This is a genomic window from Micromonospora sp. NPDC005172 (assembly GCF_040608555.1).
Lineage (GTDB): Bacteria > Actinomycetota > Actinomycetes > Mycobacteriales > Micromonosporaceae > Micromonospora.
Genome location: NZ_JBEXIL010000035.1, coordinates 1 through 56258, shown reverse-complemented (window position 1 = coordinate 56258; position 56258 = coordinate 1). Strand labels below are relative to the sequence as shown.

At 72.6% G+C, this 56258-nt stretch carries 54 protein-coding genes and 3 pseudogenes (1 of these 57 running past the window's edge); 24 read left to right on the top strand and 33 right to left on the bottom strand.

From position 1 onward, the window contains the following. On the bottom strand, nucleotides 1-94 hold the 5' portion of the coding sequence (locus ABZV06_RS22640) for a glycosyltransferase family 2 protein (RefSeq protein ID WP_355245341.1). 581 nt of this gene lie to the left of the window's left edge; 94 of the gene's 675 nt are visible here — the first part of the coding sequence; it begins with the start codon at nucleotides 92-94; its stop codon lies beyond the left edge, outside the window. Between the two features lie 145 nt (nucleotides 95-239). Between ABZV06_RS22640 and ABZV06_RS22635 the strand changes: the two genes are divergently transcribed. After that, entirely contained in the window at nucleotides 240-1628 is a 1389-nt protein-coding gene (locus ABZV06_RS22635) for a hypothetical protein (RefSeq protein WP_355623914.1), read from the top strand. 398 nt (nucleotides 1629-2026) lie between these two features. On the opposite strand, the gene ABZV06_RS22630 is transcribed toward ABZV06_RS22635, so the two are convergent. After that, nucleotides 2027-3091, bottom strand: coding sequence for an NAD-dependent epimerase/dehydratase family protein (locus ABZV06_RS22630; RefSeq protein ID WP_355623912.1), 1065 nt, complete (start codon nucleotides 3089-3091; stop codon nucleotides 2027-2029). Nucleotides 3092-3268: 177 nt separating this feature from the next. On the opposite strand from ABZV06_RS22630, the gene ABZV06_RS22625 reads away from it, so the two are divergent. Both ABZV06_RS22625 and ABZV06_RS22620 read left to right on the top strand, forming a co-directional pair. Continuing rightward, nucleotides 3269-4636 (top strand): molybdopterin-dependent oxidoreductase, encoded by a 1368-nt coding sequence (locus ABZV06_RS22625; RefSeq protein WP_355623909.1) that lies wholly within the window; start codon nucleotides 3269-3271, stop codon nucleotides 4634-4636. Then, nucleotides 4629-5132, top strand: a complete 504-nt coding sequence (locus ABZV06_RS22620; protein WP_355623906.1) for a hypothetical protein — start codon at nucleotides 4629-4631, stop codon at nucleotides 5130-5132. Before ABZV06_RS22625 ends, ABZV06_RS22620 begins: the two co-directional genes overlap by 8 nt. On the opposite strand, the gene ABZV06_RS22615 is transcribed toward ABZV06_RS22620, so the two are convergent. The 7 genes from ABZV06_RS22615 to ABZV06_RS22585 all read right to left on the bottom strand — a co-directional run bounded on the left by ABZV06_RS22615 (nucleotide 5099) and on the right by ABZV06_RS22585 (nucleotide 10847). Next, complete coding sequence (locus ABZV06_RS22615; RefSeq protein ID WP_355245326.1) at nucleotides 5099-5806, bottom strand: dihydrofolate reductase family protein; 708 nt, start codon at nucleotides 5804-5806, stop codon at nucleotides 5099-5101. The genes ABZV06_RS22620 and ABZV06_RS22615 overlap by 34 nt on opposite strands. Further along, nucleotides 5803-6486, bottom strand: coding sequence for a GTP cyclohydrolase II (gene ribA, locus ABZV06_RS22610; protein ID WP_355245323.1), 684 nt, complete (start codon nucleotides 6484-6486; stop codon nucleotides 5803-5805). The genes ABZV06_RS22615 and ribA overlap by 4 nt, the downstream gene beginning before the upstream one ends. Nucleotides 6487-6559: 73 nt before the next feature. Then, nucleotides 6560-7483 (bottom strand): lysylphosphatidylglycerol synthase transmembrane domain-containing protein, encoded by a 924-nt coding sequence (locus ABZV06_RS22605; protein ID WP_355623944.1) that lies wholly within the window; start codon nucleotides 7481-7483, stop codon nucleotides 6560-6562. Between the two features lie 64 nt (nucleotides 7484-7547). Next, on the bottom strand, nucleotides 7548-8372 hold the full coding sequence (locus ABZV06_RS22600; RefSeq protein ID WP_355623903.1) for a class I SAM-dependent methyltransferase: 825 nt from the start codon (nucleotides 8370-8372) through the stop codon (nucleotides 7548-7550). Further along, on the bottom strand, nucleotides 8369-9421 hold the full coding sequence (locus ABZV06_RS22595) for a glycosyltransferase family 4 protein (protein WP_355623941.1): 1053 nt from the start codon (nucleotides 9419-9421) through the stop codon (nucleotides 8369-8371). Before ABZV06_RS22595 ends, ABZV06_RS22600 begins: the two co-directional genes overlap by 4 nt. 41 nt (nucleotides 9422-9462) lie before the next feature. Continuing rightward, complete coding sequence (locus ABZV06_RS22590; protein WP_355623900.1) at nucleotides 9463-9861, bottom strand: 6-carboxytetrahydropterin synthase; 399 nt, start codon at nucleotides 9859-9861, stop codon at nucleotides 9463-9465. A 2-nt stretch (nucleotides 9862-9863) separates the two neighbouring features. Next, the gene (locus ABZV06_RS22585; RefSeq protein WP_355245314.1) at nucleotides 9864-10847 is read right to left on the bottom strand and encodes a dehydrogenase; all 984 of its coding nucleotides are present in this window, start codon (nucleotides 10845-10847) and stop codon (nucleotides 9864-9866) included. 93 nt (nucleotides 10848-10940) lie between these two features. Between ABZV06_RS22585 and ABZV06_RS22580 the strand changes: the two are divergent. From ABZV06_RS22580 to ABZV06_RS22565, 4 genes and pseudogenes are all read left to right on the top strand, one after another. After that, nucleotides 10941-11630, top strand: a pseudogene (locus ABZV06_RS22580) (CDP-alcohol phosphatidyltransferase family protein); the annotation flags it as partial. Between the two features lie 254 nt (nucleotides 11631-11884). Then, nucleotides 11885-13486: pseudogene (locus ABZV06_RS22575) on the top strand (sulfatase-like hydrolase/transferase); the annotation flags it as partial. A gap of 84 nt (nucleotides 13487-13570) precedes the next feature. Beyond that, a pseudogene (locus ABZV06_RS22570) lies at nucleotides 13571-14683 on the top strand (choice-of-anchor A family protein); the annotation flags it as partial. Nucleotides 14684-16861: 2178 nt separating this feature from the next. After that, nucleotides 16862-18412, top strand: a complete 1551-nt coding sequence (locus ABZV06_RS22565; RefSeq protein ID WP_355623938.1) for a hypothetical protein — start codon at nucleotides 16862-16864, stop codon at nucleotides 18410-18412. A 143-nt stretch (nucleotides 18413-18555) separates the two neighbouring features. On the opposite strand, the gene ABZV06_RS22560 is transcribed toward ABZV06_RS22565, so the two are convergent. Next, nucleotides 18556-19152: an XRE family transcriptional regulator gene (locus ABZV06_RS22560; protein ID WP_355623897.1), complete on the bottom strand. Its 597-nt coding sequence runs from the start codon at nucleotides 19150-19152 to the stop codon at nucleotides 18556-18558. A gap of 38 nt (nucleotides 19153-19190) precedes the next feature. Here ABZV06_RS22560 and ABZV06_RS22555 point away from each other — a divergent pair, with 38 nt between their 5' ends. The 4 genes from ABZV06_RS22555 (at nucleotide 19191) to ABZV06_RS22540 (ending at nucleotide 25168) form a co-directional block, all read left to right on the top strand. Beyond that, nucleotides 19191-20789 carry a bifunctional NAD(P)/FAD-dependent oxidoreductase/class I SAM-dependent methyltransferase gene (locus tag ABZV06_RS22555; protein WP_355623894.1) on the top strand — a complete coding sequence of 533 codons (1599 nt, stop codon included), beginning with the start codon at nucleotides 19191-19193 and terminating at the stop codon, nucleotides 20787-20789. A gap of 202 nt (nucleotides 20790-20991) precedes the next feature. Beyond that, entirely contained in the window at nucleotides 20992-22689 is a 1698-nt protein-coding gene (locus tag ABZV06_RS22550) for a hypothetical protein (RefSeq protein ID WP_355623891.1), read from the top strand. Nucleotides 22690-22819: 130 nt separating this feature from the next. Then, nucleotides 22820-23584: a methyltransferase domain-containing protein gene (locus ABZV06_RS22545; protein WP_355623888.1), complete on the top strand. Its 765-nt coding sequence runs from the start codon at nucleotides 22820-22822 to the stop codon at nucleotides 23582-23584. Nucleotides 23585-23773: 189 nt separating this feature from the next. Next, on the top strand, nucleotides 23774-25168 hold the full coding sequence (locus tag ABZV06_RS22540) for an FAD-dependent oxidoreductase (RefSeq protein ID WP_355623885.1): 1395 nt from the start codon (nucleotides 23774-23776) through the stop codon (nucleotides 25166-25168). Between the two features lie 20 nt (nucleotides 25169-25188). Here the strand turns inward: ABZV06_RS22540 and ABZV06_RS22535 are convergent, their stop codons facing one another. The 3 genes from ABZV06_RS22535 to ABZV06_RS22525 form a co-directional block, all read right to left on the bottom strand. Next, nucleotides 25189-25956, bottom strand: coding sequence for a nucleotidyltransferase domain-containing protein (locus ABZV06_RS22535; protein ID WP_355623882.1), 768 nt, complete (start codon nucleotides 25954-25956; stop codon nucleotides 25189-25191). Nucleotides 25957-26248: 292 nt separating this feature from the next. Then, entirely contained in the window at nucleotides 26249-27604 is a 1356-nt protein-coding gene (locus ABZV06_RS22530; RefSeq protein ID WP_355623879.1) for a hypothetical protein, read from the bottom strand. A 5-nt stretch (nucleotides 27605-27609) separates the two neighbouring features. After that, nucleotides 27610-28089 (bottom strand): hypothetical protein, encoded by a 480-nt coding sequence (locus ABZV06_RS22525; RefSeq protein ID WP_355245290.1) that lies wholly within the window; start codon nucleotides 28087-28089, stop codon nucleotides 27610-27612. 101 nt (nucleotides 28090-28190) lie between these two features. Between ABZV06_RS22525 and ABZV06_RS22520 the strand changes: the two genes are divergently transcribed. Together ABZV06_RS22520 and ABZV06_RS22515 are read left to right on the top strand one after the other, a co-directional pair. Beyond that, nucleotides 28191-29027, top strand: a complete 837-nt coding sequence (locus ABZV06_RS22520) for a copper resistance protein CopC (protein ID WP_355623876.1) — start codon at nucleotides 28191-28193, stop codon at nucleotides 29025-29027. A gap of 252 nt (nucleotides 29028-29279) precedes the next feature. Next, the gene (locus tag ABZV06_RS22515; protein ID WP_355623873.1) at nucleotides 29280-31685 is read left to right on the top strand and encodes a ricin-type beta-trefoil lectin domain protein; all 2406 of its coding nucleotides are present in this window, start codon (nucleotides 29280-29282) and stop codon (nucleotides 31683-31685) included. 75 nt (nucleotides 31686-31760) lie between these two features. On the opposite strand, the gene ABZV06_RS22510 is transcribed toward ABZV06_RS22515, so the two are convergent. Next, nucleotides 31761-32732, bottom strand: coding sequence for a hypothetical protein (locus tag ABZV06_RS22510; RefSeq protein ID WP_355623870.1), 972 nt, complete (start codon nucleotides 32730-32732; stop codon nucleotides 31761-31763). A gap of 153 nt (nucleotides 32733-32885) precedes the next feature. Then, a complete protein-coding gene (locus tag ABZV06_RS22505; RefSeq protein ID WP_355623867.1) occupies nucleotides 32886-33272 on the bottom strand; it encodes a DUF2267 domain-containing protein in 387 nt (128 codons plus the stop codon). Nucleotides 33273-33452: 180 nt separating this feature from the next. Here ABZV06_RS22505 and ABZV06_RS22500 point away from each other — a divergent pair, with 180 nt between their 5' ends. The 4 genes from ABZV06_RS22500 to ABZV06_RS22485 all read left to right on the top strand — a co-directional run bounded on the left by ABZV06_RS22500 (nucleotide 33453) and on the right by ABZV06_RS22485 (nucleotide 34963). After that, nucleotides 33453-33785 (top strand): nuclear transport factor 2 family protein, encoded by a 333-nt coding sequence (locus ABZV06_RS22500; protein WP_355245275.1) that lies wholly within the window; start codon nucleotides 33453-33455, stop codon nucleotides 33783-33785. Nucleotides 33786-33818: 33 nt separating this feature from the next. Continuing rightward, nucleotides 33819-34076, top strand: coding sequence for a hypothetical protein (locus ABZV06_RS22495; RefSeq protein WP_355623864.1), 258 nt, complete (start codon nucleotides 33819-33821; stop codon nucleotides 34074-34076). Between the two features lie 129 nt (nucleotides 34077-34205). Then, nucleotides 34206-34538, top strand: a complete 333-nt coding sequence (locus ABZV06_RS22490; RefSeq protein WP_355623861.1) for an STAS domain-containing protein — start codon at nucleotides 34206-34208, stop codon at nucleotides 34536-34538. Continuing rightward, on the top strand, nucleotides 34538-34963 hold the full coding sequence (locus ABZV06_RS22485) for an ATP-binding protein (RefSeq protein WP_355623859.1): 426 nt from the start codon (nucleotides 34538-34540) through the stop codon (nucleotides 34961-34963). Before ABZV06_RS22490 ends, ABZV06_RS22485 begins: the two co-directional genes overlap by 1 nt. A 38-nt stretch (nucleotides 34964-35001) precedes the next feature. Here the strand turns inward: ABZV06_RS22485 and ABZV06_RS22480 are convergent, their stop codons facing one another. Beyond that, entirely contained in the window at nucleotides 35002-35748 is a 747-nt protein-coding gene (locus ABZV06_RS22480; protein WP_355623856.1) for an alpha/beta hydrolase, read from the bottom strand. Nucleotides 35749-35929: 181 nt separating this feature from the next. On the opposite strand from ABZV06_RS22480, the gene ABZV06_RS22475 reads away from it, so the two are divergent. Further along, the gene (locus ABZV06_RS22475) at nucleotides 35930-36307 is read left to right on the top strand and encodes a nuclear transport factor 2 family protein (RefSeq protein WP_355245263.1); all 378 of its coding nucleotides are present in this window, start codon (nucleotides 35930-35932) and stop codon (nucleotides 36305-36307) included. 7 nt (nucleotides 36308-36314) lie between these two features. On the opposite strand, the gene ABZV06_RS22470 is transcribed toward ABZV06_RS22475, so the two are convergent. The 3 genes from ABZV06_RS22470 to ABZV06_RS22460 all read right to left on the bottom strand — a co-directional run bounded on the left by ABZV06_RS22470 (nucleotide 36315) and on the right by ABZV06_RS22460 (nucleotide 40107). Further along, a complete protein-coding gene (locus ABZV06_RS22470) occupies nucleotides 36315-36785 on the bottom strand; it encodes a molybdenum cofactor biosysynthesis protein (protein WP_355623853.1) in 471 nt (156 codons plus the stop codon). Between the two features lie 216 nt (nucleotides 36786-37001). After that, on the bottom strand, nucleotides 37002-39122 hold the full coding sequence (locus ABZV06_RS22465) for a PQQ-dependent sugar dehydrogenase (protein WP_355245257.1): 2121 nt from the start codon (nucleotides 39120-39122) through the stop codon (nucleotides 37002-37004). Between the two features lie 37 nt (nucleotides 39123-39159). Next, nucleotides 39160-40107: a LamG-like jellyroll fold domain-containing protein gene (locus tag ABZV06_RS22460; RefSeq protein ID WP_355623850.1), complete on the bottom strand. Its 948-nt coding sequence runs from the start codon at nucleotides 40105-40107 to the stop codon at nucleotides 39160-39162. Between the two features lie 130 nt (nucleotides 40108-40237). On the opposite strand from ABZV06_RS22460, the gene ABZV06_RS22455 reads away from it, so the two are divergent. After that, a complete protein-coding gene (locus tag ABZV06_RS22455) occupies nucleotides 40238-41272 on the top strand; it encodes a LacI family DNA-binding transcriptional regulator (protein ID WP_355245251.1) in 1035 nt (344 codons plus the stop codon). Between the two features lie 17 nt (nucleotides 41273-41289). Here the strand turns inward: ABZV06_RS22455 and urtE are convergent, their stop codons facing one another. The 6 genes from urtE to ABZV06_RS22425 form a co-directional block, all read right to left on the bottom strand. Beyond that, entirely contained in the window at nucleotides 41290-41982 is a 693-nt protein-coding gene (gene urtE, locus ABZV06_RS22450) for an urea ABC transporter ATP-binding subunit UrtE (RefSeq protein ID WP_355245248.1), read from the bottom strand. Continuing rightward, a complete protein-coding gene (gene urtD / locus ABZV06_RS22445; protein ID WP_355623847.1) occupies nucleotides 41982-42815 on the bottom strand; it encodes an urea ABC transporter ATP-binding protein UrtD in 834 nt (277 codons plus the stop codon). The genes urtE and urtD overlap by 1 nt, the downstream gene beginning before the upstream one ends. Continuing rightward, nucleotides 42812-43999: an urea ABC transporter permease subunit UrtC gene (urtC, locus tag ABZV06_RS22440; RefSeq protein WP_355623844.1), complete on the bottom strand. Its 1188-nt coding sequence runs from the start codon at nucleotides 43997-43999 to the stop codon at nucleotides 42812-42814. The genes urtD and urtC overlap by 4 nt, the downstream gene beginning before the upstream one ends. Beyond that, nucleotides 43996-44883, bottom strand: a complete 888-nt coding sequence (urtB, locus tag ABZV06_RS22435; RefSeq protein WP_355623841.1) for an urea ABC transporter permease subunit UrtB — start codon at nucleotides 44881-44883, stop codon at nucleotides 43996-43998. Before urtB ends, urtC begins: the two co-directional genes overlap by 4 nt. Before the next feature lie 75 nt (nucleotides 44884-44958). After that, nucleotides 44959-46203 carry an urea ABC transporter substrate-binding protein gene (gene urtA / locus ABZV06_RS22430; protein ID WP_355245238.1) on the bottom strand — a complete coding sequence of 415 codons (1245 nt, stop codon included), beginning with the start codon at nucleotides 46201-46203 and terminating at the stop codon, nucleotides 44959-44961. A 405-nt stretch (nucleotides 46204-46608) separates the two neighbouring features. Continuing rightward, nucleotides 46609-47691, bottom strand: a complete 1083-nt coding sequence (locus ABZV06_RS22425; protein WP_355245235.1) for a substrate-binding domain-containing protein — start codon at nucleotides 47689-47691, stop codon at nucleotides 46609-46611. A 96-nt stretch (nucleotides 47692-47787) separates the two neighbouring features. Here ABZV06_RS22425 and ABZV06_RS22420 point away from each other — a divergent pair, with 96 nt between their 5' ends. Then, nucleotides 47788-48252 (top strand): MarR family transcriptional regulator, encoded by a 465-nt coding sequence (locus ABZV06_RS22420; protein ID WP_355623838.1) that lies wholly within the window; start codon nucleotides 47788-47790, stop codon nucleotides 48250-48252. 6 nt (nucleotides 48253-48258) lie between these two features. Here ABZV06_RS22420 and ABZV06_RS22415 read toward each other — a convergent pair whose 3' ends face one another. The 8 genes from ABZV06_RS22415 to ABZV06_RS22380 form a co-directional block, all read right to left on the bottom strand. Then, nucleotides 48259-48633: a cupin domain-containing protein gene (locus tag ABZV06_RS22415; RefSeq protein ID WP_355245230.1), complete on the bottom strand. Its 375-nt coding sequence runs from the start codon at nucleotides 48631-48633 to the stop codon at nucleotides 48259-48261. A 106-nt stretch (nucleotides 48634-48739) separates the two neighbouring features. Then, nucleotides 48740-49486 (bottom strand): urease accessory protein UreD, encoded by a 747-nt coding sequence (locus ABZV06_RS22410; protein WP_355623835.1) that lies wholly within the window; start codon nucleotides 49484-49486, stop codon nucleotides 48740-48742. Next, entirely contained in the window at nucleotides 49486-50250 is a 765-nt protein-coding gene (ureG, locus tag ABZV06_RS22405) for an urease accessory protein UreG (RefSeq protein ID WP_355623832.1), read from the bottom strand. Before ureG ends, ABZV06_RS22410 begins: the two co-directional genes overlap by 1 nt. Then, on the bottom strand, nucleotides 50240-51037 hold the full coding sequence (locus ABZV06_RS22400) for an urease accessory UreF family protein (RefSeq protein ID WP_355623829.1): 798 nt from the start codon (nucleotides 51035-51037) through the stop codon (nucleotides 50240-50242). The genes ureG and ABZV06_RS22400 overlap by 11 nt, the downstream gene beginning before the upstream one ends. Continuing rightward, nucleotides 51037-52740, bottom strand: coding sequence for an urease subunit alpha (locus ABZV06_RS22395; protein WP_355245219.1), 1704 nt, complete (start codon nucleotides 52738-52740; stop codon nucleotides 51037-51039). The genes ABZV06_RS22400 and ABZV06_RS22395 overlap by 1 nt, the downstream gene beginning before the upstream one ends. Then, nucleotides 52737-53090, bottom strand: a complete 354-nt coding sequence (locus ABZV06_RS22390; protein WP_355245216.1) for an urease subunit beta — start codon at nucleotides 53088-53090, stop codon at nucleotides 52737-52739. The genes ABZV06_RS22395 and ABZV06_RS22390 overlap by 4 nt, the downstream gene beginning before the upstream one ends. Next, complete coding sequence (locus ABZV06_RS22385; RefSeq protein ID WP_355245213.1) at nucleotides 53087-53389, bottom strand: urease subunit gamma; 303 nt, start codon at nucleotides 53387-53389, stop codon at nucleotides 53087-53089. The genes ABZV06_RS22390 and ABZV06_RS22385 overlap by 4 nt, the downstream gene beginning before the upstream one ends. Before the next feature lie 91 nt (nucleotides 53390-53480). Next, nucleotides 53481-53618, bottom strand: a complete 138-nt coding sequence (locus tag ABZV06_RS22380; protein ID WP_355245210.1) for a hypothetical protein — start codon at nucleotides 53616-53618, stop codon at nucleotides 53481-53483. Nucleotides 53619-53800: 182 nt separating this feature from the next. On the opposite strand from ABZV06_RS22380, the gene ABZV06_RS22375 reads away from it, so the two are divergent. The 4 genes from ABZV06_RS22375 (at nucleotide 53801) to ABZV06_RS22360 (ending at nucleotide 56109) form a co-directional block, all read left to right on the top strand. Beyond that, nucleotides 53801-54610: a hypothetical protein gene (locus tag ABZV06_RS22375; RefSeq protein WP_355245207.1), complete on the top strand. Its 810-nt coding sequence runs from the start codon at nucleotides 53801-53803 to the stop codon at nucleotides 54608-54610. Between the two features lie 154 nt (nucleotides 54611-54764). Next, nucleotides 54765-54929 (top strand): hypothetical protein, encoded by a 165-nt coding sequence (locus tag ABZV06_RS22370; RefSeq protein ID WP_355245204.1) that lies wholly within the window; start codon nucleotides 54765-54767, stop codon nucleotides 54927-54929. Nucleotides 54930-55118: 189 nt separating this feature from the next. Continuing rightward, on the top strand, nucleotides 55119-55835 hold the full coding sequence (locus ABZV06_RS22365; RefSeq protein ID WP_355245201.1) for a hypothetical protein: 717 nt from the start codon (nucleotides 55119-55121) through the stop codon (nucleotides 55833-55835). A 142-nt stretch (nucleotides 55836-55977) separates the two neighbouring features. Beyond that, nucleotides 55978-56109, top strand: coding sequence for a hypothetical protein (locus ABZV06_RS22360; protein ID WP_355245198.1), 132 nt, complete (start codon nucleotides 55978-55980; stop codon nucleotides 56107-56109). The last annotated feature ends 149 nt before the right edge of the window (nucleotides 56110-56258 follow it).

Here is a 56258-nt window from a genome sequence, read left to right as displayed (position 1 = left end):
TTGCCCGGTAGCCGGGCGGCAGCGCGGTGAGCACGCCCGGCAGGGCAGCTGCCTCGTCCAGGCACGGCAGCACCACGTCGATCTCAGTCGGCATACCGCCGACGCTAGGACGGCACCCTCGCGGCGGAGGCCGAAATGTGCTTACCGAACCCTTACCACCCGGGCATTTCTTACCGTCCGGTGACAGGCCGCCGATTGGCGAGCGCGAGGACGGGCTGCCGCCGTACCGTCCGTTGGTCATGGCCTCGACCACCGCTCTCGCCGCCGCCCCCGGGCGGACCCCACCTCGCCGCCACGCCGGGGACCTCCTGGTCCTGGGCATCGAAGCGGCGCTGCTCGGCGTCGCCGTGCTGGTGGGAGCCCTGCTCAACGCGCACGACGCCGGGCTGCACGCGGATGCCGCTCCGCTGTACGCGACGTGGCGGCCACACGTCGGCTGGGGCAGCCCGGCGGCGCTGGTGGTGGCGGCCGTGGTGGTGGGGTGGGGCGCGCGGTGGGCCCGCACGGCCCGTTGGGGTGCCCTGTTGGCTGCCGCGTGGCTGGCGGCGGTGGCCTGGACGCTGTCGTTGGCACTGGTGGACGGCTGGTCGGCGGGGCTGACCCGGCGGCTCACCCCGCAGGCCGAGTATCTGCACGAGGTCCCCGGGGTGACCGACATCCCGGCGATGCTGGCCGGTTTCACCAGCCGGATCGTGGACTTCCAACCCGACTCGTGGTCCACCCACACCGCCGGTCACCCGCCGGGCGCGTTGCTCGTCTTCGTCTGGTTGGACCGCGTCGGTCTGGGCGGAGGCACGGCCGCCGCGCTGGCCTGCGTACTGCTCGGCGCCACGATCGCGGTCTCGGTGCCGGTCACCCTGCGCGCGCTCGGCGCGCCCGACGCGGCCCGCGCGGTGATCCCGTTCCTCGTGCTACCGCCCGGGGCGGTCTGGGTGGGCGCCTCGGCCGACGGCATCTTCGCCGCCGTGGTCGCGGCCGGCCTGGCACTGCTGGCCGTCCGTGGCCGCGTCGCCGCGCTGGCCGGTGGCGCGGTGCTCGGTTTCGCGCTGCACCTGTCGTACGGATTCCTCCTCGTCGGTGTGCTCGCGCTGACCGTGGTGGCGCTGCGCCGTACCCACCGTCTGAGCGCGCTGCTCGCCGCCGCCATCGGTGTCGCGGCCGTCACGGCGGTGTTCGTCGCCGCAGGTTTTTCCTGGTGGGACGGCTACCACCTCGTCGTCCAGCGGTACTACCAGGGCTGGGCCGCCGACCGCCCCTACGCCTACTGGGTGTGGGCCAACCTGGCCGCGCTGCTGCTCAGCGCCGGCCCGGTCCTGGGGCCGGCGCTGCGCCGCGCGCTGACGGCCGCGCCCGGCTGGCGGGCCGGCGGTCGGCTGGGCTTGCCTGCGGCAGCAGCGGTACGCGCAGCCGGGCCCACGATGCTGCTACCGCTGGCGGCCATGGTGGCGGTGCTCGGCGCGGACCTGTCCGGGCTGAGCAAGGCGGAGGTGGAGCGGATCTGGCTGCCGTTCGTCGTCTGGCTGCTGGTGTCCACGGCCCACCTGCCGGCGGCTTCGCGGCGCTGGTGGCTGGCCGCGCAGGCGCTCACCGCGCTGGCCGTCAACCACCTGGTCTGGACGGTCTCCTAGAACCGACGCACGGGCCCGGGGCAACGCACGGACGGCACGGGCAGCGCGAGAGCGCAGGCGCGAAGAGCGGCGGTCATGTGGGCAGGGCCAGGGCACGGCCAATGCGGACAGCCGCTGGCCCCTGCCACTCCGTTGAGCGTGATGCCTGTGAGGCATATTGATGCCTCACAGGCATCACGCTCATTGTTGGTGCCGCCTCGCTGGGCGCACCACTATCGGCGGCGGCCACGAGCCGGCGGCGGCTTACGTCGGTCCGGTATGGCTGGACACGGCACGTTCGGGGCCGGTGGCGCGCGACCGAGTGATGGCCGACGGACATCAGCAACTGGGCCGCGGCCAACAGGCAACAGGGGACGGCGGGCAACAGGCCGGGGCGGCAGGGCGCGCGGGGGCGGGTGTCAGCCTGCTACGGCGGCTGGTTCGCGTAGCGGATCGGTGGCAAAGCCGGCCACGCCTTCGGCGAAGCCGACCCGGGCGCTGTAGCCGAGCATTTCCGTGGCCCGGCGCGGGTCGGCGACCACGTGCCGTACGTCGGCCGCGCGAGCCCCGCCCACGACCTGCGGGGTCGGCCCGCCCATCGCGTCGGCCAGGGCGACCGCCAGCTCACCAACTGTGTGCGGCTCCCCCGAACAGACGTTCACCGGCATCAGGGTGGCCGGCGGCAGGCCCTTGGTGAGCGCCAGCAGGTTCGCCCGCGCCACGTCGGTGACGTGCACGAAGTCCCGCCGCTGCCGGCCGTCCTCCAACACGCGAGGGGCCACGCCGGCCGCCAGCGCCGACCGGAAGATCGACGCCACTCCGGCGTACGGGGTGTCGCGGGGCATCCGGGGGCCGTAGACGTTGTGGTACCGCAGCGCCCACACCGTCCCGCCGGTCTGCCGGGCCCAGGCGGCGGCCAGGTGTTCCTGCGCGAGCTTGCTGGCGGCGTACGTGCTGCGGGGCTCCAGCGGCGCGTCCTCGGGTACGAGCACCGGGAGAAGCCCTCGGTCGCAGTGGGGACAGGTCGGGTCGTACCGGCCGGCCTCCACATCCTCGGGCCGCCGTGGCGCGGGTCGCACCGTGGCGTGCTCGGGGCAGACGTAGCGCCCTTCGCCGTACACCACCATGGAGCTGGCCAGCACCAGACGGCCGATCCCCGCCCGGTGCAGCGCGGCCAGCAGAACCGCCGTGCCGTAGTCGTTGTGCGTGACGTAGTCGGGGGCGTCCGAGGGGTCGAGGCCGTGACCGACCATCGCCGCCTGGTGGCAGACCGCGTCCACACCTGACAGCAGCCGGTCCAGCAGGGCGCCGTCGCGGACGTCGCCGTGGACCACCTGGTGCCCGCGGGACCAGGTGGGCAGTTCCCCGCCGTGCGCCTGGGGCAGCAGCGCGTCCAGCGCCACCACCTTGTGGCCCTGCTCGACGAGCAGGTCGACGACCTGCGACCCGATGAACCCGGCCGCGCCGGTGACCAGTACGCGCATGTCGGCCACGGTAGGGCCGTCCGGATGCCCGGCGGGCCGGTTCGGCGGAGCCGTAAGGAGTTCGCAACAGCTCGGCGGGCGGCTGCGGCGCGGTAAGCGTTCGGTAATGGAGTAAACCCGGACCCGTCGTACGTCTGCCGTCTAACCTGCCGACAGTGCACGAGGAGGGAGCAGCGAGTGCCCGTAGGCAGATCCGGCCCGCGCGTCGACGGGGACCGGGCGTCGGACGTGGACGGCTATGGCGCACCGCGCCGGCTGTGGCGAGGGCTGGCCCGGCACCGCCCACCCGGTGTGGACGCGGCGGAGCGTGCCTGGCGCAGTCCGTTGCGCGGTCCCTGGCTCACCGCCGTCTACGGCTCGGCGCTGCTGGTGGCGCTACCACTGGTGATCATCACCGGGCTGCTCGACTATGCCGCCTACGGCCCCGGGTTCGACCAGGCGTTCCCACAGGGCGTGGGGTGGCTGCGGCTGCCGGTCTTCGACTGGCCGACCCGGCCGTCCTGGCTGTTCCGCCTCACGCAGGGGCTGCACGTGACGCTCGGGATCGTGCTCGTCCCGGTGGTGCTGGGCAAACTGTGGTCGGTGCTGCCGAAGCTGTTCGACTGGCCGCCGGCCCGCTCCCTGGCGCAGGTGCTGGAGAGGCTGACCCTGCTGCTGCTGGTCGGCGGGATCCTGTTCCAGATCGCCACCGGCCTGCTCAACATCCAGTACTCGTACGTGTTCGGCTTCGACTTCTACACCGCCCACTACTTCGGTGCCTGGATCTTCACGGCGGCCTTCGTGGCTCACGTGATCATCAAGTTCCCCCGGTTGGTGACCGCGCTGCGGTCCCGTCCGCTGGGCGCGGAGCTGCGCACCCCACGTGCCGCGACGCGACCCGAGCCGCCCGACCCGGACGGCCTGGTCGCCGCCGACCCCGGCCCGGCGACCGTGAGCCGGCGCGGAGCGCTGGGCCTGGTGGGCGGTGGGGCGCTGCTGTTGGCGGTTCTGACCATCGGGCAGAGCCTGGACGGCCCGCTGCGGCGCACGGCGCTGCTGCTGCCCCGGGGGCGACAGCCCGGCACCGGGCCGAACGGCTTCCCGGTCAACCGCACCGTCGCCGCCGCCGGCGTACGCCCCGAGCAGACCGACGCGAGCTGGCGGCTGACGCTGCGCGGTGGCGGCCGGAGCGTGAGCCTGGACCGGCTGGCCCTGTTGGCCCTGGCACAGCACACCGCCGCGCTGCCCATCGCCTGCGTCGAGGGCTGGTCGACCCGGCAGACCTGGACCGGCGTCCGTCTTCGGGACCTGGCCGCCCTCGCCGGGGTGCCCGACCCGGCCTCGGCACGGGTCTCGTCGCTGGAGCAGGCCGGGCTGTTCCGCACCGCTGTGCTCGCGGCCAACCAGGTGCTCGATCCGGATGCGCTGCTGGCCCTGCGGGTCAACGGCGTCGACCTCGCACCCGACCACGGCTACCCGGCCCGGATCATCGTGCCCGCCCTGCCGGGCGTGCACTGCACCAAGTGGGTCGCCGAGATCGACTTCCGGGGGCGGACCGATGGGTGAGCGGGTCAGGCCGACGCAGGGGCCAGCCGGGCGGACCGCGCGACTGCGGGCCGCCTACGGCGCCGCGCCCTGGCACCTCGTCCTGGTGACGGCGGTCATCGTCCTCGCCGGCTGGGTGGCGCTGCGGCTCGCCCAGGAGGCGACGTTCGGCCGGATGCTGCTCTGGTTCGTCGGCGCGGTCATCGCCCACGACCTGGTGCTGTTTCCGGTGTACGCGAGCGTCGACCGCGTGCTGCGCGCGGTGGTACGCGGCCGGGTCGCCCTGCTCAATCACCTGCGGGTGCCGGCGCTCGGTACGGCGCTGCTGTTCGTGGTCTACGCCCCGGGCATCCTGCGCTGGGGCGAGACGACCCACGAGGCGGCCACCGGCCAGACCCAACGGCCGTACCTGCTGCGCTGGCTGGCGCTCAGCGCGGCGCTGTTCCTGCTCAGCGCACTCGCGTACGCGCTGCGACGTCGTCGTCAGTCGTCGGGGCAGCGGTCGGAGAGCGCGTAACGCAGCAGCACCACGTCGCCGATCGGGCGGGCCTCGGCCAGTCGGGCGCGGCGGCCCGGGTGCCAGGGGAAGGTCCCCTCGCCGACGAAGCGGGGCGCCCGGCGGTCGCCGACGAAGAAGGGGGCGACGACCAGGTGCAGCTCGTCGGCGAGGCCTGCGGTGAGGAACTGGGCATGCACCGTTCCACCACCTTCGACCATCAGGCGGCGCACACCCCGCGCCGCCAGGTCGGCGAGGATCCATCCGAGGTCGACAGGCTCTCCCCCGTCGACCACGGTGGCCAGCGCGCCGACCCGTTCCCGGGTCTTGTCCAGCGCGCCGCTGGCACAGTAGACGAGCCGGGTGGAGTCGCCGGCGGTGAAGAACCGGGCGGTCGGGTCGAGGTCCCCGCGCGCGGTCAGCGTCACCTTCGTGGGCGAGGCGGGCCGGCCGCGCGCCAACCGTTCGGTCCGCCGCGACGCGGACCGCACCAGCAGGCGCGGGTCGTCGCGGCGGACGGTGGCGGCGCCGACCAGGATCGCGTCACAGTCCGCCCGGACCGCGTCGACGCGGTCGAGATCGTCGTCGTTCGACAGCAGCAGGCGCTGGTCGGAGGCGTCGTCGATGTACCCGTCGATGGAGGTGGCGCAGCTCAGCAGCACGTACGGCCGCGGCGACGCCGTTGGGCAGCTCACCGGGAGACGGGCCGGTCGGGGGTACGCTCCGCCTGCGCCTCCGCCGCCTCGGTCTCCGCCGCCTTGGCGGCCTTCGCCGCGAGGTACTCGGCGTTCGCCGGGGAGAGGAAGACGCTTGTGGGTACGCGTTCGACGACGTCCACGCCCAACCGGGTCAACTGCTCGGCCTTGTCCGGGTTGCTGCTGAGCAGACGTACGCGCGGCACGCCCAGGGTGGCCAGCATCTGCGCGGCGGCGCTGTAGTCGCGCTCGTCCTCGCCCCGGCCCAGCGCCACGTTGGCCTGGTAGGTGTCCAGTCCGGCGTCCTGCAGGGCGTACGCGTCGAGCTTGGCGTACAGGCCGATGCCGCGGCCCTCCTGCCGCAGGTAGAGCAGGAAGCCGCCGGTCTCGGTGATGCGCTGGACCGCCTCGCGCAACTGCGGTCCGCAGTCGCAGCGTTGACTGCCGAACACGTCCCCGGTCAGGCACTCGCTGTGCGGGCGGACCAGCGGCGGCTCACCACCGTCGGCGAGCCGGTCCAGCGCGCCGGCCCAGTCACCCAGACCGAGGGCGAGGTGTTCCCGACCGTCCACCAGCCCCTTGAACGTGAAGACCCGGACGGTGGTGCTGTAGCCGTCGGGGAACGCCAGGGGCACCGTGACCTGCGTACGGACCGTGGCGACGGGCAGTGCTTCGGGCATGGGGCTCCTTTGTCCGGCGCCGTCCTCGAACGGCGACGCGTACCGTCTCACCACTGACTCAACAGTCACCGCGCTAGGCGGCTTCCCGAGCGGTGGTGGGATTGCGGGCTCGCCGGGCGAGCAGCACGGCCGCGCCGGGCAGGCTGGCCACCAGCACGAGGGCGCCGTAGACGGTGGCGGTGGCGACGCCCTCGGCCGCGCTGAGGCCGGCCGCGCCGAACACCCAGGCGGCCACGCCCTCGCGGGGACCGAAACCCGCGACGTTCAGGGGCAGACCCATCGCCAGCAGAGCGAGCAGGGTCAGTGGCAGCAGCCGTGCCAGTGGAGCGTCCGACCCGGCGGTCCGTGCCGCCACCAGGAAGGTCGCCAGGTGACCGGCGACCATCACGGCGGAGGCGACCAGCACGCCCAGCCAGGTCCGCCGGGCCAGCAGCCCGGCCCGCACGTCGGCGACGGCGGTGCGTACGCCGCGTGCCCACCGGGACCGGCCGGTGCCGGGCAGGAGGCGCGCCAGCAGCACGACGGCCAGGCCGGCCACGGCCAGCAGGGCGGCGGCGGCCGGCAGGTACTGCCGCACCGGGGACGGGAACGCCGCGAGCACCACCAGGGCGACACCCACCAGGACAACCTGACCGGCGGTACGCTCCCAGACCACTGCCCGGATGCCCCGGCTGACGTCGCCGGCGTCGCGGCCGTGACGCACCGCCCGGTGGACGTCCCCGAGCACACCGCCGGGCAGTGTGGCGTTGAGGAACACCGCCCGGTAGCAGTGCGCCACCGCGGTCGCCAGCGGCAGCCGCACGCCGAGTCCACCGGCGACCAGGCTCCACCGCCAGGCCGCGCAGACGGTGGTGAGCACGCCGATGAGCAGGGCCGCGGCCAGCGCTGGCGCGTCGATCAGCCGTACGCCGGCGAGGAACGCGCCGCCGCCCACCTGCCACAGCAGGACGGCGAGCAGGCCCGCCCCGCCGACCACTCGTGCCCAGGCCCACACCATCGACGCCGGTCCTCCCTGAAGATCGTCCACTCCCTCTAGTGCACGTACCCAGGGTGTCGATGGTTCATCCACCCGCCAGAAGGTCCAGGTGTTCGACCAGTACGCCCAGCCCGCCGGCGGCCGCCTCGGCCAGTCGACGATCGGCGTACGCGCGGGCCGGGCCGGCCAGTTCGGGGCGTTGCTCGCACGCCGCGCCCAGCCAGCCCCGGAACCACTCGGCGGCCAGGTCGGCCTGGCGGGGGCCGAGCCGCCACGGGCTGGGTCGCTCCCGCACGGGTACGCCCCGCCGGGCGAACGCGGCGGCGGTGACGGCGGCGGCGTCCGGGCCGAGTAACCGGCGGCCGTCGACGGTACGCCGCTGGTGCTCGTTGAACGCCTCCTCGACGGCGGCGTCGAACGGGTCGGCCGGGGTGAGCCGGACCCGACCGGTCACCGACACCGCGAACAGGGCGGGGCGGCCGGCGTCGACGCAGGCCGCGACCACCCGTTCGACCTCCTCGGCGGTCAACATGTCCAGCAGCGCGGACGCGGTGACCAGCGCGCCGTCGGACAGGTCGGCGGCGCTCAGCCGGGTCAGGTCGCCGCAGCGGGTGTCGACGGTGACCGGCGCTCCGTCGGCGGCGGTCAGCCCGGCCATACCGTCGGCGGCACGGGCCAGCAGGTCGGCGTCCCGGTCGTGCAGCACCCAGTGCTGCGGTCCGCTCAGCCGGGCGGCGAGCCAGCGGCTCATCGAGCCGGTGCCGCTGCCCAGGTCGTGGATCAGGATCGGGTCGTGGCCGCTCAGCCGGGGCCGGACGGCGTCCACCAGGTCCTCGGCGCGGGCCGCCGCGTCGGCCGGTTCGCGCAGACGCAGCCAGTCGGCGAACGGCAGGGTCTCCTCGACGGTCACCCCGTCACCTCCTCGAGCACGGCGGCCAGCCGCGCGGTCGTCGTCGGCCAGTCGGTCAGGGTGTCGCGGCGGGCGAGCGCGGCGCGGCGCAGCCGGGATCGCAGCTCGTCGTCGCCCAGCCACCAACTCAGCGCGCCGGCCAGGGCGGCCGGGTCGTCCGGCGGGACCAGCAGACCGGGCACGACGCCGTCGGGACTACTGCCGAGCGCCTCCGGCAGACCCCCGACCTCGGTGCCCAGCACCGGCACGCCACGCGCGAGGGCCTCGGTGACGACCATCCCGTACGTCTCGCCCCGCGACGGCAGGACCAGCAGGTCGGTGGCGGCGTACGCGGCGTCGAGCGCCGGGCCGGTCAGCGGGCCGGCCATCCGGACCCGTTCCGAAAGGCCGGCGCCGGCGAGCCGGTCGCGCAGTCGGTGCACCAGCTCGGGTTCCCGGGTGAGCGTGCCGGCGCAGACCAACGTCCAGGGCGTGTCGGCCAGCACACACAGGGCGTCGACCAGCACGTCGTGGCCCTTGTGGCGGGTGACCGCGGCGACGCAGAGCAGCCGGTCACCGGCTGCGCTGCCGGGAGGCGCCGGTGGTGCGGGCGTCACCCCGGGCGGCGCGACGTGGACGCGGTCGGCCGGCAACCGGTGGCGGGCCAGCAGGCGACGGCGCGTCCACGCGCTGGTGGTGACGACGGCCCGAGCGGTGGCCAGCGCCCGGCCCTCGGCCTCGTCGTCGAGCGGCATGTGCACCAGCAAGACGAGGCGCAGCCGTGTCGCGTGCGGGGCGAGCAGGTCCGGCACGGCCGAGGCGACCAGGCCGTCGACGAGCACCACGGCGTCGTCCGGCGCGGCGGCGAGCAGCCGGGCCAGCGCGGCACACGCCCCGGGGTCGGGATGCGGCCAGGCGCCGGGCACCTGGTGCTCGTGCACCAGCCATCCGCGCTCGCCGAGCCCGGAGCAGACCCTCCGGTCGTACGTGTTGCCGCCGCTGGGCGCGCCCGGGTCGTCGATGTCGCCGGGTAGGACGACGTGCACCGTACGTGGACGCGGGCCGTCGATCCCGACGGCGGCGTGGGCCGGCGTCGACCGGCCCGCGTCGGTCACAGCGACCGCTCGTAGCTGGCCCAGGCGACGTGTGACTCGTGCAGGGTGACGGTGATGCCGGCCAGCTCACGGGCACCGGCGCCCAGCTCGCCGGCGTGCACCCGCTCGGCCAGGCGGTCGGCGACGGTACGGGCCAGCACCTCGGTCGTGGTGTTCACCCCGGCGAACGCGGGCTCGTCGTCCAGGTTGCGGTACGACAGCTCCCCGACCACGGCCCGCAGCTGCTCGGTGGCGAGGCCGATGTCCACGACGATGCCGTCGTCGTCCAGGTCGGGCCTGCGGAACGTCGCGTCCACCACGAACGTCGCGCCGTGCAGGCGCTGGGCCGGGCCGAACACCTCGCCCCGGAAACTGTGGGCGATCATCATGTGATCCCGAACGGTCACGCTGAACACGGTCACTCCCCGTCGTCGTAGGTGATGAGGTGGCAGAGCGCGGGCAGGTCGCCCGTGCTCAGTCGGGCGAGTACGTCGGGCAGCTCCGTGAACCGGGACGCGCCGGTGATCAGCGCGTCGAACGCCGGGTCGTCGAGCAGGTCCAGGGCCAGCGCCAACCGGTCGGTGTAGCTGCGGCGGCCACGCCGCGCGGGCGCGACCATGCCGACCTGGCTGCTGCGCACGGTCAGCCGTCCGGAGTGGAACGCCCCACCGAGGGACACCTGCACCTGGCGGTCGCCGTACCAGCTCAGTTCGATCACCGTGCCCTCGGGCGCGAGCAGGTCCAGCGCCTGTTGCAGGCCGGCGGACGTGGCGCTGGCGTGCACGACCAGGTCCCGGTCGCCGGTCGCGTCGGCGGGTCGCGCAAATCGGACGCCGAGCGCTCCGGCCACCCCGGCCCGGCGGGCGTCGGTGTCGACCAGCTCGACGTCCACACCGGGGAACCGCGCCACCAGCGCCGCGACGCAGCAGCCCACCATGCCCGCGCCGATCACGCTGACCCGGTCGCCGAGCAGGGGCGCGGCGTCCCACAGGGCGTTCACGGCGGTCTCCACCGTGCCGGCGAGCACGGCACGGGCGGGAGGCACGTCGTCCGGCACCGGCACGACGGCGGTCGCCGGCACGACGTACGCGCTCTGGTGGGGGTGCAGGCAGAACACGGTACGCCCGAGCAGCTCCGGCGGGCCCTCTTCGACCACCCCGACGCTGAGGTAGCCGTACTTCACCGGGCCGGGGAAGTCACCCTCCTGGAACGGAGCGCGCATCGCCGCGTACTGGTCGGGGGGCACCCGGCCGGCGAACACCAGCGTCTCGGTGCCTCGGCTGACCCCGGAGTAGCGCGCCCGGACCAGCACCTCGTCGGGGCCCGGAACGGGCAGCGACACCGGCCGGATCTCCGCCGCGCCGGGCTCGCGCACCCAGCAGGCGTACGCCTCGCGGATCACCCTCGCACACCTCACCTTTTGTCCCGGTCGAACCGAACGGCCCTGATTTCCGTGTTCCCTGTCGGGGTCGTCGATCATAAACACGGAGGTACGGTGCCCACAGTTCGAAGCGGTCCGGTGATCGGGCTTACTGCACAGCTCGTCGTGCTGGCGGCGCTGGTCCCCACCGTGGGTCTGGGCACGGCGGGCTGGTTGGCCGGCGCCGGCTACGCGGCGGTCACCTGCCTCACGTTGAGCCGGGGGCTCTACCTGTCTGGCGCGTCCCGCCTCGGCCCCGCCGACCGGGTGACGTTGGCCCGGGGAATCCTGGTCGGCGCGATCACCGCGCTGGTGGTGGACTCGTTCGAGCGCCCGACGCCGGTGGGTCTGCTGGTCGCGCTGAGCGCGGTAGCCCTGGCGCTGGACGCGGTGGACGGCCAGGTCGCCCGGCGCACCGGCACGGCCAGCGCCCTGGGGGCCCGCTTCGACATGGAGGTCGACGCGTTCCTCATCCTGGTCCTCAGCGTGTACGTGGCCCCGGCGGCCGGCAACTGGGTGTTGGCCATCGGCGCGATGCGGTACGTCTTCGTCGCGGCGAGCGCGGTGCTGCCCTGGCTGCGGGGAACGCTGCCGCCGCGCTTCTGGCGCAAGGTGGTGGCGGCCGCGCAGGGGGTGCTGTTGACGGTGGCCGCCGCGCGGGTGCTTCCGGACCCGTGGACGACCGTGGTGCTGGTGACGGCGTTGGGGCTACTGGTCGAGTCGTTCGGCCGGGACGTGGCCTGGTTGTGGCGTCGCCGCCCGGCGCCCCGACGGGCCCACCCGCTGCTGCCGGTGCCCGCTTCGAACCTTCGGGTGCCCAGGCCGGCGCTGCTGGCGCGCTCGGCCGGTACGTTCCCCTCGGACTGGAGGCCCCGATGACCCTTGCACCTCGGCGACGCCGGCTGGCCGACCGGCTGCGCGGGCGCTCGGCGTCGACCGTTGACGCCGGTGGTCGTACTCCCGTGGTGTCGTCCGTGTCGGGCGGCCCGGCGCGGCGGGCGTTGCGGTGGGCGGGCACGGCGCTGGCGGTCCTGCTGGTGTACGCCGTCCTGGTCGGCCCGGACCGGCTCGGCGAGCTGACCCCGGGCGCGTTGGTGCGCATCCCGTTGGAGGGTCTGCTGGTCGCGGCGCTGCTGCTGGCGTTGCCACCACGCCCACGGCGGGTGCTGGTGGCCGTGGTCGGGCCGCTGCTCGGCCTGCTGGCCATCGTCAGGCTCGCCGACCTGGGGTTCCGCACGGCCCTCGACCGGCCGTTCGACCTGGTGCTGGACTGGCTGCTGCTGGACGACGCGTTCGGTTTCGTCCGGGACTCGGCGGGGCGGACGGGCGCGGTCGCCGCGGTGGTCGGCGTCGTGCTGCTGGTCGTCCTGCTGCTGGTCGTGGTGACCGTGGCGCTACGGCGACTGGCGTCGCTGCTGGTCGACCACGAGCGGACGGCGACCCGGGCGGTGGCCGTGCTGACGGTCGCCTGGGTGGTCTGCGCCGTCACCGGGGTGCGGATCGTCCCGGGCGTGCCGGTGGCCGACGCCGGCACCACCGCGCTGGTGGGCGCGCACGCCGAGCAGGTGGACGCGCGGCTGCACGACCGGAGCCGGTTCACCGCCCAGATCGACACCGACCCGTTCCAGGACGCCCCGGGCGAGCAGTTGCTGACCGGGCTGCGCGGCAAGGACGTCGTCCTCGCCTTCGTGGAGAGCTACGGGCGCGACGCCGTCGAGGACCCGGAGTTGGCGCCGCAGGTCAACGCGGTGCTGGACGCCGGGAGCGAGCGGCTCCGCGCGGCCGGGTACGGCTCGCGCAGCGGCTTCCTCACCTCCCCCACGTTCGGCGGCGGCAGTTGGTTGGCACACGACACCCTGCTGTCGGGTCTGTGGACGGACAACGAGCAACGGCACCGCAGCCTGTTGGCCAGTGACCGGCTCACGCTCAACGGCGCGTTCCGCCGGGCCGGCTGGCAGACCGTCGGCGTGCTGCCCGCGGCGACCCAGCCCTGGCCGGAGAAGGACTTCTTCTCGTACGACCGCTACTACGACACGGCGGCGCTCGGCTACCGTGGCCCGAAGTTCAGCTACGCGCCGATGCCCGACCAGTACACCCTGTCGTTCTTCCAGCGGTGGGTCCGCGCCGACGCGGACCGTCCGATCATGGCGGAGATCCCGCTGATCTCCAGCCACTCCCCCTGGACTGCCGTGCCCCGCATGATCGGCTGGGACGCGGTGGGCGACGGCTCGATCTACCACGGCGACGCCGGCGCCAAGGAGGACGGCGACGCCGACGACCGGGACACCGGTCGGGTGCGGGCCGGCTACCGGCAGGCCGTCGCCTACTCCCTGTCGGCGCTGATCTCCTACGTCGAGACCTACGGTGACGACGATCTGGTGCTGGTCTTCCTCGGCGACCACCAGCCCGCCCCGGTGGTGACCGGCGAGGGCGCGAGCCGCGACGTGCCGATCACCATCGTCGCCCGGGACCCGAAGGTGCTGGACCGGGTCGCCGGGTGGGGCTGGCAGGACGGCCTGCGGCCCGGCCCGCAGGCGCCGGTGTGGCCGATGGACTCCTTCCGCGACCGGTTCCTGACCGCCTTCGGATCGTCCACACCGCCGCTGGCCGCCCCGCGCTGATCGCTCCAGCAATTCGGACAAATAACTCCATTCGTCACAATTACCTCGCTACGCTTCGCTCGCACATCGAGCAACGGGGGCGTGATGAGGATGTTTGCGTGGGGCAGTCGCGGGTCGCGGACGACGGCGCTGCTTGCCGTCGGCGGGCTGCTGGCGGTCACCGGTCTGTTGCCGGCGTCCACCGCGCCCACCCGGGCCAACCCGGTGCTGGCCGCGGTCGACGAGGCGATCGGTCCGGTGGACCCGGTCGCCGAGGCGCTGAGCTTCGGGGTGATGACCGAGGGCAACGCCACAGTGGTCAACGACGAGAACGAGGGCACCCTCGCCGTCGGCGGTGACCTCACCTTCGGCAACTACCAGCTCGCCGGGGCGACGGCCGGTTCGTTCGTCGTACCGGGCGACGCCCGCCCGAGCGCCCTCGTCGTCGGCGGACGCGTGAACTTCGCCGGCAGTGTCGGTGGCACGCGCCTCCAGGTGCTCTCCAACGGGTACGCGAAGGTCGGCAACCTGACCGGCACGGTCGTGCGCGACACCGACAACAACGGCGCCCAGGTCAACACGCGAATCCTGCCGTCGGACAACTACGACGCGTCCCCCCGGGTCGAGTTGGTCACCCGGCAGCCCGTCCCCAGCGTCGGGCCCACCTCGCCGATCAACTTCGCCGCGGCGTTCGCCGCCTTCCGCGACACCACCGCCGGCCTGGCCACCTGCGACAACACGGTGGTGCTCCGGACGCCGAACGGCGACGTGCTGCCCCGACCGATCCCGCCGGGCAGCAACGCCGTGGTCACCCTCACCCCGGGCGTGACAAACGTGCTCAACCTGACCGCAGCCGACCTCGCCAACATCCAGATCCTGACCTTCGCCAGCCAGCCCACCGCTACCACCCCGCTGCTGGTCAACGTGGACACGACGGGCGTCGGCAACACGTTCGACTGGACCGCCCCGAACTTCGCCGGCATCGGCGGCGAGCAGGCTCGCTACATCCTGTTCAACTTCCCGACCGCGACCGCGCTGACTCTCACCCCGCAGGCCGCCACGGTGGAGGGGACCGTCTACGCCCCCAACGCCAGCCTCACCGACCTCTCGGCCAGTAACACCGAGGGCAGCGTCATCACCCGCACGCTCGACCACCGCGGCGGCGAGATCCACTACTTCCCGTTCAGCACCACACTCTCCTGCGAGGGCGCCACCCCGGCCGACATCTCGCTGATCAAGTCGTCGACGACGACGTTGATCACCACCGTCGGGCAGCAGGTGCCGTACTCGTTCCACGTGGTCAACACCGGCGGCGTCACGCTGACCGGCATCTCGGTGGCCGACACGCAGACCCCGCCGTCGTCGAACGCCAACCTCGGCCCGATCACCTGCGCCGCCACCACCCTCGCGCCCGGCGAGCGCACCGCCTGCACCGCCACGTACACCGTGACCCAGGCCGACCTCGACAACGGCGGGGTGACCAACACGGCCACCGCCCGGGGCACCCCACCCGTCGGTCAGCCCGTCGTCTCCGAACCGGACACCCTGACCATCCCGGCGCAGGTGCTCACCGCCGCCGTCGCCGTCATCAAGTCGTCCACCACCGCCTCGATCACCACTGTCGGTCAGCAGGTGCCCTACCGGTACCTGGTCACCAACACCGGCGGCGTGACGCTCACCGCCATCGCCATCACCGACGTGCAGACCCCGCCGTCGTCGAACGCCGACCTCGGCCCGATCACCTGCCCACAGACCACCCTCGCACCCGGACAGACCACCACCTGCACCGCCACCTACACGGTCACCCAGGCCGACCTGGACAACAACGGCGTACGCGACACCGCCACCGCGCGGGGTACGCCACCCGCCGGCGCACCGGTGACCTCGCCGCCGTCCACGCTGACCATTCCGGCGGCCGGTCTGACCCCGTCGATCGCGGTCACGAAGACCTCCACCGCCGCCTCGATCACGACGGTCGGCCAGCAGGTGCCGTACTCGTTCCACGTGGTCAACACCGGCGGACTGACGCTGACCAGCGTGAACGTCACCGACGTCCAGGCACCACCGTCGTCCAACGCCAACCTCGGCCCGATCACCTGCGCCGCCACCACCCTCGCCCCCGGCGCGCGGACCACCTGCGCCGCCACCTACACCGTCACCCAGGCCGACCTCGACAACGACGGCGTCACCGACACCGCCACCGCACACGGCACCCCACCCGGGGGTACGCCGATCGACTCGCCACCGGCCACGCTGACCATTCCGGAGACCGGCCTGGTCGCCGCGATCGCGGTCGTGAAGACGTCCACCACCGTCTCGATCGAGACCGTCGGGCAGCAGGTGCCGTACGCCTTCCACGTGGTCAACACCGGCGGGCTCACCCTGACCAACGTCACCGTCACCGACGTACAGACTCCGCCGTCGTCGAACGCCAACCTCGGCCCGATCACCTGCGCCGCCACCACCCTCGCCCCCGGGGCGCAGACGGACTGCACCGCCACCTACACGGTCACCCAGGCCGACCTGGACTTCGGTTCCGTCCGCGACACCGCTACCGCGCGGGGCACACCGCCCGGCGGCGGGCCGCCGGTACAGTCGCCGCCGTCCACGTTGACGATCCCCGGTGACGCGCCCGCCCCGGCGATCTCGCTGGTGAAGTCGTCCACCAGCGCGACCATCAGCGCCGTCGGCCAGCAGGTGCCCTACCACTTCCTGGTCGCCAACACGGGCGGCGTCACACTCGTCAACGTCAACGTCACCGACGTACAGACACCGCCGTCGTCGAACGCGAACCTCGGCCCGATCACCTGCCCGCAGACCACCCTCGCGCCCGGCGAGACCACCACCTGCACGGCCACCTACACGGTGACCCAGGCCGACCTGGACAACGACGAGGTCACCGACGTCGCGACCGCGCACGGCACCCCGACGGGCACCGAGCAGCCGGTCGACTCGGACCAGTCCGTGCTGACCATTCCGGCGGCCGACGTCACGCCGTCGATCGCGGTCATCAAGTCGTCGACCACGGTGGCGATCACCGCGGTCGGCCAGCAGGTGCCGTACCAGTTCCTCGCGACCAACACCGGTGGCGTCACGCTGACCAACGTCAACGTCACGGACGTGCAGACACCGCCGTCGTCGAACGCGAACCTCGGCCCGATCACCTGCCCGCAGACCACCCTCGAACCCGGCGAGGCGACGGCCTGCACGGCCACCTACACGGTCACCCAGGCCGACCTCGACAACAACGCCGTCGCCGACACCGCCACCGCGCACGGCACGCCGCCGAACAGCGAGACGCCGGTGGACTCACCGCCGTCCACACTGACTATCCCCGAATCCGGGCTGGTGGCGGCGATCTCCGTGGTGAAGACGTCCGAGGTCACCACGATCAGCATGATCGGCCAGCAGGTGCCGTACCGCTTCCACGTGGTCAACACCGGCGGACTCATTCTGACCAGCGTCACCGTCACCGACGTCCAGGCACCGCCCTCGTCCAACGCGAACCTCGGCCCGATCACCTGCGCGGTGACCACCCTCGCGCCGGGTGAGACGACCGCCTGCACGGCCACCTACACCGTCACCCAGGCCGACCTGGACAACGACGGGGTCACCGACACCGCCACGGCACACGGCATCCCACCCGGGGGCACGCCGGTGGACTCGCCACCCTCGACGCTGACCATTCCCCAGGCGGGGGTCGTCCCCGGCATCGACGTGATCAAATCGTCGACCACGGTGGCGGTCACCGCGCCGGGCCAGCAGGTGCCGTACACCTTCCTGGTGGTCAACACCGGCGGCCTGACCCTCACCGGCGTGACCGTGAACGACACCGTGCTGCCGCCGTCCCCGCGCGCCGAGCTCGGCGACATCACCTGCGGCCCGCAGAACATCCCGAACGGCCAGGTGACCCTGGAACCGGGCGCGTCCATCCAGTGCCGGACGACCTACACCGTGACCGAGGCAGACTTCGCCGGCTCGTCGCTGCGCAACGTCGCCACCGCCACGGGCACGCCGCCGTTCGGGCCGCCGACGGTCTCGCCGCCGTCCCCGTTGGACATCCCGATCCCGCACCCGGCGATCGCCATCACCAAGTCGGCCACACCCACAGTGGTGTCGACGGCCGGTGACGTGGTCACGTACCGGTTCGTGGTGAGCAACACCGGCAACACCCCGCTCACGTCGGTGACCGTCGACGAGACGGAGTTCTCCGGAACCGGCACGCCCGGGGCGATCACCTGCGGCACCCCGCCCGTTCCGAACGGCGGCGTCACCCTGCTCGCCGGAGCGAGCACCACCTGCACGTCGACCTACACCGTCACGGCGGCGGACATCGAGGCCGGCCGGATCACCAACACGGCCGTGGCGGCCGGCACGCCGCCGACCATCCCGGGCCAGGAACCACCCGCCCCGGTACGCTCCGGACCCGTCACCGCCGAGGTCACCGCCACCCGGGGCGCGGCGATCACCGTGGTGAAGTCCAGCAGCACCGGAAAGATCTACCGGCCCGGTCAGCAGGTGCCGTTCCAGTTCGTCGTCACCAACACCGGGCAGGTGACGCTGACCGGCGTCACGATCACCGACACCCTCACGGCGCCGGCGTCACCGGCCAACCTCGGCCCGATCACCTGTGGGCCGGACCGGACACCCAACGGCGCGGTCACCCTGGCCGCCGGCGCGGCGGTGACCTGCGCGGCGACGTACACGGTCAGCAAGGCCGACTACCACCACGGCTCGGTGCGGAACACCGCGACGGCAACGGGCACCCCGCCGGACGGCCCCGCGCCGGTGGCGCCGGAGTCCACCATCACCATTCCGGTGAAGGGCAAGCTGCCGGTGACCGGTACGTCGTTCCCGATCGGTGGCTGGATGACCGCCGGGGTGCTGGCGGTGCTGCTCGGTGCCGCGTTGCTGCTGGTCGTCCGGCAGCGCAGGCTCCGCGCCTAGCGCGGACGTCGCGGGGGTCGGACCGGAGGGGAACCGGTCCGGCCCCCGCGGCACATCACCCCGGCCGCGACACGAGGTCGGCGATGTCGGGGTGTCCGATGGCCTGGATACCGCGACATCGCCGATGTCGTGTCGATCGGCGGTCAATCGGGGCGGTCGGACCCAACGGGGCGGGCGCGTACGTGCAGCCGCTCCCCCTGCGGCCCGAAGAGGCTGAGCGCCTCGGCCGTGCCGGGCCCCGGGTTCATGATGAGGTGCGGGATGCGGGTGTCGAACTCGGCCACCTCGCCATGCGTCAGGATCAGGTCGCGGTCGCCGAGCACCAGGCGCAGTCGACCCGAGAGCACGTACAGCCACTCGTACCCCTCGTGAACCTGCGGGGTTCGTCCCCCGGCGGTCGGGTCCGGCGGGAAGATCTGCTTGAACGCCTGCAAGCCGCCGGGGCGGCGGGTCAGCGGCAGGTGGGTCACGCCGTGGATCACGATCGGCTTGGGGCGTACGCGGGGGTCGCCGGTGGCCGGGGCGTCCACCAGCTCGTCCAGCGCCACCTGATAGGCCCGGGCCAGCGGAAGCAGCAGTTCCAGGGTGGGCCGGCGGCTGCCGGACTCGAGCCGGGACAGGGTGCTCACCGAGATGCCGGTCAGATCGGCGAGCTGGGTCAACGTGGTGCCGCGTTGGTGGCGTAGGGCACGCAGGCGGGGGCCGACGGCGGCCAGCGCGGCGTTGTCGTCGTTTGCCATAACAGCAACGATACTTGCCATCTCGACGACGGCGACGGATGGTGGGCTCAGCCGACGAACAGGGGGACATTCCGGTGGACGAGACGTACGACGTGGTGGTGGTGGGCGGTGGCGCGGCCGGGCTCAGCGGCGCTCTGGCGCTGAGCCGCGCGCGGCGGTCGGTGCTGGTGATCGACTCGGGCGAGCCGCGTAACGCGCCCGCCGACCACGTGCACAACTACCTGGGCCGGGAGGGGACGCCGCCGGCCGAGCTGATCGCCGCCGGGCGCGCCGAGGTGGCCGGGTACGGGGGGCAGTTCCGGGCCGGCCGGGTCCAGGCCGCGACCCGGGACGACGAGGGCTTCCGGCTCGCCCTCGACGACGGCGACGCGGTGCGGGCCCGTCGACTGCTGGTGGCCACCGGGCTGACCGACGAGCTGCCCGACGTACCCGGGGTGGCGCAGCGGTGGGGCCGTGACGTGCTGCACTGCCCGTACTGCCACGGTTGGGAGGTGCGCGACCGCCGCGTCGGCGTGCTGGCTACCGGGCCGATGGCCGTGCACCAGGCCGAGATGTGGCGGCAGTGGACGTCCGACGTGCTCCTCCTGCTGCACGACGCGCCGCCCCTCGACGAGGAGACCGCCGAACGGCTCGCCGCCCGGAGCATCGCGGTGGTGCCCGGCCCGGTCGCCGCGATCGAGGTGACCGAGGACGCGCTCAGCGGTGTCCGGCTCGCCGACGGCCGCGTGGTGGCCCTCGACGTGGTCGTGGTCGGCACCCGCACGGCACCCCGCGCCGACCTGCTGGTCGGGCTGGGCCTGGCCCCCGAGGAGGTGACGATGGGTGGGCACGTGGTCGGCACCCAGGTCCCCGCCGACGCCACCGGAGCGACGACCGTTCCCGGCGTCTGGGTGGCCGGCAACGTGGCCGACCTGCGCGGTCAGGTCATCACGTCCGCCGCCGCCGGGCTCACCGCCGCAGCGGCGATCAACGCCGACCTCATCGCCGAGGAGACCCGGGACGCGGTGACCGCGTACCGGCAACTGGTCGCCACGACCTTCGAGGAGCCGGCGTGGGAGGAGCGGTACCTGTCGAAGCCGGCGGTGTGGAGTGGCCGCCCGAACCCGCAGCTGGTCACCGAGGCGGCCGACCTGACTCCGGGGCGGGCGCTGGACGTGGGCAGCGGTGAGGGCGCCGACGCGGTGTGGCTGGCCGAGCGGGGCTGGCGGGTGACGGCGGTGGACATCTCGACCACCGCGCTGACCCGGGCCGCCGAACACGCCGAGGCCGCCGGGGTCGGTCACCAGATCGAGTTCACGCACGCCGACCTGCGCGACAAGCCGCCCGCCGAGGAGGCGTACGACCTGGTGTCGGCACAGTTCATGCACCTGCCCCCCGTGCAGCGGCGGGAGTTGTTCACCCGGCTGGCCGCCGCGGTGGCCCCGGGCGGCGTGCTGCTGGTCGTGGGGCACCACCCGATGGACCTGTGGACGTCGGGGCACCGGATGCACATGCCGGACATGATGTACACCGCCGAGGACGTGGCCGCCGCGTTGGACCCGACCCGCTGGGACGTCCTCACCACCGACACCCGTCCCCGCCCCGGCCCCCACGACGTCGTCCACCACGACGCGGTCATGGTGGCCCGCCGTCGCTGAGCCGCACCGGTGATCATGGAGTCGTGGTGGATGACAAGAGCCGCGGATCAGGGCCTTCCGGGCACCACGACTCCATGATCGACGAATGAGGGGTGCGGGCCTTCGCACGGGAGGCGGCTCGGCGGTAGCGTTGCGCCACACTCACGGCCCGCAGGGCGGTTGACCGCCGGCCCTTGCGCCCCGACTGTACGGAGGATGGTGCATGTCCATCGGCGCTGAGCCGCTCGCAGCACGCGACGACGCGGCCTCGCGGCCGAGCTTCGAGCTCGCCCTGCGCGGTTACGACAAACGCCAGGTGGACCGGCACCTGGAGCAGCTCGACGGGCAGATCGCGATGCTCAGCGGCGAGCACGGCCGGTCCGCGGTGCGGGTGCGGGAGCTGACCGCCGAGGTGCAGCGGCTGCGCGCCGAGCTGGCCGAGCTGCACGAGCAGCCGGTGCAGGTGGACCGCGCCTCGTTCCAGGATCTAGGCCCGATGGTCGGCGAGATACTGACCCTCGCCGAGAAGCAGGCCGCTCTCATCACCGATTCGGCCACCGACCGAGCCAACGAGCTGCGCAACGAGGCGGAGAGGATCCTCGTCGACACCCGCGAGCGGGCCGCGCAGGCACGCCAGGACCTGTCCGAGGAGGTGGCCGCGCGGCGCAGCGAGCAGGAGCAGGCGTACGAGGAGCGGCGCGCCGTGGCCGAGGCCGAGCTGACCGCGATCCGGGAACGCGCCGAGCAGTTGCGCGCCGACGGCGAGGCCGCGCACGAACGCGCCCAGCACGAGGCGAAGCGCATCACCGAGCAGAGCGCGCAGCAGCTCAACCAGACGCGGGTCGCCGCCGACGCCCTGATGAAGTCGGCGCGTACCCAGATCCAGCAGGAGGTCCAGGCGGCCCGGGCCAAGAACCAGCAGGAGATGGTCCAGTGGCAGGCCGGTGTGGAGCGCGAGGTCGCCGAACGGCGCAGCGCCGCCGAGCAGGAGATCGCCGAGTTGCAGGCGGCGGCGCAGGAGGAGCTGGCCGAGCAGCGCAGCTTCACCGAGCAGCAGATCGCCGCGCTGCTCGCCGAGGCGCAGCAGCACGTGACCGAGCTGCGTAACCGGGCCGACGAGCAGGCCGCCAGCCACCAGGAGCAGCTGACGGCGCTCCAGCGGGACATCGAGGAGCGCCGCGAGGAGTCGGCCCAACTGCACGCCGAGTTGGAGACCGCCCAGCAGCAGCTCGCCGAGGTCCGCCAGGAGGGCGAGACCCTGGAGAACGAGCTGTCCCGCATCCAGCAACGGCTGAGCGAGGTGCGGCGGGACCTGACCGCCGAGACGACTCGACTCGACGAGGCACGGCGGGCCGGCGACTCCGCCGAGCGGCACGCGAAGGAGGTCCGCGCCCGGGTCCAGCGGGAGGCGAAGCGGGTGGCCGACCTGGCCTCCGCCGCCGTGATGGCCGCTGCGGCCGGCGGTACGGAGACCGCCGAGTATCCGATGGTCGGCCCACGGTCGAGTCCCGCCCGTGCGGGTGTCGAGCTGATCCCCGTCGACCCGCCGGCGAGCCACCGCACCGACACCGACGCCGACGCCGACGCCGACGCCGACGAGCGTGCCGGTCGCGCCGAGACCGACACCGAGCAGGCGCGTACCGACCGCGTCGGCGCGGACCAGGCCGGTGACGACGAGGCAGGTCGCAGCGGGGCCCACGCCGACGAAACCCACGCCGATGCCGAGCACACCGACGGTGACCGCCCGGAGGGGACGCCCCTGCGGTACCCGGTGGCGCTTGCCGAACGGACGGCCACGTCGGGATCGCCCACCCCGCAGCCCGAGCCGATCTTCGCCCGGACCGAGCCCCCGACGCCCGTGCCGTTCCTGGCCTTCGGGCAGCCGGTCAACGACAACGGCAACGGCAACGGCCGACACTGAGCCCGCCAGCGCGGAACGGGCCGGGGCGCGTGCGTCCCGGCCCGTTCCGCAGAACCGGCACCGGGCGGTCTACACCGAATCCCCGCATCGTCTGCACCGCACGCTGTCGCGCCGATGGTGGGATGGGCGGATGAGCCAGCTCACGAGTGTGGATCAGATCGCGTACCTGGATGCAGCCGCCGCCACCACGATCGGCCGTCACTACAAGAGGCGTGCCGTCGACGCTCTCGACCTGCGGCCGGGGCACGCCGTCGTGGACGTCGGCTGCGGCCCGGGCACCGATCTCGGGCGGCTGGCCGACGCGGTCCGGCCCGACGGCCTGGTCGTCGGAGTCGACCGGGACGGGCGGATGCTCGCGGAGGCGGCCCGGCGGGTGGCCGGCCGGTCGGGGATCGATCTGCGCGCGGGCGATGCCCATGGGCTTCCGCTGGACGATGCCAGCATGGACCGGGTCCGGATCGACCGGGTGCTGATGCACGTGGACGATCCCGCGACGGTGTTGGCGCAGGTCCGCCGGGTGCTGCGCCCGGGGGGTGTGCTCGCGGTGACCGAGCCGGACTGGGACACCCTGGCCGTCGCCGACGATGACGTGGAGACGAGCCGCCGCTTCGCCCGGTTCGTGGCGGGTCGGGTGCGGAATCCGACGGTCGGGCGGGACCTGGTCCGGCTGTCGGTACGGGCCGGCCTGCGGGTGCGCTCGGTCGAGGCGATCGCCGTCGTCTTCGAGGATTTCGGCACGGCGGACCGGATTCTGGGTCTGCGGCGCAACTCCGCGTGTGCGGTGACGGCCGGCGAGCTGACCGACACGGACGCTCAGGCGTGGCTGGGGCGTCTCACCGCTGGTCCTTCGCTGGCGAGCTTCACCCTCTACCTGGTCACGGCCGAGGCACCCTGACCAGCCACGGCACGTCGGTCCCGCAGCCGCCCCGCGCCGCTCGCCGGACCCGAGGTGTGCCGGTGCGCTTTCGCCGGGAACCGTCCCGGACGTCCCATCGGAGCTGGCAGGCTGGGGCTGGCCGACACGCACCACCGGCCCGATCGGCGATCCGGAAGGGGACGCGCCGCGTGGCCGCGAGGAGTGCCCGTGACTGACCAGCCGGAGGACTTCGACCTGCTCGTCGTGGGCGGCGGCAAGGCCGGCAAGACGCTGAGCATGGACGTGGCCCGCTCCGGCCGCCGGGTGGCGATGGTGGAGCGCGGCATGATCGGCGGTAGCTGCATCAACGTCGCGTGCATCCCCACGAAGGCGCTGGTGACGAGCGCGCGGGCGGCCCGCCAGCTCCGGGACGCCGCCGCGCTCGGTCTCGTGGTCGAGGGTGGCCGGGTGGACGTGGACCTGCTGCGGGCGCACAAGCAGGACGTCGTCGACCAGATGGTGGCGGCCAACCGACAGCAGTTCCTCGACTCGGGTCTGCACCTGGTGATCGGTGCGGCCCGGTTCGTCGCCGCGCGGACCGTGCGGGTGCCGCTGGCCGACGGCGGCGAACGACTGCTGCGCGGCGCCGACGTGGTCATCAACACCGGCACCCGCCCACATCTGCCGTCCGTGCCCGGGATGGCCGAGGCCGGGGTACTTACCAGCAACGACCTCCTGCGGCTGGATCGACTGCCGGCGCGACTGGTGGTGCTCGGCGGCGGGACCGTCGGGGTGGAGTTCGCGCAGATGTTCGCGTCGTTCGGCAGCGCGGTGACGGTCATCGAGGGCGGCCCCCAACTGCTCACCCGCGAGGACCCCGATATCGCCGACGCGCTGATGCGGATCTTCCTCGACGACGGCATCGACGTCCGCGTCGGCGTGGCCGTCGCCCGGGTCGACCGCGACCCCGACGGCACGCTCCGGGTCGCCCTCGACGACGGCAGCGTGGTGACCGGCGACGAAGTCCTGGTGGCGGCCGGCCGGGCGCCGGTCACCGACGGGCTCGGGCTGGACGCGGCCGGTGTCCGGCTCGACGGTCGTGGCTTCGTGGTGGTCGACGAGTACCTGCGCACCAGCGCCGAGCGGACGTGGGCGGCCGGGGACGTCGCCGGCAGCCCGCAGTTCACGCACGTCTCGCTGGACGACTATCGGATCATCCGGGCGAACCTGGCCGGTGAGCAGCGCAGCACGGCGGACCGACTCATCCCGTACACCGTCTTCACCACCCCGGAGCTGGCGTGGGTCGGTCTCAGCGAGAGCGACGCGCGGCGCACCGGGTACGACGTCCAGGTGGCCCACCTGCCCGTCGCCGCGATCCCCCGGGCCCGCACGCTGCGCCAGACGAAGGGCATGTGGAAGGCGGTGATCGACGACCGTACCGACCTGATCCTGGGCGCGGCACTGCTCGGCCCGGAGTCGGGTGAGGTGATCACCTCGGTGCAGTTGGCAATGCTCGCGCGGATGCCGTGGACCGCGCTGCGGGACGCGATCATCACGCATCCGACCATGGCCGAGGGCCTCAACCTGCTCTTCGCCTCACTCAGGTCCCGCCCGGTGCGCTGAGCACCTCGCACCGGGTGCGGTCAGCCGGCGATCTCGGCGCGTACCCGTTGCTGGAAGGCACGGGCCTCGGGTCCGGCGGGCGGTGGGCCGCCGTGCCGCGCGGCGATCGCCCGGTGGATCACGTCGGCCGGGTCGCCGGTGTCGACGAGTCGCTGACCGGCGGCCACCTTGGACAGCCAGACGCCGTCGCGGTGGCGCACCAGGGAGCGGCATGCGCCGAGCACCGCGTCCTCCGCCCCGGGCGCGGGCTGGTCGTCCGGTGGCGTCGGCAGGGCCAGCCACCAGGTCAGCGCCTCCACCAGCAGCCGACGCAGAGCGTCCGGGGGAAGGTCGGCGAAGACCTCCGCCGCCGGAGGACCGGCAAGCGGCAGTCCGCTCTGGTGCAGGATGCTGCGGTCCAGCCCGTACCAGAACCGGCCGTCGGCATCCGGGCGGTCGGCCGGGTCGAGGGTGCGGCGGAACGGCATGGCGCGTCCGGTGTTCAGCTCGACCTCGAAGCCGGGATCGGGGCTGCCGGCGGTGGAAACCGCCCGCCGGTACACGACCAGTTCCAGCCCGCGCGCCGGACAGGGCAGCGCCTCGTGTCGCAGCCGTGCCACGAGCGTCCGCTTGACGGTCTCGGGGAGCGGGTCGACGCAGACCAGCGCGACGTCCACGTCACTGCGTCCGGCCTGGTACGCGCCGAGCCCCACCGAGCCGGCCGCGTACGCGGCGACGAGATCGTCGCCGAGCACGTCCCGGGCGGTGTCCACGAGATCGTCGAGGTAGCGCGTCAGAGCGAAGTCCACGCCCCCATCCTCGTCTGCGGGCGTGGACGCGGCCAGGCCGTGTGTCGAGGTCCTCGGTCGAGCCGAGGGGCGGACGGCGGACGGCGGACGGCGGACGGCGGACGGCGGACGGCGGACACCACGATGAGAGTGATGCCTGTGAGGCATCAAGATGACTGACAGGCATCACTCTCAATAGAGCGGGCGGCTCCGATCCGGCCGGACCACGGGCCCGCGAGCGGCGGTTCATCAGCGGCCGAAGCGGCAGTCGTCTGGGCCTTTCGCAGGCGGGCCAGGGGCTTTGACACACGGCCTAACCGGCGTAGAGCAGCAGCAGGCCAGCGACGGTGTAGGCGACCATCAGCGCGAGCAACGGGAGCTGACCGACGACCGCCCGCGCGCGGGGGAACAGGTACAGGGCGCGGTCGTGGGCGAGCAGGGTGCCGAGCAGGTGCCCGACGATGATGACGGTGATCTGGAGGTTGGCCACCCCGGACGGGGTGACCAGCGCGGTGTGCGGTTCCCAGCCCGCGGTGCCGAAGACGTCCGCTCCGGTCTCGCGGGGGTCGGAGAGCAGGGCGACGGTGCGCTGACCCTCCAGGATCAGCAGCGAGTAGTAGTGCGCCACCACGTAGCCCACCGCGATCGGCACGATCGAGTGCGCGATCTCGCCCGGCACCCGCCGCGCGGCGACCGCGCCAGCGTCCGCCCGCTCGGTGCGACCGACGCGGGCCGCGACGCCGGTGGCGGCGAGGTACGCCACAGCGACCGCCCCGATGACCAGGACCAGTCCGGCGCTGCCGGTGATCGCCGGGTGCAGCCCGTTCTCCTGCGCGAAGCGCAGCCATGCCGGCGCGTTGGAGAGGCTGTCGAACATGGTCGAGCCGAGCAGCACGATGACCACGGCGACCAGCCCGGGACGGGGTCGCAGACCGGCGATCCCGTCGAGCGGGTTGCGCCACACCAGCACACCGTCGGCGGCCCTGCCGATCGGAGCGAGCCGGCCGACGAGCGCGCTGTAGACCTCGAACGGGTCGGCCCGGTCGAACCATTCCGCGCCGAACAGCACCGCGCCGGCCAGCATCACCACGGCGTACCCGGCCAGCCACGCGGTGATGACCGGCAGGGTGGCCCGGTCCGGCGCGACCAGTTCGAGCCAGACGAATGCGAAGAGGGTGACCGCGCCGGGCCAGAGGCCCACGCCGCCCGGCAGTTCGCGGATGCCGCGCGCCGGGTCGCGCCGGGCCGCGAGCGCGCCGAGCAGATGCACGGTACGCAGCGGGTTGACCGCCCGCCAGAACGGGCCGAACAGCAGCGAGACAGGCACCAGGCCAACCCAGAGGAGCACGTAGAGCGCGCCGGCCGTGGGATTGTCCGGGGTGTCCGGCCCGGCGAGCAGGCCGACGCAGAACCAGCCGGTGGCGAGCAACCCCAGTGCGCGCAGCACCCACCGGAACGTGGGGGCGTCGAGGAGGCGGGCCAGCCGGTCCGGCACGGGCCGGCCACCGGCGGCGTCCCGGTCGAGGCGCGGTTCGCGCCAGAGCAGGCCCAACGCGAGGAACGTGACGACCAGGGTCAGGGCGGCGGCGACGACGAGTTCGGGCAGCGTGATCGGAAGGTCCTGGCGGCCGCCGACGCCGTGCGCCAGCAGTGTGGGAGCGGCGGACATGCCGATCAGCGGACGACGAGCTGGAACAGCACCAGCTCGGTCTCGTGCGTCTCGACCTCGAACAGCCCGGTCTTGTCGGCCCGGAACTCGACCATGCCCGGCGCGCCGGCCGGCAGGCGAGCGCCCAGGTCGTAGCCGTGCACGTGCAGTTCGTCGGCGACGTCCGAGGTGACCGTGATCCGGACCAACTGGCCCTTGGTCACCGTCACCCGGCCGGTCGGCGGGGTGACCCGTCGCTTGGCGACGGTCACGGTGATCTCCCGGTCGACCGCGGTCGTGCTGGGCGTGGCGGCGGGAGTGGGGCTGCCCGGGGTGACCGACGCGGCGGACGTGGTCGGCGCGGCGGCCGACGTCGGGGCCGTCGAGGGTGTGGCGACGGACGGGTCGTCATCGTGGCCGCAGCCCGCGGCGAGCAGGGCGGTGAGCAGACCGGTGACCACGAGGGCGGCGGAGCGGACGGTGGGGCGCGGACCGGGGACGGGCACGGCGGACTCCGAACGACGCGGGGGGACGGGGTGTCGAGATGATCGTCGGAGGGTGAACTCTACGTCTTGTTCGGCGACGGGGAAATGACCATGATGAACGAATGCGATCGAGGCTCGCCACTGTCGGTAACAACGTGAGTCGTACCCTCGCGGTGCTGGCCGCGCTGCTGGTGGCGGCACTGGCGCTGCCCGCCGCCCCGGCGTCCGCGCACGGCCAATTGGCGACCTCCACCCCGCTGACCGGCACCGTGGTGCGCCAGCCTCTCGCCCAGGTGGGGTTGTACTTCACGGAGAAGCCGGCCGCCAACGCGCACTTCACCCTCACCGGCCCGAACGGGTCGCGGGTGGACAGCGGCTGGTCGCACGGCGAGCCGACGCGGTTGGACAAGCCGGTCCAGGAGTACTTCATGGTCAACGGCGTCTTCGAGCCGCGGCTGTACCACACCGGCTTCCCCGCGATGGTGGCCGTCGCGCACTGGCCGGCGAAGGGCAGGTACACCGCCAGTTACCTCACGGTCGCCTCCGACGGCGAGGCGGTGCGGGGCACCGTCACGTTCGACTACCAGGGGCCGAGCACGGCGGCCCCGGCCGGCTGGACGGCCCCGACGGACGGTCCCGATCCCGCCCTGCTCGCCCAGGCCGAGGGCGGCACGTCGGCGTCCGCCGTACCGGCCGCGACACTCGACCCGGCGATCACCCCCGCCGCCGCGCCGCCGGCGTCCTCGAAGGAGAAGGGACTTCCCTCGTGGGTGGTACCCGCGGCCATCGTCGCCGTCGTGGGCACGCTCATCCTCGTGGCGGCCCGCCGTCGCCCCGCCGCCCGGCCGGCGGGTAAGGCTGCCCGCCCGCGCGGCGGCGCCGCACGTCCAACAGGCGGCAGCCTCCCGCGTCCACGCGGCGGAACGAACCGCCGTCCGGCTCGCCGCGGACGCCGCTGAGGCCGGTCACATCCCTGGACATTCGGGGATCAGTGCCGCGAGCTTTCGCACGGACATCGGGAACTTTTGATGTATCGATGCAAAGGCATGGACACCCTGATCGAAACCCCTTAATGTCTCGACCCATCAACCCGGTGTTTCCGGATCGTCACTCGTCGGCGTCGAGGACGTTACGGACCGGGCCGGCGGCCACCCACCTCACCATCGCTGCATGCCGGCCGCCGGTCACTCCTCATCCTCGTTGGAGGAACGATGGGTACACGGCTGCCTCGCCGATTCCGCAGTCCCGTCCTGGGCGCGCTCGCGCTCGTCCTCACCGTCGGCTTCTGGGCCGACCCGGCCGACGCCGCCGCAGAGCAGGAACCGGGCGTCACCCTGCGCGTCTACGACGTCCAGGTGCCGCTTTCCGAGATCTGCACGCTCAAGCCCGCGCAGACCCCGAACGTCGACAAGCTCATGTCCACGATCAACTGGACGTCGACGGCCGACTTCGGCTTCGACGACAACTTCGTCTCGCAGGTGCTCGGCAACATCACCGTCACCCAGGCCGGCAGCTACACCTTCCGGCTCAGCAGCGACGACGGGTCCAAGCTCACGATCGACAACACCGTCGTCGTCGACCACGACGGTCTGCACGGCGCCACCCCACCCAAGGAGGGCACGGTCACCCTCGCCACCGGCCTGCATCCACTGCGCATCGACCACTTCGAGCGCGGTGGTGACCAGCAGATCACCCTGGAGTGGCGTACGCCCGGCTCGTCGTCCTTCGTGGTCGTACCGAACTCGGCGTTGAGCACCGACGCCGGGGTCGTCCGGGTCACCGCACCGGGACGCAAGGAGTGCGAGGGCGTCAGCGACACGCCCGGTGACGGCCTGCCGCTGACCGGCGTGCACCCCGGTTACACGCTCACCAACCTGCGACCCAGCGGCTTCCAGCCGAAGGTCACCGGGATGGACTGGCTGCCCGACGGACGGCTGGTCATCAGCACCTGGGGTGGCAGCGACCAGTCCGGCACCTCCCAGGACGGCGAGGTGTACATCATGGGCGGCACCGGCGGCGCGACAAGTCCCGGGGCGGTGACCACCAAGAAGATCGCCGGTGGCCTCAAGGAGCCGATGGGGCTCAAGGTCGTCGACGGCGTGGTCTACGTGTCGGAGAAGCAGCGGCTGACCCGGCTCGTGGACACCACCGGCGACGAGGTGGCCGACCGTCTCGACACCGTCGCCACCTGGCCGTACGGCGGCAAGTTCCACGAGTTCGCGTTCGGTCTGCTCTACCAGGACGGGTTCTTCTACGTGAACCTGTCGGTGTCGATCGACTACGGCGGCGCGACCACCGTGCCGCAGCCCGCCGCCAACCGGGGCACCACCATCAAGGTCAACAAGGACACCGGCGCGGTCAGCTACGTCGCGGGCGGCCTGCGGACACCACACGGCATCGGTTGGGGGCCGGAGGGCGGCATCTTCGTCACCGACAACCAGGGCGGCTGGCTGCCGTCGTCGAAGCTGGTGCACATCAAGCAGGGCCGCTTCTTCAACCACTACACGACCCCGGCCGGTCCGTTCGACACCAACCCGGTCACCCCGCCGGTGCTCTGGATGCCGCAGAACGAGATCGCCAACTCGCCGAGCACGCCGCTCTACCTCACCAGCGGGCGGTACGCCGGCCAGTTCGTCATCGGCGACGTCACCTACGGCGGTCTCCAACGCGCCTCCGTGGAGAAGGTCAACGGCGAGTACCAGGGCGCGCTGTTCCGACTCACCCAGGGTTTGGAGGCGGGCGTCTCCGAGGTGAACCTCGGCCCGGACGGCGCGATCTACGTCGGCGGGCTCGGCGCCGGCGGCAACTGGGGGCAGACCGGCAAGCTGACGTACGGGTTGCAGAAGCTCACCCCGAACAGCGCCAGCACCTTCGAGATGCTGGCGATGCGTGCCACCACCACCGGTTTCGAGGTGGAGTACACCCAGCCCGTCTCGGCAGCGACCGCCGCCAACCTCGCGTCCCACTACAAGATCAAGCAATGGCGGTACGTGGCCACCTCGGCCTACGGCGGGCCGAAGATCGACGAGGAGGCCCTCACCGTCACCTCGGCCACTCTCTCGTCGGACGGAAAGAAGGTGAGCCTGGCGGTGGCCGGCCGCAAGGCCGGTCGGGTGGTGCACCTGCGCTCGCCGCGCCCGTTCACCTCCACCAGCGGCCAGTCACTGTGGAGCACCGAGGCGTGGTACACGCTCAACTCCATCCCGGGCAGCCCGCCGCCGCCGATCGGCGGCACCATCACCGGCGTCGGCGGCAAGTGCCTGGACGTCGACAACTCGGGCACCGCCGACGGTACGAAGATCCAGCTCTGGACCTGCAACGGCACCGCCGCCCAGTCGTGGACCCGGGTCGGCGACACGTACCGGGTGCTCGGCAAGTGCCTGGACGTGGACAACGCGGGCACCGCGAACGGTACGAAGATCCAGCTCTGGACCTGCAACGGCACCGGCGCGCAGGTCTGGCAGCCACAGAGCGACGGATCCATCCGCAACCCGCAGTCCGGCAAGATCATGGAGGCCGCCGGCGGTAACACCGGCGACGGCACCCAGATCCAGCTCGGCACGTACGCGGGCGGCGCACACCAGAAGTGGGTGGTCAGCAGCGGGGTAACCGGCTGACCTCGGACGAGGGGGCGTGGTCAGACCGGCGGGTCGGGCCACGCCCCGTCTCGTGAGCCGTGTGGGAACCGACGCTCAGCGGAACAGCACCGGTCGGTTCCCCCGCGCGCCGACGAGGTGGCCGCTGATGTTGATGTCCTCGATCCAGTCGGTCTCCCACACGCCCCGGGTGGTCAGGTCGGTCATCACACCGTTGCGCCAGAGGAACGGGTGCCACGCGGCGCTGGTGGTGGCGCTCTGGCCCACCACCACCCCCCGGTCGTTTATCGCTGTGGCGTGGCTCCGGTCGCCGCCGAGCGTGCCGAGGTCGGTGAGTGTCCCGTTCTGCCAGCGGAACGCCCGGCCGTTCGCCGCGCCCACCACCTGACCCCGGTTGTTGATCCCGAGCGCCGCGCTGCCGATCTGGGTCAGGACGCCGTCGCGCAACCGGCCACCGACGCAGGTGCACGGGTAGTCCTGCGGCGGCACGTTGAACCCGCCCACCACGTCGCCCGCGTTGTTGAAGTCGGCGGTGAACTCGTAGAAGTACTCCTGACCCAGGTCGGTGAAGACCCCGTCGCGCCACAGGAAACGGTGCCGCATGTCGTCGGCCGGATCGCTGGTGCCGAGCACCTGCCGCCGGTCGTTTACGCCGATCGCCACACTGTTCTCCCCGCCCAGGGTGCCAAGGTCGCGGAGGTGGCCGTCGCGCCAGAGCACCGCGCGGGTCAGGTAGTCCGAGCCGAACGAGGTGATCGCCACGTCACCGAACTCGTTGACGTCCACGGCGCTGGAATCGGTGTCACCGGGCAGCACGCCCAGGTCGGTGATGACGCCGTGTCGCCAGAGCACGGCGTGCCGGGCGCCGCCGGCGACGGTGCTCCAGCCGACGATGTCGCCGCGGTCGTTCATCGCCGTCGCAGCGCCGTCACCCCCGCTCAGGGTGCCGAGGTCGACGACCCGATAGCTGTGCGGGGACGCGACGACGGGAGCGGGAGCGAGGGTGATCATCGCGACGACGGTCGTCACTGCGGTCAGCAGGGGACGCGGGGACACCAAGGACGCCAAGGGGGACGCTCCTCCGGATCGGAGCGGCGACGACCCGGCGGACGGGCGCGGGACAACCGCCACTGCGCGTTCGATCGGTTACGCACAGTAGATCCGGTGTCGTGGCGGCACGCCAGGGACCGAACGGTCACCGACGCATCAGGCGCGCGTCGGTCAGGGGCCGTGCGGCAGCGGTTGAGCCAGCGCCCGCAGGTCCGCCGGGAGCTGCGCCAGGGCGTCGGTGAACTCCCGGTGGCCGACCACCCGGTGCATCGTCTGAAGAACCGCCCGTGCGCCCCGCTCGGCGCCGGGCCGATCCGTGCCGGCACGGTCGGCGACGCGGCGCAGGAACTCGTCGTACCCGAATGTCTCGGGCGGTTCGGCGGCCTTGACCAGCAGCGGGCTCAGCTCGTCGGCCACGTGGGGAGCGAGCGCGGACGCCTCGCCGCCGCTGAGGCGCTCGGTGAGCGTCCGCAGGACCGCCTCGGTCAGCGAGCGTGCCTCTTGCGGCGGGATGCCCGCCCGTGCCGCGACCTTGTCGACGAACGCCAGTTCGGCCATGGTCCCGCCCCTTCCGTCGCCGGAACGCGTGGCTACCCGGGCCGGACGGCGGCAAACCCGGGCCATCCCGCCGGTGGTTCTGTCGGTTGCGCCGCGTCCCACCGACGCCGTCTCGTACGGTGAGGTCGGACCGGGACCACGGCGGCCGCCCGACGGCGGCCCATGCCGCAGGAGGAGCAGATGACGGTCGACCTGCCCGACGTGATCGACAGGTACTTCCGGGCGGTCGGCGACGGTGACCTGGACGCCTTCGTCGCCTGCTTCGCGGACACCGCGAGCGTGGCCGACGGGGACCGCCTGTACGACGGCCGGCCCTCCATCCGATCCTGGCGGGAGCGGACGATGTCGGAGTACTCGTACACCGCCGAGCCGGTGCGGGTCACGCCCCAGGCCGGCGACTCGTACCTGGTCCTCACGCGGGTGTCCGGCGACTTCCCCGGCAGCCCGATCGAGCTGCGGTACCGGTTCACCCTGCGCGACGGCCTGATCGGCGCCCTGGACATCCGCCCGTAGCGACCGCCCGTCGCCCGTGCCGGAGGAGATGCCGTGCCGGTACGCGACGTGGGCGCGATCGAGGACATGCGTCCAGATCTCCAGCGTCGGCGACCGGGTCGCCAGCCGGGCGATCCCGCGAAAGCGGCGCGGGCGATCATCGAGATCACCCGCGTCGACGACCCGCCGGCACGGCTGCTGCTGGGCGTCGACGCGGTCGCGGCCGCATCGACGGTCGCCGAGGCACTCGCCGCGTCCGACGCGCGGTGGCGCGAGCTGAGCGAGTCCGTCGCGTTCGACGCGGGGTCCTGACCCGTCCGCCGCCGCACAGTGGCCGCGCCTTCTTGATCAACCGCCGAATGGAGGACACGGCTGGGCGGCTGTCGGATGACATGATGTCCCGACAACGGCTGACGCTACGAGGAAGGATGCTGCTGTCCGATGGCGCACTTCGAGGCCCGCACGTCCACGACACCCGGGCGGATCGTGGTCACGCTGACCGGTGAGTGCGACCTGGCGGCCCAGCCCGAGCTGACGACCGTGCTGTCCGCGGCGGTGCGCGCCGCGTCGGTGGTGGTGGTCGACGTCGGCGGGCTGCGGTTCATGGACTCGACGGGCCTGCACGGCCTGGTGACCGCCCATCAGGCGGCACGCGCGACCGGCCGTCGTCTGTACGCGGTCAACGCGTCCGGCCCGGTCGCGACCGTCCTCGACATCACCGGCATCGGCAACCTGCTGCGTCCGCCCGTCGACGACCCGCAGCTGGCGGGCTGATGGCGACCGACCGTCGGGAGACCCACGCGGTGGCCGAGGAGCCTGCGTTCGCCTCGCGCACCGACACGATGACGTACGAGGTGGCGTCCGACCTGCGGGCGTTGCGCGCCTTCGTCTGGGACACCGCCACCGCGCGGGGCCTGTCGGCCGAGCGGGTGGAGCTGCTGGTGCTCGCGGTCAGCGAGCTGGCGACCAACACGTTGCAGCACACCGTCGGCGGTGGCCGGGTCCGGCTCTGGGCCGAGGGCGACCAGGTGTTCTGCGACGTCGTCGACCAGGGCCCGGCACGGGCGCTCGGCCGGGACATGCCCGCCGCCAACGCCGTACGGGGCCGCGGACTGGCCATCGTCGAGCAGGTCTGCGACGAGGTGACCGTGCGGGCCGCCCCCGAGGGGACGATCGTCCGGATCAGGCTCGGACGCTGAGCCGGCCAGCGTGCTGAGCACCTGTTCGGGGTGCGGGCCTAGCGCATGGTGGCGCGGGCGGCGGTGTCGATGAAATCTGCCACCGGACCGGGTTTCGAGACAGCCACGGCGTGCGACCCGTCGACCTCGATCACGGTGGACCCCGCCCGGTCGGCCAGGAAGCGTTGCAGGTCCGGCGGAATGCCCTGGTCCTGCTTGCTGATCAGGGTCCACGACGGGATCGTCTTCCAGGCCGCCTTGGTCACGGACCCGGTCTGGGCGCTCGCCGTTGCAGGCCGCTGCGTGACCGCCATCAACTCGGCGACCTCGGGGGCGACGTCGGCCGCGAACACGGCCGGGAACTTGTCCTGCTGGATGTACTGGTCCATCCCCGTCCCACCGTCAGGCAGGGGGAAGGGGACCATCTTGATGGACGTGACGAGCTGGCTGCCGGGATACTTCGTGACCAGGTCGACCACGCTCTCGCCGACATCCGGGCTGATGCTGGCGACGTACACCAAGGCCTTGACGTTGGCCGCGCCGTCCGCGGCCTCGGTGATCACCAGTCCGCCGTAGGAGTGGGCGACCATCACGACCGGCCCGTCGATGCTGTCCACGACGGAACGGGCATAGGCCGCGTCCTCCTGGACACCGCGCAGCGGGTTGGCGACAGCGATGGCCGGATAGCCTTGGCGCCTGAGGTGGGCGATCACCCCGTTCCAGCTCGACGAGTCGGCGAAGGCCCCGTGCACGAGCACGATGGTGGGCAACCCCGCCTGCTGGCCGGACGTGTCAGGAGCGTTCATTCGGCATCACCTTTCGTGGCATAGAGTCAGTATTCGGGATGAAAGACGCCCAGGTCGGTGATTCGGATGGACGGGTGGCGCGCCGCCGCGCCCATGCGTCCACGTCCGGGCGGTGTGGCCTGCCACAATGCGGTCAGTCCGGACGGCGGCGCCGGGAGCGGAAGACCGGGAGGACGGTGCCATGCCGGACAGCGCACGCGAGGCGGAGCTGCTCGACGCCGAACGCACCCTGCAGGCCGCGCAGAGGGCCGGTGACGTCGCGGCCCTCGACCAGTTGCTGGTCGACCAACTGATCGCGATCGGCCCCGACGGCCGCAAGCACACCAAGGCGGAGGATCTCGCCGCGCACCGGGACCGGACCTCGGTCGTCGAGGAGCTCACCGAGGAGGAGTTGGACCTGCTCGTCGTCGGATCGACAGGTGTGACGTTCTGCCTGGCCCGGGTCGCCGGGACGTTCGACGGCGCGCCGTTCAGCGCGCGCCTGCGCTACACCCGCACCTGGGTGCACGACGACCAGCACGGTTGGCGGGTCCTCGCCGCGCACATCAGCCAGGTCTGAGAGCCGGTCAGCTCACCGTCGCCTCGACCGGACCGATACGCAGCACGCCGTCGTGCAGCGGCGTGCAACGGACGCCACCCGTGGTGCGCAGCGCCTTCCAGGCGCCCGACCCGACCGTGACGTCCATCCACGCGCAGGGGCGGGCGGCACGGTTCACGCGCAGGCCGACGGGGCCGTCGCCGGAGTCGAGGACCAGCACCCTGCCGATCAGCTCGTCCACGGCGAGGCCGATGGTGAGGATGTTGCGGCGGACCTGCGCCAGGCCGATGCCCGCCGGCAGCGATTCCTGGGCGATCACCGTGACACTCGCGTCGCGGTGCGCCTGCTTGCCGAAGTACCGGTCGCCGACGATGCCGAGGCCGGCCCGGATCTGGACGGTGTCGACCAGCTCGCCGGGCGGGGCCGGCGCCGGGCCGTCGGAGGGCCGGCCCAGGAAGCGGTGTACGGGCGAGGCCAGCAACTCGACGATCTCCGGCATGGCAGGAATTGTACGAAGCGGACCGGCTCCAACGGGTCAGGTCCGCAGACGACTGGGCCCGCGCCCTGGCTCGGGCTGTCGGCGAGGCCGGCGGCGACCGCCGTGGGGGTGGCTGCGGTAGTGAGCGGTATACCTCAGAGTCATGAATATGACCCTGAGGTATACCGCTCACCGGCACATCGCGCTGGCGGGCCAGCCGAAGCGGATCGCGAGCGTCTAGCTCGACCGCGATCCGGCCTGGGCCGGTGTGCCGGTCACGGTGAGATGGCGTGCTCGGCCGACGTTGTCGAACGAGCCGAAGCCCACCCGCCCCGACCCGAACGTGGTGTCCTTCGCGGTCAGCAGCGGGTCGCGGTGCCCGTCGACGTAGACGGCGATCTCGCCGGTGGCCGGCAGGTGCACGACGCGTACGCGGTGCCACGCGGCGTCGGTGATCGCCGGGTTGGCCCCACGGGAGCGGCCGTTCCACTGGTGGTCGATGCGTTCCCGATCGGCATTGTTGACCTTGAAGATGCCGTTGTGCGGATAGATCGTGTTGTCGGTGGAGAGGTGGGCGTAGTAGAACTCGGTGTCCGAGCGCCAGCCGAAGACGATGATCACGTCCCGGTTGCTGACGTCGACCGGCGTGTCGAGTCGTACCCGAGTGTCGAGGAGCACCGACGACCAGGTCGGGCCGGCGGTCAGCACGGCGTACTCGAAGGGCCGGCGCGGGCCCGGCCGGCTCTCGCCGGCCTCGGCGAGGATGACCTCGTCGCGGGTGAACTGCCACTTCGTCGGGGTCACCGGCGCCCAGTTGGCGGCGCCGGCGGTGTGGCGCAGGGTGGTGCCGCCGACGTCGCCGCTGGCGAACTCCCGGGTGCCGGTGACCTTCCAGACCGTGCCGTTGGCCTTGGCGACGAGGTACAGCTCGCCGGCCGCGTCGGTGCCGAAGCGCAGGTCGACGCGGTTGGGGTCGCCGGGCGCGCCGGGTCCGGAGAGGTCCCGCATCCGCACCGGCGAACCCGCGGCGTCGAAGAGCGCGAGCTGGTGGATCGGGGCGAGGCCGTGGCCACGGCGCATCTCGTTCGCCTCGGTGTAGAGCACCCGGCCGTCGACCAGGTCGCCGAAGACGTACTTGCCGCGCAGCGCCGGCACCGCGCGTCCGCGGTAGACGAAACCGCCGGCCACCGCGACGCCGACGTCCGCGGTGCAGTTCCAGTCCGCGGCGGGGTCGTGGTCGTACGCGGCGACGGGGTACGTGTAGCCGTAGCGCTCGTCGTCGGCCGGCAACGGGAACAGCCGGTCGCAGGGGTTGGTGGCCGCCTTGTCGAAGACGAAGGAGCCCTCGCGCTCGCTCCAGCCGAAGTTGTCGCCGGCGCGGACCTCGTAGATCGCCTCGACGGCGTGCTCACCGATGTGCCCGAGGTACATCCGGCCGGTCGCCCGGTCCCAGCTGAACCGGTGCGGGTCGCGGAAGCCCACGGCGTAGATCTCGCCGAGCGCCCCGGCCCGCCCGACGAACGGGTTGTCGGCGGGGATGCCGTACCGGCCGTTGGCGGAGCTGGTGCCCCTCGGGTCGATGCGCAGCAGCTTGCCGTGCGGCAGGCCGAGGTTCTGCGGGTCGGTGGTGCGCACGCCGAGGCCGCCGTCGCCGACCGCGAGGTACAGCAGGCCGTAGTCGCGGTCGTGGCGTTTCGCCGTGGGGTTGAAGTTGATCTCCTGGATGCCGTGCACCTGCCCGCCGAAGCCGATGCGCAGCACCTCCCGGCGGGTGCCGGCGAAGGTGTCGGCGGCCGGGTCGTCAGCCGTCCACTCGGTGATGACGCCGTGGTAGATCGTGCCGGCCTGGGCGTAGTCCGGTGGCGTGGTCGTCGCCGACGCCAACTCGGTGTGGATGGTGTAGAAACGGCCGTTGACGCCGAACTCGGGGTGGAAGGCGACGTAGCCGAAGCCCTGGCCGAGCCCTCGGCCGGAGAAGAACTGGGGCGCGAACGTCGCCGCCACGTCCAGGTAGACGTGCGGCACTCCGTTCTCGACCAGATAGAGGTTGCCGTTCAGGTCGGGCACCGCGCGCCGGCCGGACCCGTCGGGCAGCTCCATGATGGTGTTGATCCGGGCGGTCCGCATGAGCCGCTGGTCCGTCGGCGCGGGGGTCGGGTACGACTGCGGGAATCGCGCGTACTCGTCGAGGACCAGCCCGAGGCGGGACTGGGTCGGCATCTCGGGGATCGGGTCGTAGACGGCGTCGGCGGCCCGGGCGGGCGTGGCGAACAGGGTGGACAGCACCAGCACGAGCGCCGTGAGGCCGGCGGTCAGCGCGGTGGGGCGCAGCGCGCGGGGATGGTGGGCGGTGAGCACGCGTGTCTCCTTCTCGGTGGGACGGTGCCGAGGGTGGTCAGCGGGCGAGGTGGCGGTACTGCCGGCGCACGTCGGACGCGGAGACCACGCTGTCGAGGAACAGCAGGCCGTCCATCCGGCAGTCGCAGGGGTTGCGTTCCACCGTGTTCTGCGGGAAGCTCCCGCCGATCTTGATGCCCCGGGGGTCGGAGGCGGTGGTCACGTGCGGGCCGGGCCCCGCCACGAGCCACGGGTCGTCGGCGCGGGTGTAGAAGCCGTCGACGGGTTCGCCGTTGCGGTAGAGGGCCAGCGCGCCGGTGCCGAAGTCGAAGGTGGCGGCGAGGTGCACCCACTCCCCCACCGGCAGCAGCTCGCGCCAGTCCGACCGCGCCGCGAACGTCTGCGAGTTGCCACCGTCGAGGCGGCGGCCGAGCGCGACGAGGCGCAGCTCGCCGTCGACGTCGATCAGCTCCAGCAGGGCCCGGACGCCGTGGCCGTCGGAGTCGCCGGTGAGCAGACCGGCGAGACCGATCGCGTTGTACCTGTCGTTCGGCTCGGCGGTGGTGGAGTTGGGCGCGGGGCTGTCCATGTTCAGCTTGAACCAGCCCATGATGGTGGTGCCGCCGGTGGCGCTGAACGCGCGTAGCGTCCGCACTCCGCTCGCCGACCAGGTGCCGGCCTTCCAGTCGTCGTTGCCGGTGGTCGTCGGGTCGACCTGCCGGGTCTGCACCGCGTTACCGCTGCCCCGGTAGGCGTGGTCGGGCACCCGCATCGCCGAGCCGCCGTTGACCAGCTCGATCTCGGTGCCGGAGCGCCCCTGGTCGCGTTCCAGGGCGGGGTCACCCGGCACCGGGTGGTCGAAGTCGTACGCGGCGACCACGTGCGCTCGCAGCGCCGGGTGGACGCCGCGGGCGACGCTCCGGTCCGCCTGGGCCGGCGGCGCTCCGACACCGGTCAGCACGCCGACCACCAGCAGCGAGACGGCGACGATTCGAGTGCTGGACATCGTTCACCTCGTTTCGCGGCACGCCGGTGCCCGGTACGTAAGCGCTTACGTAAGCGCTTACGTACCCTAGGCTTCGACGATCGTCACTGGCAATAGATCGGGTGACATGGATGTTTCCGGGGAGTTGCGGATGCCCAGGGCTGGCCAGCGGCCGCGCCTCGTGGAGGTGGCCGAACGCGCGGGGGTCTCACTGGCGACCGCCTCGCGAGCACTCGCCGGCCGCGAGGGGGTCAGCACCGAGGTGGCCGACCGGATTCGCCGGATCGCCCACGAGCTGGGGTACGTCGCCAACCCGTACGCCCGCACCCTGGCCGGGGGCGCCCGCTCCACCGTGGGGCTCATCGTCCACCAGGTCGACGATCCGTACTTCTCCGAGATCGCCGCAGGGGTCATCCAGCTCGCCGCCGAGCAGGGGCTGCTGGTGCAGATCTGCCAGTCCGGCCGGGACCCGGTCTACGAGCTGCGGCAACTGCGCCACCTGATCGCACAGCGGGTCGGCATCATCCTGATCAGCGGCTCGGGGTACGACGACCCGCGGGTCGAGGCCGAGGCCCGCGCCGAGTTGGCGGCGTTCCAGGACCACGGTGGCCGGGTCGCCGCCATCGGCCGGCACGCGCTCGGTGTCGACGCCGTCCTACCGGACAACGAGGCCGGCGGGCACGCGCTCGCCGCGCACCTGATGGACCTCGGTCACCGGCACATCGCGGTCGCCGCCGGCAGCGCCGGCCTCACCACGGTCGCCGACCGGCTCGCCGGCGTGACGGCCGCGCTGCGGCAGCGCGGCCTGCGACCGGCCGACCTGACGGTCGTGCACGGGGACTTCACCCGCGGCGGCGGACGGGCGGCCACCGAGCAGATCCTCAACGAGCACCCGGAGACCACCGCGATCGTCGCGCTGAACGACGCCATGGCGACCGGCGTGCTCTCGACGCTGCGGTCGCGTCGCGTGCCGGTGCCGGCGCGGATCTCCGTCGTCGGCTTCGACGACGTCTCCGTCGCCGCCGACCTCGCGCCCAGCCTCACCACCATCCGGCTGCCGTTGACCGAGATGGGCCGTACCGCGCTCACCCTCGCCCTCAAGCCTCGTGCGGCGCGACCCCGTCGGCGCGCCACCGGTCACCTGCTGGTCGTCCGCGACTCGACCGGCCCCGCACCGACGACCTGAGCGGCCGCGGGGTGAGGTCACACCGCCAGCGCCGCCCGCACGTCGCGCTCCGCCGTGACCCCACCGTCGCCGTGCGAGGTGACCCGCCCGGATTCGAGGACGTGGTAGCGGTTCGCCACCCGCAGCGCGAAGCCGAGGTGCTGTTCGACGAGCAGCACGCTGAAGCCCGACTGCCGGGTCAGCTCGACGATCCGCTCCTGGATCTCGGCGACCACCGACGGCTGGATGCCCTCGGTCGGCTCGTCGAGCATGAGCAGCCGCGGCCGGGTGATCAGGGCGCGGGCGATGGCGAGCTGTTGACGCTGACCGCCGGAGAGCAGCCCGGCCCGTCGCCGCAGCAAGGGGCGCAGCGCCGGGAACAGGTCCAGCACCTCCGCCGTGGCCACCGCCCCGTCACGCCGGCCGTCGGCGACCAGGCGCAGGTTCTCCGCCGCCGTCAGGTGCGGAAAACACTGCTGGCCCTGCGGGACGTACGCCATCCCGCGCGCCACCCGCTCGTGCGGCGCGAGACGGGTGACGTCCTCGCCGTCCAGCTCGACCACCCCGGCGCTCGGACGCAGCAGGCCGGCCGCGACCCGCAGCAGGGTGCTCTTGCCGGCGCCGTTATGCCCGAGCACCGCGGCCACCCCGTCGGGTGGGACGGCGAGGTCCACCCCGTGCAGTACCCGGGAACGTCCGTAACCGGCGTGCACCCCACGCAGGGTCAGCATCATGCCTCCGAAGGACTGGGGACCGACCCGGCGGCGACCGGGTGGCCGAGGTAGACCTCCTGTACGCGCGGGTCCGCCTGGACCTGCGCCACCGTGCCCTCGCTGAGCACCTTGCCCGCGTGCAGCACGGTGACGCTGCGCGCAAAGCGCCGCAGGAAGTCCATGTCGTGCTCGATCACCACCACCGTGCGGTCCCGGCTGACCGTCTCCAGCAGTGCGCCCGTGGCGTCACGCTCCTCGTGGCTCATCCCGGCGACCGGCTCGTCGAGCAGCAGCAGCCGCGCGTCCTGCACGAGCAGCATGCCGATCTCCAGCCACTGCTTCTGGCCGTGCGCGAGCGTGCCGGCGAGCTGGTCGGCACGCTCGATCAGCCCGATGGTCTCCAACGCGGCGGCGACCTCGTCCGGAATCCCCCGCCGACGCCGGGCGAGGGTCGCCCAGCTCCGGCGGGCGCCCGCCGCGATGTCGAGGTTCTGCACGACCGACAGCTCCTCGAAGATCGTCGACGTCTGGAACGTCCGCCCGATGCCGAGGCGGCTGATCCGGTGCACGGGCCGACCCAGCAGCTCCTGGTCGCCGAAGCGGACCGAGCCGGTGGCCCGCACCAGGCCGGTGATCGCGTCGACCAGGGTGGTCTTGCCGGCGCCGTTCGGCCCGATCAGGAACCGGATGTCGCCGGCCGGCACCTCCAGCGAGACGCCGTCGACAGCGGTGAACCCGTCGAAGCTGACCCGCACGTCACGGACGGACAGCCCGTCCAGTCGGTCCTCGCTCATGCCGTGCTCGCCGGGCATGCCCTCACGGCCCTCGCTGCGCTCGGTGCGTTCGCTCATGCCACCTCCACCTCCGCCCGCTCGGCGCGCCGCCGACCCAGCGCCGACCACCCACGCCGGCTCGACGCGGGGTCCGCGTTGCCGCGGCGGGCCAGCGCCCACAGCGACGCCAGGCCGCCGGGCAGGAACGCCACCACCACCACGAAGAGCAACCCCTGCAGGTACGTCCAGGTGCCCGGGAACCGTTCCGAGAGGGCGGTACGCGCCCAGGCCACCGCGACCGCGCCGAGCACCGGGCCGAGCAGCGTGGCCCGGCCACCCACCGCGACTCCGATGACGAACTCGATCGACGGGACGATGCCGATCAGGGCGGGCGAGATGATGCCCACCGCCGGCACGAACAGCGCGCCGGCGAGGCCTGCCATGCCGGCCGCCACCACGTAGGCGACGAGCTTGACCGACGCCGGGTCGTAGCCGAGGAAACGGACCCGCTCCTCGCTGTCGCGCACCGCCACCAGCAGCTCGCCGTAGCGGCTGTGGATGAGCTGGCGGGCCAGGGCGAGCAGCGCCAGCAGGACGCCGGCGATGATGAAGTAGACCATCCGCTGGTTGACCGGGTCGTCGAGGTCGTAACCGAAGAAGCCCTGGATGTCGGTCAGCCCGTTGGTGCCGCCCGTGGTGCCCTGCTGCCCGATCAGCAGGATCACCATGGCGGCCGCGAGGGCCTGGCTGAGGATGGCGAAGTACGCGCCCCGCACGCGGCGATGGAACACCAGCGAGCCGAGCCCGAAGGCGACGACCATCGGCAGCAGCACCGTGGCGGGCAACGCGAACCAGGGGCTGGCGAACGGCCGCCACCACACGGGCAGTTCGTCGAGCTGCCCGTACAGCTGCATGAAGTCCGGCATCCCACCCGGGCCCGCGTCGGCGAGCTTGAGGTGCATGGCCATCGCGTAGCCGCCCAGGCCGAAGAAGACGCCCTGGCCGAGGGTGAGCATGCCGCCGCGCCCCCAGGCGATGCCGATGCCGACGGCCACCATGGCGACGCAGAGGTACTTGGCGAGCAGGGCCAGCCGGAAGTCCGACAACAGCAGCGGCGCGACGCCGAACAGCACCGCCGCGCCGAACGCGAACCCGGCCGCCGCGCGCAGCCGTGACCGGCCGCCGGACCGGCTCGGTGGCGCGGCGTCGGCCGGGGCGGGCGGTGTGGTGGTGCTCGGGGGCGCGGGTGTCACGGCGGTCATGCGAGGCTCCTGGTCCGCAGGGTGAACAGGCCCTGGGGCCGCCACTGGAGGAACGCGACGATCGCCACGAACACGATCACCTTGGCGACGCTGAGGGTCGTGAGGTACTCCCCGGTGGCCTGGAGCACACCGAGGGCGAAGGCGACGATCACGCTGCCCTTGAGCTGGCCGATCCCGCCGACCACGACGACCAGGAAGGCGTCGATGATCAGGTTGGTGCCCATGGTCGGGCCGATCGGGCCGAGCAGGGTCAGCGCCACCCCGGCGAGCCCGGCCAGGCCGGACCCGAGGAAGAACGTCGTCCGGTCGACCCGGGCGGTGGGGATGCCGGACACCGCGGCGAGGTCGCGGTTCTGCACCACCGCTCGGATGCGACGCCCCAGCGGGGTGAGCCGCAGCGCCAGGGTGAGCGCGGCGACGGCGGACAGCGCCAGGGCGAGGATGAACAGCCGGTTGTTGGCGATGGTCAGCCCGCCGGGCAACGCCACGTTGCCGGTGAGCAGGTCCGGCGCGCGGGTCTGCACGTTCGGGCTGCCGAAGACGTCCCGCGCGAGCTGTTGCAGCATCAGCGACACACCCCAGGTGACCAGCAGGGTGTCCAGCGGGCGGGCGTAGAGCCGGCGGATCAGCAGGATCTCCAGCAGCACGCCCATCGTGCCGGCGACCACGAACGCCACCGGCAGCGCGACCACCAGCGACAGGCCAGCGGAGGTGATGCTCTGTTGCAGCACGTACGTGGTGTAGGCGCCGGCCATGATGAACTCGCCGTGCGCCATGTTGATGACGTTCATCTGGCCGAAGGTCAGCGCCAGCCCGAGGGCGATGAGCAGCAGCACCGCGCCGATGCTGATGCCGGTGAAGAGTTGACCGAAGAGGACTGTCACGGTGGGTACTCCGTACTGCTGGTCGGGGGGCCCGGGCGGGGCGCGTCGTCGCGCCGCCCGCCCGGGCCGGCGTCGTCAGCTCAGGCCGCTCGCCCACGGGTAGGTCTTGAGGTACGGGTCCGGCGTGACCGGCTTACCGGAGTTCCACACCTCGGTGATCAGGCCGTCGGCGCCGATCTTGCCGATGCGGGCGGTCTTGGCGATGTGCTGGGTCTTGCCGTCGACGGTGACCAGGCCCTCCGGCGCGTCGAAGGTGATCCCGTCGGAGGCGCCGCGGACCTTCTCGACGTCGAACGCGCCGGCCTTCTCGACCATCGCCTTCCACAGGTAGACGCTGACGTAGGCGGCCTCCATCGGGTCGCTCGTCGGCTTGTCCGCGCCGTACTTCGCCTTGTACGCGGCCACGAACTTCGTGTTCGCCGCGCCGGGCGTGGTCTGGTAGTAGTTCCAGGCGGTGAGCTGGCCCTGGAGGTACTGGGTGCCGATGCCCTTGACCTCTTCCTCGGCGATGGACACCGACACCACCGGCATCCCGGTCGCGGTCAGGCCCGCCGACTTGTACTCCTTGAAGAAGGCCACGTTGCTGTCACCGTTGAGGGTGTTGAAGACGGCCTTCGCACCGGACGACTTGACCTTGTTGACGATCGTGCCGAATTCGGTGGACCCGAGCGGCGCGTAATCCTCGCCGACCACTGTCATCCCGTTCGCCGCCGCGTACGCCTTGATGATTTTGTTGGCCGTCCGGGGGAAGACGTAGTCGCTGCCGACCAGGTAGACCGACTTCGTTCCCTGGGACTTGAGGTAGTCGAGCCCGGGAACGATCTGCTGGTTGGTCGTCGCGCCGGTGTAGAAGATGTACGGCGACTGTTCCAGACCCTCGTACTGCACGGGGTAGAACAGCAGTGCCTTGTTCTTCTCGAACACCGGCTTGACCGCCTTGCGGCTCGCCGACGTCCAGCAGCCGAAGACGGCGGCCACCCGGTCCTCGGAGATGAGCTTCTCGGCCTTCTCCGCGAAGGTGGGCCAGTCCGACGCGCCGTCCTCCCCGACCGGCTGGATCTTCTTGCCGAGGACGCCACCAGCCGCGTTGATCTCCTCGACGGCGAGCATGATGGAGTCGCGGACGGTGACCTCGCTGATCGCCATGGTGCCGGAGAGTGAGTTGAGCAGGCCCACCTTGACGGTGTCGCCGGAGACGTCGGCGGTGACGCCTGCCGCGCTGCCCTCGTCATTGGTCTTGCTGCCACACGCGGTCAGCGCGGCCGCGGCGACGAGGGTCATGGCACCCGCCAGGATGCGGCGGCCCCAAAGAAGTGACATCTAATCTCCCTGCGGTGCACTGAGGTAGCGAAAGGACGGTCGGTGCGGTCCGGTGGAGCTGACGTTGGCGATGCCGGGGCAACGGGTGGACGTCGCCTGTGGTCATCGCGTCGGGTACGGGCACGCAAAGCGTCGACCGGCATGATTGCGTGAGTGTTTCCCAGCCCTTAATTGACTGTTTCCCGGGCACGTCCGGGCGCGCGCGCCACAAAGGCCGGCACCGTCCGCGCAGGACAGTGCCGGCCGTGATTAATTCGATGGGGAATTGCCACCACAATGGTCGGCGAACAGATTTCGCCGACGGTGGACACACATTCGCGGTATCGGGCCCCCGGGCCAGATACTTCACGCAGGAAGCATCTTAGGGTCGTGCCGGGTGGGCCTGTCAAGGGTCCGGACGGGCGGTCAGAGCTGGGCGAGCACGGTGAAGTCGAGACCGTCGGCCTCGGCGAGGTAGATCCGCTGGCGCACGTGCCGCCGACGCAGCCGCAGGCGACCCCGCGGCCCGTGGTACGCCACCGTGTCGGCGGCCGTCTCGATCGCCCGCACGTCGAGGGTGCGGGCCTGCGCAATCAGGGCGGCGAGCAGCATCACGCCCTCGTAGCAGGACTCCCCCAGGCTGCCCAGCGGCGGCGCCTCGACCCCGAACCGGCGGGCGAACTCGCCGTGGAAGTCGAGGTTCTCCTGCGTCACGAGGCCGGCGAAGAACCCCGCGGTGCTGTAGAGCCGCCGCGTCGCGCCCGCGCCACTGGCCAGCAGCATGTTCTCGTCCATCAGAGTGCTCAGCCGCAGGCAGCGCTGGTCCATCCCGGCCCGCGCGAACGCCCGGTTGAACCGCACCGCGTCGGCCCCGACGAGCAGCATCACCACCGCGTCGGCCTCGCTGCGCTCGATCTGGCGCAGCACGTCGTCGAAGTCGTGCGTCTCCAACGGCAGGAACGCCTGACCCACCACCTGTCCGCCGCCACGCAGCGCGTACCGGTGGGCGGCCCGCGCGGTGCGCCGCGGCCACACGTAGTCGTTGCCGACCACGAACCAGCGGCGTACGCCCTGCTCCCCGGCGAGCAGCCGCATGGCGGGCCACAACTGGGCGTCCGGCGTCTCGCTGGTCAGAAAGACCCCCTCGGTACGCTCCCCTCCCTCGTAGAGGGCGGTGTAGACGTACGGCACGCGGTGGGCGACCCGGGGCGCGAGCGCCTGCCGCACCGAGGAGATGTGCCAGCCGGTCACGCCCTGCACGGCACCCACCGACACCAGCGCCTCGACCTGGGCGGCCACCTCGGCCGGTGGGGCGCCACCGTCGACCGGCACCAGCCGTACCTCGCGGCCCAGCACCCCGCCGCAGGCGTTGATCTCCTCCACCGCGAGCTGGGCGCAGAGTTCGCACGTCGGACCGAACATCCCCGCCGGACCGCGCATCGGGTACACCAGCGCGATGCTGACCACGGCCCGATCGACGGTGAGCCACGGCGGTGCCGGCGCGGACATGAGCACATGATTGCCCGGCCCACGTCGGAAGACCAGACCTCACCACGGACCGGGACGACTCGCTACGATGACAGGGCCACCGGCCCAGGGAGTTCCATGTCAGACGTGTCCGGGGCGCCAGCCGACCTGCTGCGCTCGCTCACCCGCGCCGAACGGCTGCTCTCCCGCCGGTTGGCCGCCGTTCTGGCCGACGACGAGCTGACCACCGAGGCGTGGCGGGTGCTCTGCCTGCTGGCCGACGGTCAGGGCCATCCGATGACCGAGGTGTCCGCCGAGGCGTCGTTGCCGCCGGGCACCCTCACCAAGCTGGTCGACCAGCTCGTCGACCGTAACCTGGTGTTCCGACGGATCGACGCGCTGGACCGCCGACGCATCCGTGCCTACCTGACGACCCGTGGGCGCCGCGAGCACGCCCGCCTCGACGAGCGGGTCCGGGCCAGCCTCGCCGAGCTGGGCGTACCCGCCGACACCGCCCTGCTCGACCACCTCGACGACCTGATCGCCCGCCTCGACCCGGCCCGTCGAAGCGACCACGTCGAGGCGGCCGGCCCACGCCGCTGACCCGCGTCACTCCACCTTGGTGAGCAGCGGCTTGCCCTTCTCGACGACGTACGTGGCCAGCTCGACGGCCACCCCGTCGCCGACGTTGCGCGCCTGGTGGTGGACTCCGTACGGCACGGTCAGGGCGTCACCGACGTTGCACACGACCGGCGGCTGACCTTCGAGGGTGTACTCCAGGGAGCCCTGGAGCACGCAGATGATCTCCTCGCCGGGGTGGAAGTGCTTGAACGGCGGCGAGTCCGGCGTGAACTCGACCCGACTCTGGACGACCTCGCGGCCCTCGATGCTGAGATCGTGCCTCTGCAGGTCGACACGCCACAGCCCGGGAGCGCCCTCGACAGCCGTCGGACTGATGCCCTCGGGTCGCTCCTTGCCACTCATCACGGCCTCCTGTGCCCGTCACCCGAACGGCGATCGCACCTTCCGAGGATAGGAACATCCCGACCTGCCGGGGCGGAGATGGCGCACAACGGCATCCGCGAACGGTTCAGGCGGCCATCTCGGCGAGGTCCACCTCCTTGACGCTGAGGTGGGCGCGCAGCGTGTGCGCGTCGGGAGCGGTGGCGGTCCAGAGTGTCGCCGGGCCGCCGCTCAGGGGCAGTCGGGCGCAGGTGCCCTCGACGAACACGGGCTCGGCGGGACGCTCCGGGTCCACCACCAGCAGCGACCCGGTCGCCGGCGCGCCGCCGAGCACCGCGGGACCGGCCCAGCCGGGCGCTCCCGGCCCCACGGCCAGCGACTGGCGCAGCAGCGGCCGGCCGTCGTAGTCGACCCGGGTGTGCACGACAGCGCCGCCCGGCGTCTCGCCGTACCGGCCGCAGACCACCTCGTCGCGCCAGGTCAGTCTGGCCCCCGCGGCCAGCTCGATGCGGGACTCGGCGAGGTGGGCGCAGCCCGCCGCCGCGACCAGTTGCTCGGGCAGCCAGTGCAGGGCGCCACCGTCGCGCACGACGGCGCGTACCGCCATCCGGGACACGGCGCCGGGACGGCCGGGCAGGGCGACCGAGGCGGCGACGCCGTGCACCCGCACCGCCGCCCCCGGCCCCACGTCGATCTCCAGGCGCAGGTCGTCGCCGGCGAGCGGACCGGCCGCCCCGCCGACGACGTACACGCTCGCCACACGACCGTCTCCGGGCGTCTGCCGCAGCAACAGCGGCGTCTCGCCGTGCAGCTCGGTGAGGACCGTGCCGCCCCGGCTGTCGGCCCGGGCCACCAGCCGGGCGAGCGCACGCATCAGGCCGGGCCGACCTGCGCGGCGATCGGGTGCAGGGCCGCGTGGTGGGCCAGCTCGTGACGGATCCAGTCGGCCACCAGACCCGCCGTCGGGTCACCGACGATCGACAGGAACAGCGTCGGAAGGTCGCCCCGCCGGGCCCGCGCGTCCCGGTCCATCACGGCCAGGTCCGCGCCCACCATCGGCGCGAGGTCGGTCTTGTTGATCACGAGCAGGTCGGCGGACGTGACCCCGGGGCCGCCCTTGCGGGGCACCTTGTCCCCGCCGGCCACGTCGACCACGAAGATCTGCCGGTCCACCAGGCCTCGGCTGAACGTGGCGGTCAGGTTGTCCCCGCCGCTCTCGACCAGCACCAGGTCCAGCGGGCCGACCGCCTCGGCCAGCTCGTCCACGGCGTCGAGGTTGGCCCCGATGTCGTCGCGGATCGCGGTGTGCGGGCAGCAGCCGGTCTCCACCGCGCGAATCCGGCTCGGGTCCAGTACGCCGGCCCGCTTGAGGAAGTCGGCGTCCTCGGTCGTGTAGATGTCGTTGGTGACCACGCCGAGGCGCAGCTCACCGGCGAACGCGCGGCACAGGGCCGCCACCAGGGCGGTCTTGCCGGACCCGACCGGACCGCCGATGCCGACGCGCAGCGCCCGGCCGGCCCGCGCCAGCGGCGGATGCGGGTCCACCCCCGGTTCGGGGTGGGTGTGCGGAACGGTCTCGTCGTGCGGGGTCGGGTCGGCAGTGGGCGCAGCGGTCGGCGAAACGGTGTCAGGACGCAAAGAGACGCACCTCCCAGGTGGCATGAGCTTCGGCATGGATGTCGGCAAGGGGCGCGGCGGCCGCGGGCAGCCGCTCGGGTGGATCGTCGGCGGCCCGGGCCGCCTCGGCGGCGGTGTCGTCGCACAGGTCGACGAGACCGACCAGAACGGCCTGGACCTGGTACGGGTCGAGGCCGAGCAGGCGTACGCCGGCGCTGGCCGCGCCGGTCACCGTCCCGTGGGCGGCGACCATGGCCGTCTCGGCGCGGCTCAGACCGGCGGCGGCGCAGAGCAGCCCGAGCACCAACGGTTGGTGCGCTCCCCCGGGCGTGGCGGGCAGGTCGTCGAAGGACGCGCCCGGCCAGATGGCCCGGCCGGCGCGCAGCAGGGCCCGGCCCTGGCGACGGGACACCGCGCGCAGCGCCGGCGACGCGGTACGGGCGTCCAATTCCGCGTCGAGCCGCGCCAGCATGCTCCCGCGTACGGCCGCTCCGGTCGACGTGGTCCCTCGCCCGGCGGGATCGGTCGGCGAGGTGCCCCTCCCGGCGGGATGACCCAGGCCGACCGGCCTCGTGGTGCCCTCGGCGGGCTCGGCGGCGGACGGCGTCACCGCCCGGTGCGCCGCCGCCGCGAACGCCGCGCCGACCAGCCCGGCGGTGGCCAGCCGGCCGACGAGGAACGCCTCCAGCGAGGCGAGGTCGGCGACCCGCCCGGCGGCCACCGCCGCCTCCAGGCCGCCGGAGTGCGCGTGCGCGCCGGCCGGGAAGCGACCGTCGGCGAGCAACAGGAGCAGACTCGACGTCGCCATCAGAACAGGAAGTACCGCTGGGCCATCGGCAGGCGTTGCACCGGGTCGGGCTCCACCACGACGCCGTCGATCCGGACGGTGAAGGTGTCCGGGTCCACCTCGATCCGCGGCATCGCGTCGTTCTCCGGCAGGTCGGCCTTGCCCCGCGAGCGCACGTCGGCGACGGGCACCACCCGTCGCCGCACGTCGAGGCGCAGCCCGGCGTCGAGGGCGGCCGGCGCGACGAACGCCAGGCTGGTCGCCGCCGCCGCCGCGCCGTACGCCCCGAACATCGGTCGCGGCAGCATCGGCTGCGGCGTCGGGATGGAGGCGTTGGCGTCACCCATCTGGGCATACGCGATCATGCCGCCCTTGATGACCAGGTGCGGTCGTACGCCGAAGAACGCCGGGTCCCACAGCACCAGGTCGGCGAGCTTGCCCGGCTCGACCGAGCCGATCTCCCGTTCCAACCCGTTCGCCATGGCGGCGCAGATGGTGTACTTCGCCACGTACCGCCGGGCCCGACGGTTGTCGGCCGCGCCGTCGCCGGGCAGCGCGCCCACCCGCTCCTTCATGACGTGCGCGCTCTGCCAGGTGCGCAGGATGACCTCGCCCACCCGGCCCATCGCCTGCGCGTCGGAGCCGATGATGGAGATCGCGCCGAGGTCGTGCAGCAGGTCCTCGGCGGCCATGGTGGACGGTCGGATGCGACTCTCGGCGAAGGCCAGGTCCTCGGGCACGGACGGGTTGAGATGGTGGCAGACCATCAGCATGTCCAGGTGCTCGGCGAGGGTGTTGGCGGTGTACGGCCGGGTCGGGTTGGTCGACGACGGCAGCACGTTGGGCTCGCTGGCCACCGTGATGATGTCCGGTGCGTGCCCGCCTCCCGCGCCCTCGGTGTGGTACGAGTGGATGGCCCGACCGCCGATCGCCCGCAGCGTGTCGGCCACGAACCCGGCCTCGTTGAGGGTGTCGGTGTGGATCGACACCTGCACCCCGGAGGCGTCCGCCACCCGCAGGCAGGCGTCGATCGCCGCCGGGGTGGTGCCCCAGTCCTCGTGCAGCTTGAAGCCGCCCGCTCCGGCGCGCAACTGCTCCCACAGCGCCTCTTCCGAGACGGTGTTGCCCTTGCCGAGCAGCAGCACGTTGACCGGCATCGTGTCCAGCGCCTCGTGCATGCGGGCCAGGTGCCAGGCGTTCGGGGTGACCGTGGTGGCCCGGGTGCCCTCGGCGGGGCCGGTGCCACCACCGACGAGCGTGGTGACGCCGCTGGCGAGCGCCTCGGTGACGATCTCCGGGCAGATGAAGTGGACGTGGGTGTCGACCGCCCCGGCGGTGAGGATCCGGCCGTTGCCGGCGATGACCTCGGTGGCCGGTCCGATCACCAGGTCGGGATGGACGCCGGGCATGGTGTCCGGGTTGCCGGCCCGACCGAGTGCGACGATCCGCCCGTCGCGCAGGCCCACGTCGGCCTTGACCACCCCCCAGTGGTCGAGCACCACCGCACCGGTGATGACGGTGTCGAGGGCACCCTCGGCACGGGTCGCCCGCGACTGGCCCATCGACTCGCGGATCACCTTCCCGCCGCCGAACACCGCCTCGTCGCCGCCCACGCAGTGGTCGGTCTCCACCTCGATCAGCAGGCTCGTGTCGGCCAGTCGGATGCGGTCGCCCGTGGTGGGCCCGTACAGGTCGATGTAGCGGTCCCGCCGCACGGCGCTCACCGTGCCAACCCGTCGCTCGTCGGCGCGTCGGTCGGTGACCCGGTGTCCAGCGGCCCGGCGCACTCGCCGCGCAGGCCGGGCACGACGCGCGCGCCGCCGAGCGGGACCAGGTCGACGCTGCGACTCACGCCCGGCTCGAACCGGACCGAGGTGCCCGCCGGTACGGCGAGGCGCTGCCCCCAGGCGACGCCCCGGTCGAACATCAGGGCCGGGTTGGCCTCGGCGAAGTGGTAGTGCGAGCCCACCTGCACCGGACGGTCGGCGGTGTTGACCACGACCAGCGTGGTCACCGGCCGACCCACGTTGATCTCGACCGGGCTGGCCGCCGGCAGAATCTCCCCCGGGATCACGGGATCGGGTGGTGCACCGTCACGAGCTTGGTACCGTCCGGGAACGTCGCCTCCACCTGCACCTCCCTCAGCAGCTCGGGGATGCCGTCCTGGACGTCGTCGCGGTCGAGCACGGTCCGGCCGGCCGACATGAGGTCGACCACCGACCGGCCGTCACGGGCCCCTTCCAGCAGGAAGGCGGTGATGATCGCGACGGCCTCGGGGTAGTTGAGTCGCAGGCCGCGCTCGCGGCGGCGGCGGGCGACATCGGCCGCGACGTGGACGAGCAGGCGGTCCTGCTCGTGCGGGCTGAGGAACACGGGATTCTCCGGTGGGGATCGGCGTGGCCGGCTCGCCGTCGGCTCCGCGCGGAGCCGCGCCGGGCAGCGACACCCGGAGTACGAGCTGGGATCACACGACCGCCGGAACCGTCGTCGCCGGGGTGGCCCGGGACTCCACCATCCCGGCCCGCACGACGGGCATCCGGCGGTGTCGGTCGGATGCGGACCGCACCGCCCACCGCTTGTGCCGACCGTAGAGGATCGCCACCGGCGGGGGCAACAGTCTGCCCGGGATGAGGGATCATGCCGTGCCGGCGCCGGGGTCGGAAAGCCGACGCGCCTGCGGGCCGCATCGTGGTTCGCGGCGGCTCGCACGCGAGCGCGTCGATGGGATCATGGCGGTAGCGGGCGTTCCCGTCCGCCTCGTCCGATCCATAGTGGAGGCATCCGTTGGGTGAGTCCCCGCCCCCCGCGTCGACCACCGGCGCCAGCGACGACCGTCGGATCAGGACGCTCGCCGTGATCGGCGTGGCGGCCAACATCCTCGGTGTGGTGACCGCGGTGGAGAGCTGGCTCAAACAGGACGTGCTGCTGTTCGCCCTCACCCTGACGGCGGTGCTGCTGCTCGGCGGGTTCTGGCTGTGGCGTCGGCGGACCCGCGTCGCGATCGCCATGCTGGCACTCGGCTGCCTGCTGCTCGGCGGTGTCCTGGCGACCCAGCTCCGCCACCGGTCGACGCCGTCATCCACCGCCGGCTCGTCGTCGATGCCGTCACCCACCGGCTCGCCGACGTCGGCCACCGCACCCCCACCGACCACCGGCCCCGCCGCGCCCTCCCCGAGCCAGGCCACCCCTGGTGCGAACCCCGACACACCCCGCACCCTCGTCGACCAGACCGTGGTGCTGCCCCGGTCGGCGGCCGTCGACGTCGACCAGCGGGATCAGCCGGTCGTGCCGCACCACTCCGACGGGGCCACGGACGGGCTGGACCTCTACCACGACTGGGGGCAGGTGCGGTCGGACAACATCCAGGTCGCCAACACTCCGAGCGTGTACCAGTACTCCGGCGGCAACCCCGCCCAGGCGTACGCGGGCTGCGTGGCGTCGGCCACCGGCTCGGCGCGGGCCTTGTTCACGCCCGGCGCGGACTGGTGCTTCCGTACCTCGGAGGGACGCCTCGGGTTCGCCACCATCACGAACACCCGTGCCGATCAGGCGTTCGTGGTCCGCGTCGTCGTGTGGGACGCCACGGGCACCTGACCCGATGATCGTTGGCGGCTGAGCAACAAACTGCACGGCGTGTCGTGTCGCTCAACGACCAACGATCACGGGCTCCGACGGCGGGCGGGGCGTCGACGTGCCCACGAACGGGATGTCATTCCCGCGACAGGCCGATGCGGAAGATGATCGCTCGATGACGGCGGCGAGGCGTACGGGCGCACTGATCGGCGGGCTCTTCCTGGCGGTGGCCACAGTCGGGGTTTGGCTCGTCTGGCTGGGCTGGGACACCGGTTACACGGTCGACGCGCGGACCGGCGCGACGAGCGGCTCGTACGAGGCGTGGCAGGTGATCGGCTGATAAGGCTTGCGCCGGATGGGTTCTGAGCGACCAGCACGTCGTCGCGTGCCCCGTCGTTGGTGGTGGGCAGGCCGAACGCCGCCGGGCCCGGGCCGGGCCCGCACTGCTGGGCGTCTGACGCCCACGCCGGGCGTCCTGCTAGGTTGACACGACTTTCGAACATCGAGCGGCGTCATCCCGGGGGAACTCATGGCCAAGCGACGAGTGGACCGTCGATCGTGGTTCATCCTGCTGGCGGGGATCGCGATGCTGATCCTGGGCGCGGTGTTCCTGGCGGACGGCTCGAACTCCTGCGGCGGCTCGGAGATGAGCGAGGGCGACACGTGCGTCACCTACCGCGACGGGCAGCGCAGCGTCCGTGACGCCGAGGGGCAGCGCGCCGTCAACCAGTCCAAGGGTGGCGCCCTGGTCGGCCTGGGCGCCCTGATGGTCCTGCTCGGCGGGTTCCTGGTCCGCGGCGACCGCGGGAAGGACCCGTCGGCCCCAGTGGCCGACCGGCTCGAGCTGGCCCGCCGGGAGGGCTGGCAGTTCACCGAGGTGGACACGGAGCTGGTGGACACCTTGCGGCATCACCTCCAGTTCGAGAGCAGCCCGGCGGCGTGGTCGGTGCTGCGCGGCACCCACGACGGGTTGCGGTTCACGATTTTCGACTACACCTGGATTGGGAAGACGTTCACGGCCTGGCTGGTCCATGTGCCCGAGCCGTCCCCGGAGTTCGAGAGGTGGGCGACGTCCGCCACTTTCGGGTGGCGCAAGCCGCTCACCGGTGTGGTGGTGGACGAGCGTGCGGTGATCGGGTCCGGCCCGGTGTTCCGCGCGGAGGACCCCGAGCGGGTGCTCAAGCCGATCCGGTTCCTGACCGAGTTGGTGCGTCGGTACGAGCGGTCCGCCATGCCACGCCCCTGATCCGGGTCATCGGCCGGGAGGCGGGCCGCAGCGCCGGGAATCAGATCCAGCGCAACGGCTGCGGGCCGCCTACCCTGCGGCGTTCCCTGCCAACTTCGCGCTGCTGGCCGCACTGGCCGCGTGGCGACTCAGCCCGTGGCTGGTGGCACCCGTGATGACCGTCGCCTTCACCGCCGCCTGGTCCCGACAGGCGGCGTTGCGCGACGACAGGTTCTGTGGGTTGTCGGAGCAGTCCTGGTGCTGGTCGGGATGGCAGTGGGCAGTACGACGGTGAGCCTCGCCGTCCGCCGGGTTGCCGGAGGCCGGGTCGCCCGTTCCGACTAGGCCGTGTGTCAAGGTCCTCGGTCGAGCCGAGGGGCAGACAGCAGGTGTGAGGCCTTCGCCTTGAGCCTGGCGCGGCGGACACCACAATGAGGGTGATGC

Bases quoted from the DNA above. Each gene is read 5' to 3' on its own strand.
- ABZV06_RS22555 (WP_355623894.1), top strand. From the start codon at position 19,191: ATGGTGGGCTCAGCCGACGAACAGGGGGACATTCCGGTGGACGAGACG.
- ABZV06_RS22500 (WP_355245275.1), top strand. From the start codon at position 33,453: ATGACGGTCGACCTGCCCGACGTGATCGACAGGTACTTCCGGGCGGTC.
- ABZV06_RS22630 (WP_355623912.1), bottom strand. From the start codon at position 3,091: ATGCGCGTACTGGTCACCGGCGCGGCCGGGTTCATCGGGTCGCAGGTC.
- ABZV06_RS22635 (WP_355623914.1), top strand. From the start codon at position 240: ATGGCCTCGACCACCGCTCTCGCCGCCGCCCCCGGGCGGACCCCACCT.
- ABZV06_RS22545 (WP_355623888.1), top strand. From the start codon at position 22,820: ATGAGCCAGCTCACGAGTGTGGATCAGATCGCGTACCTGGATGCAGCC.
- ABZV06_RS22415 (WP_355245230.1), bottom strand. From the start codon at position 48,633: ATGAGTGGCAAGGAGCGACCCGAGGGCATCAGTCCGACGGCTGTCGAG.
- urtD (WP_355623847.1), bottom strand. From the start codon at position 42,815: ATGAGCGAACGCACCGAGCGCAGCGAGGGCCGTGAGGGCATGCCCGGC.
- urtE (WP_355245248.1), bottom strand. From the start codon at position 41,982: ATGCTGACCCTGCGTGGGGTGCACGCCGGTTACGGACGTTCCCGGGTA.
- ABZV06_RS22460 (WP_355623850.1), bottom strand. From the start codon at position 40,107: ATGTCCAGCACTCGAATCGTCGCCGTCTCGCTGCTGGTGGTCGGCGTG.
- ABZV06_RS22475 (WP_355245263.1), top strand. From the start codon at position 35,930: ATGCCGGACAGCGCACGCGAGGCGGAGCTGCTCGACGCCGAACGCACC.
- ABZV06_RS22470 (WP_355623853.1), bottom strand. From the start codon at position 36,785: ATGCCGGAGATCGTCGAGTTGCTGGCCTCGCCCGTACACCGCTTCCTG.
- ABZV06_RS22515 (WP_355623873.1), top strand. From the start codon at position 29,280: ATGGGTACACGGCTGCCTCGCCGATTCCGCAGTCCCGTCCTGGGCGCG.
- ABZV06_RS22420 (WP_355623838.1), top strand. From the start codon at position 47,788: ATGTCAGACGTGTCCGGGGCGCCAGCCGACCTGCTGCGCTCGCTCACC.
- ABZV06_RS22605 (WP_355623944.1), bottom strand. From the start codon at position 7,483: ATGGTGTGGGCCTGGGCACGAGTGGTCGGCGGGGCGGGCCTGCTCGCC.
- ABZV06_RS22505 (WP_355623867.1), bottom strand. From the start codon at position 33,272: ATGGCCGAACTGGCGTTCGTCGACAAGGTCGCGGCACGGGCGGGCATC.
- ABZV06_RS22565 (WP_355623938.1), top strand. From the start codon at position 16,862: ATGATCGGCCAGCAGGTGCCGTACCGCTTCCACGTGGTCAACACCGGC.
- ABZV06_RS22370 (WP_355245204.1), top strand. From the start codon at position 54,765: ATGACGGCGGCGAGGCGTACGGGCGCACTGATCGGCGGGCTCTTCCTG.
- urtA (WP_355245238.1), bottom strand. From the start codon at position 46,203: ATGTCACTTCTTTGGGGCCGCCGCATCCTGGCGGGTGCCATGACCCTC.
- ABZV06_RS22400 (WP_355623829.1), bottom strand. From the start codon at position 51,037: ATGGCGACGTCGAGTCTGCTCCTGTTGCTCGCCGACGGTCGCTTCCCG.
- urtC (WP_355623844.1), bottom strand. From the start codon at position 43,999: ATGACCGCCGTGACACCCGCGCCCCCGAGCACCACCACACCGCCCGCC.
- ABZV06_RS22520 (WP_355623876.1), top strand. From the start codon at position 28,191: ATGCGATCGAGGCTCGCCACTGTCGGTAACAACGTGAGTCGTACCCTC.
- ribA (WP_355245323.1), bottom strand. From the start codon at position 6,486: ATGCCCGAAGCACTGCCCGTCGCCACGGTCCGTACGCAGGTCACGGTG.
- ABZV06_RS22410 (WP_355623835.1), bottom strand. From the start codon at position 49,486: ATGCGTGCGCTCGCCCGGCTGGTGGCCCGGGCCGACAGCCGGGGCGGC.
- ABZV06_RS22550 (WP_355623891.1), top strand. From the start codon at position 20,992: ATGTCCATCGGCGCTGAGCCGCTCGCAGCACGCGACGACGCGGCCTCG.
- ABZV06_RS22425 (WP_355245235.1), bottom strand. From the start codon at position 47,691: ATGTCCGCGCCGGCACCGCCGTGGCTCACCGTCGATCGGGCCGTGGTC.
- ABZV06_RS22365 (WP_355245201.1), top strand. From the start codon at position 55,119: ATGGCCAAGCGACGAGTGGACCGTCGATCGTGGTTCATCCTGCTGGCG.
- ABZV06_RS22530 (WP_355623879.1), bottom strand. From the start codon at position 27,604: ATGTCCGCCGCTCCCACACTGCTGGCGCACGGCGTCGGCGGCCGCCAG.
- ABZV06_RS22490 (WP_355623861.1), top strand. From the start codon at position 34,206: ATGGCGCACTTCGAGGCCCGCACGTCCACGACACCCGGGCGGATCGTG.
- ABZV06_RS22480 (WP_355623856.1), bottom strand. From the start codon at position 35,748: ATGAACGCTCCTGACACGTCCGGCCAGCAGGCGGGGTTGCCCACCATC.
- ABZV06_RS22485 (WP_355623859.1), top strand. From the start codon at position 34,538: ATGGCGACCGACCGTCGGGAGACCCACGCGGTGGCCGAGGAGCCTGCG.
- ABZV06_RS22560 (WP_355623897.1), bottom strand. From the start codon at position 19,152: ATGGCAAACGACGACAACGCCGCGCTGGCCGCCGTCGGCCCCCGCCTG.
- ABZV06_RS22620 (WP_355623906.1), top strand. From the start codon at position 4,629: ATGGGTGAGCGGGTCAGGCCGACGCAGGGGCCAGCCGGGCGGACCGCG.
- ABZV06_RS22455 (WP_355245251.1), top strand. From the start codon at position 40,238: ATGCCCAGGGCTGGCCAGCGGCCGCGCCTCGTGGAGGTGGCCGAACGC.